Here is a 57,671-nt window from a genome sequence, read left to right as displayed (position 1 = left end):
TACGCGAGATCCAAAGGGTATGAATCTATTTGAACTCCTATTGAGTTCGTGCAAAGTTGGATATAGCGTATAAAGCACAACACGTAGTCAAGGTGCACTAATTGTCAAAAGACCCTAGAGAAATTTTCTTCAGTTCACTAAGGTGCAGCTGCATTTGAATTATACTCAGGCTTTCATATAAAAGAAAGTTATCCACAAAAAAAGTATGGACTTTTTAAAATTAAAAAAATTTATCCTATAAGATGGAACAAAACGGTAATCCATCAAAAGTTACTAACGCCTTATATGATATTGTCCGATTATTTTTCTATATATCATTAAATACACCTATTAAAGTCCCATCAGCTGTAGCATCTGAAACAATCCATAACAAGATTTTTTAAGAATTAAATGAATTCACTGTCATGAAAATAAGTGTGAACAGATCTATGAATAAATAAGATCATAAAGGGCGTATAAGATGATAATAACATTGTGTATAAATAATTTCTTAAAAATACATACAGAAAGATCACAACAATAAATAGAGGTTGTATACAGAGTTTAATTAAACATATCTAATTGATTTATATAACCTTTTTATAGTTATCAACAGAAGATCTTCTCACTAATAACAATAAAAAATTTAAAATAAAAAAATGATTATGTTATTAACGGACAAACAAAAATATTCGTACAACTAAATAAATATACAAAAAATAATCAATCTCTAAATTGACAGTAGAAAAAAAGTTCTCTATCATTGCGAGCCTTAGAATTTTATTAACAGGTTCATCATGAAACGCACCTTTCAACCCAGTAATTTAAAGCGCAAACGCGATCATGGTTTTCGTGAGCGTATGGCAACTCGTGCAGGTAGATTAGTAATCAAGCGTCGTCGAGCTAAAGGACGTAAACGTTTGACTGCTTAAGTGTTTGCATTTACAAAAACACAGCGATTACTAACAAAATTTGATTATAGTCATGTGTTTGAACAAGCGAGTAAAATTGTAACATCCGAATTTATTATTCTTTATAGAAAAAATAATTTAGGTTATGCAAGACTAGGGCTTGCGCTATCAAAAAAAATGATAGCAAAAGCCCATGATCGAAATCGCATCAAACGGCTGTTAAGAGAAAGTTTTCGATACGAAGAATTACCCTCAGTCGATATTGTTATTTTAGCAAGACAAGGCGTTGCAAAACAAACAAATGCAAATATAAACGCTAGATTGGGCAAAACATGGAAAAAAATAACCTCACTTTACGAAAAATAGTATGTTTTCCCGTTAAATTATATCAATATTTGATTAGTCCCTTGCTAAGACCAAGCTGCCGTTATTACCCGAGTTGTTCACAATATGCAGAAAGTGCTATCATGCAATGCGGCATAACCAAAGGTGTGTGGATGGCTCTTAAACGATTATTACGATGCCATCCATGGTCTAAGGGTGGTTATGATCCTGTACTTCCTAACAATGAGAATTTTTGATGGATATACGACGAGTTATTTTATACATGGCGCTCGCGCTAATCAGCTTATCACTTTGGAATGCTTGGCAAAATGACTATCCTGCTAAGCCTGCACCAACAGAAAGTGCCATCAATAACGAACAAAACAGCGGGCCATTATTGCCACAAATGGGTCCATCTAACGCAGTCACAACCCCCATAACAACAACTCCCGAAGTAAAAACAAATAACGCAGCGATAATTCATGCTAAAACTGACGTTTTAGATGTGGCTATCGACTTGCAGCAAGGTGATATTGTTTCAAGTCAATTGCTTGATTACCCACAAAGTATTGAAGAAAAAAATAAGCCTTTTCTTCTTTTACAAAATCAACCCAGTGAACGCTATATTGCAAGTAGTAATCTTTTTGTAGCTTCAGGACAAAATGTCCAAGCCCTGAATTTTAATTTCACATCATCACAACAACAATATGAATTAGCCCCTAATCAAAAACAACTTGTTGTAACCCTTAATGGAAAAAGTGAAGATGGACTTGATGTAAAAAAAGAGTTTATTTTTACCAAAGGCAGTTATCTTATTGATGTAGACTACAAAATTGCCAATCAAGGAAGTCACGATTGGACTGGGTATATGAATACTCAATTGGTACGCAGTTCTCCCAAAGAAGATAAATCAAGTGTATTTCATGTAGGCTCTTATACTGGCGCCTCTTATTCTGAGCCAGGCAAGCATCGTTATCAGAAAGTAAGCTTTAGCGATATGAATAAAACGAATCTAGATGTAGACAGTAAAGGTGGCTGGGTTGCCATGCAGCAACATTATTTTTTAAGCGCCTGGATTCCGGATGTCAATTCAACCAATAAATTTTACACTCGCTCTGTTAATAATGATTACACTATAGGCGCCGTAAGTCAGCCTATTACTCTTCAACCGAATCAAGAAAAGACTGTAGGCTCTAAACTTTATGTAGGTCCAGAGATTACAAGTACCCTAAAAAGCATTGCTCCTTCACTCGATCTCACAGTTGATTATGGAATTTTATGGTTCTTATCTTCACTGCTTTTCTCATTAATGAAAGTCATTAATAATGTTGTAGGTAACTGGGGTTGGTCTATTGTCTTAGTAACCGTTTTGATTAAGTTGGCGTTTTATCGTTTATCCGCAGCAAGTTATAAATCAATGGCAGGGATGCGTAAATTACAACCCAAATTGCAAGCGTTGCGGGAGCGCTATGGGGATGATAAAGCAAAAATTAGTCAAGCCACTATGGAGCTGTATAAGCAAGAAAAAGTTAATCCATTAGGTGGGTGTTTACCTATTGTAATCCAAATTCCTGTTTTTATTGCTCTTTACTGGGTTTTGTTAGAGAGTGTTGAGCTAAGACAGGCACCATTTATTCTTTGGATTAAAGATTTATCGGATGCTGATCCCTACCATGTGTTACCATTAATTATGGGAGCAACGATGTTGATTCAGCAAAAACTAAATCCTGCACCACCTGATCCAATGCAAGCTAAGGTAATGATGTTTTTACCTGTACTATTTACCGGTCTATTTTGGAGTTTCCCTGCCGGTCTGGTACTATACTGGATTGTGAATAACACGTTATCCATATTGCAACAATGGTACATTACACGTAAATTTTCTGACGAGAAACCGGCTAAAAAACTTGCTGTTGTTAAATAAATGTTCACAGAAACAATTGTAGCTCTAGCTACCCCACCAGGAAGAGGTGGGGTAGGCATCCTTAGATTATCAGGACCTCAAGCATATTCTATTGCAATTTCCTTAAATGGTAATAAGGCCTTGCAACCTCGATTAGCGACTTTTTGTTCTTTTTATGCTTGTTCTCAGGCGAAAGATGAAGATTTTTTGGTGATCGATCAAGGAATAATGATTTATTTTAAACAACCTCATTCATTTACTGGGGAAGATGTTGTCGAAATTCAAGCACATGGATCACCTATTGTTCTTGATATGTTAACTAAGGAATGCGTTCATTTAGGTGCTCGTTTAGCCCGTCCTGGTGAGTTTTCTGAACGCGCCTTTTTAAATGATAAAATTGATTTGACCCAAGCGGAAGCCATAGCTGATTTAATTCAAGCCAGCTCACAAACAGCCGCAAGAATGGCGTTCAAATCACTTCAGGGAGAGTTTTCTGCTAAAATTAATCAGTTAAATGAACAGATTATACATTTACGTTTGTATGTAGAGGCCTCAATTGATTTTCCAGAAGAAGAAATTGACTTCCTTAATGATGGCAAGGTTGCTCAATTGTTACAGCACATATTAGCTAAACTGGATGCCATACGTTCCCAAACGAATCAAGGCGTTATTTTACGCGAGGGACTGTCTGTGGTTATTGCCGGAAGACCTAATGCAGGTAAATCAACATTAATTAATTGTTTAGCAGGAAGAGATGTAGCGATTGTTACTGAAGTTGCAGGAACTACGCGCGATGTGATGCGAGAACATATTTTATTGGATGATATTCCTGTACATATTATTGATACAGCAGGATTAAGGGATTCTGATGATATCGTGGAAAAAGAAGGAATCAAACGTGCTTGGCAAGAATTAAAAAAGGCGGATTGTGTTTTATTGGTTGTTGACATTAATGATCTAGAGCATCATTACGATTTATCACAAGAAATTCGAGCGTCTTTACCAGAAGAAGTTCCTATTATTACGTTATTTAATAAAATTGATACATTAGGACAATCGGCACATGTGGAAAATCATTCGATATACCTCTGCGCTAAATCAGGTGAAGGAATCGAAGCTTTAAAACAACTAATAAAACAAGTTGTAGGTTATCAGCCTAATGAAGGACAATTTCTTGCTAGAAGACGCCATCTTCAGGCATTAGATGAGGCAAAAAATATACTGCTTATGGGACAACAACAATTAGCAGAACATCGAGCTGGAGAGTTACTAGCGGAAGATTTGCGTCTTGCTCATCAAACGTTATGCGAAATAACAGGGGAATTCAGTTCCGATGATTTATTAGGACGAATTTTTTCAAGCTTTTGTATTGGTAAATAAATTATTCTTTAAATACCATCACAAGCTACCCTAAATCATTCACTCAAATACCTCTAAAATCGAGATCACATCATCAGTCCATGAGGTATCTGTTTTTTGAAAACATTGTAATAAAAACACACATAAATATCTTGTCAAAAGCAAAATCAAATGATAACGTACAGTACTTACTGTATATTTTTTGAGAGGTTGGGGATGGTTTATTCAAAGCAAAATATGGCCTTTAAAAGCGACAAAAACCAGTTTTTTCTACAACTTCCTAAAAAAGATACGGTAACCAATAAAATTGAAAACATAGAAACCAGAGCGAGCCATATTGGTTATCCCTTTTTGTTACAAAATCAAAAGACGCTTGAAGATGAGTTTGTGCATACGTTTGCAATATTGCAAAAGCAAAAAGATAAAAATAATGAAGCATTTTGGTTGTATTGTTATTATTGCGCCACTTTATTGGAAAATTTTTATAAAGCCTATTCCCAACAAAGCAAAGAAGAAGAATATAAAAATGTAAAGAAAAAAATTAAAAATCATTTATTAAATAAAAATGATGATGTCGTTTCGGAAGAAGCATTTATTGAATCTTTAAAACAAAGTTATCTGAAAAGTTTCCGTAATTTGATGTCTTCCCCTTTTCATATCTCACAAATTCGTGATTACGTTGCTTACTCTAATTTGTGCCGCGTGTACTGGGTTTTTTGCCGACTCACTTTAACTACAGGTCTTGCGCTAGCCAAGGATCTGCAACTTATTGATAAATTGGATGCAATTTTAGGCACACATACGGATGTTGATAAAATAATCTCTGTCATTCAAGCGCCCAATGGCATACTTAATTATTTTAGTGTTGGCTTTTTTCTAATGCGCTTTATGATCGATGCAGGATTATTGATAAGGCATACGTTCTTCCCAACTGATGCAGAAAAAAAGGATAAAACAACCGCTTTAGAACGTTTTAAATACGAACTCTATAAGCGTCATTGCAATTTTGCCAATGACTTGGTGTGGGCTACTGTTAACTTCTTGACGAACTTTAACCATATTACCCATATTCCGGGTCCTGTTGCAGGAGCCATTACTGCTGTCTTTTTAGGATTTGACGTATGTATGACTTTATATAAATGTCAGCTGGCAAAACAAGATTACCTCATTAAAAAAGCGCAGTATGAGCAGGAAATCGAGGAGTACAATAAACGTTTAATGCAACTTAAGGATGCTACTGAAATTAAAGATGCGGCGACTCATATAGCTATGTTGCAGGCTCAATTAAAAGAATTGGAAATTGACTGGCGAACCAAACAAGGCACTTTTTATTTTGTTGCCTCAGCAGCGGCTTTGTTGATGCTTGGATTTACGGCTTCGTTGTTATTTACGCCTCCTGGTATCATTGTTGCTAGTTTTTTGTGTGTACCCTTGCTACAGCAATGTATCTTTCTGCTGGTGCTTATTCCACATTCCAAGAAAAAAGTTTGCGATTAGAGCAAGCACAACTTTTAGGAAAAGATCTTGAAGTGGCATTTAAAGAGTATCAAGCGGCACGTAATGATTTTATATTTACGATGGTGAAAAATACGGTAATGCCCGCACTTTTAATTACTACTTTTGCTATATGCTGGCCTGCAGCAATAGCATTAACAGCTATGTATGTAGGCTATGAAATTTATCATGCTTATGATCAACACAAGAGTAAAAAAGAAGCGGCTCATTTTGCTTTACCAGTCCCCTCTGAAGAGAAAGTAATTGAGGGTAGTTATTGCTATTCCTAGAATACCGAGGGATTTAAAATAAAACTCCGTCGCTAAGAATTGCATGAGACTTAGCGACAGCGCTTCGTGTTTCCCAAGCTCGAAGAATCCAAGAACAGAATCGCCCAAATCATCTTTTAAATTCAATTTTGTGACGCTCCCTTAAGGATGGCGCGCGATTCGTATAAAGTGGGAAACTGCTCTAATATTTTTTATTATTTATTGATGATAAAATACTCAATTGCATTTGTTTTGTACTATATGTTAATGAACTTATGTTGATTTTTAAAATTAAGTTATGGATTAACCACAAATAGAAAACCAGGAATGAGGTTAAATAATGAATAAAAAAAAACGCTCTTATAAATACAGCGTCATTGAATTATTTGAATCTCAAGTCAAAACAACTTCAGATTACATTGCTTTAAGTGATAAAAAATCACAATATACTTATTATGACTTAAATCAAAAAGTAAACCAGTTTTCTCATTGTTTAAGAAAAAATGGCATAATCAAAGGGGATTGTGTTGCAATTCTTCTGGATCCCAGCACCGATTTTATATTGTGTATTTTAGCGATCGCCAAACTTGGTGCTGTATATGTTCCTATGGATACATTAGCTCCAGTAACTCGATTAAATCATATGCTTAATGATACGAATCCCAGGCTTGTTATAACCAGTGATGAATTAAAGCAAAAGCTGCAAGAAATTAGTGTACCTCAATATCTTGTGAGGCAACTTCATCTCGAATCAATCAGTTACTCTAAAGAAAACATTAAGGAAATGATCCATCCTGAAGAGCCTCTCTATATGATTTATACGTCGGGATCAACAGGAAAACCTAAAGGAGTAATTATCCCTCACCAGTCAGTGGTCAATTTGGCAGTTGTTGAAAACTATGCCTCGGTGCAGTCCGGTCAGATTGTAGCTCAATGTAACAATTTGGCCTTTGATGCCAGCACGTTCGAAATATGGAGTTCGCTATTAAATGGAGGAAAACTTTGTGTTATTTCAAAAGAGGTTCGTACCAATCCTCTGGAGTTGAAAAAAACTCTTGAAGATAATGCAGTGGAGTATTTACTCTTACCTACCGCACTATTTCATCAATTAATCAAGTCGGCACCTAAAGCTCTGAACCAACCTAAAACCATCCTTTTTGGTGGAGAGCAAATAAACCCAGCTCTTTTAAGGCAGTTTATAGTGCATCGCAATAAAATAAACAAACCAGTGACTTTGATTAATGGGTATGGGCCATCAGAAGCCACTACATTTGCTTGTCGTCATGTTATTAATGAAAAATTACTTGCTAGCGATGAACATCTATCTGCGATTGGCGTTCCTTTTAAAAATACTCAAACTTATGTTCTTGATGAGCAGATGAATGAAGCAGATGAAGGTGAATTGTATCTAAGTGGTATTCATTTGGCCCTTGGTTATCATCGTAGTGAAGAGATAACTTTTGAAAAATTTATTAAAAATCCATTTTGCCAAACTGCACCTTTCGAAAGAATGTACAAAACTGGTGATTTGGTAAAGAAACTGCCTACGGGCGAACTTCTCTATACCGGAAGAGTAGATGATCAAGTAAAAGTTGGGGGGTATCGCATACATCTTAGCGAGGTAGAGCGGAAACTCATGAAACACAATGAGGTGAGTCTTGCTGCTGTGGTTGTAGAAATGGGTGGTGGTTTGCATAAAATGCTTACTGCTTATATTGTGTTTTCTTCTCCACATACGAAAATTCATGCAGACGAACTGCGAGAATTCTTAAGCCAAGAATTGCCAAGTTACATGTTACCTGCCAAATACGTCATGGTAGATGAGTTGCCTTTAACACCCATAGGTAAAATTGATAAGACTAAGTTAGATCAAATACCCCATACGGATTTATCTTTTTATATCGATAAATCATTAACCAACAAAACAGAAGAAACATTAAAAGAGATTTGGAATCATTTGTTAAATCGTTCTCATATTGAGGTTAATAAAAATTTATTCGATTTGGGGGCTACCTCACTGCTGATTACTGAAGCATGTACACTTATTAATCAGGCATTACATACAGAATTACAAGTCGTTGATCTTTTAGAGCACCCAACAATTCATAAATTAACGAAGTATATCGAAGGGGATATTGATGTTCCTATGGTGCGAGAAATACACTCCACTGCCTCTTGGGATATTGCCATTGTTGGCATGAGTTGTCGTTTTCCAGGGGCAAACAATATCGATCAGTTTTGGGATAACTTATGTCAGGGAAAGGATTGTTTAACTCGATTTAATTCGGAGGAGTTTAGTAGTTCATTGCAAAAAACTTCTAATTTTGTACCAGTGAAAGGTGTACTTACAGACATCGATCAATTTGATGCTTCATTTTTTAATTTTAGTCCCGTAGATGCAAACATTACTGATCCTCAACAACGGATTTTTCTAGAATGTGCATGGGAGGCATTAGAGCATGCTGCCGTAGCTCCTAAAAAACAAGAAGAAAGAACGATCAGTGTTTTTGCTGGGATGACGGACAGCACTTATTTACATGAAAACCTGTTAAAAAATAATCGATTTTGCCGTGAGTATGATCTGTTTCACCAACGCATAGCTACCAGTCTTAGCATGTTAAGTACTCAAACTTCATATCGTCTCAATTTAAAAGGAAGAAGCGTGAATGTGAACACGGCCTGCTCTACTGGATTAATTGCTGTCGATCATGCATGTCAGGATTTGATTTTAGGGCATAGTGATATTGCTTTAGCAGGGGCTAGTTGCATTACGATACCTCAGATCGATGGATACATCTATCAGCCAGGAAGTATTGTTTCGCCAGATGGCTATTGTCGACCTTTCTCTTCTAAAGCAAATGGTACTGTATTTTCAAATGGAGTAGGAGTCGTAGTCCTTAAACGTTTGGAGGATGCTATCAACGATCGCAATACTATTTATGCAGTAATTAAATCACGAGGAGTAAACAATGATGGTGTCGATAAATTAGGGTTTACCGCTCCGAGTATGAGTGGCCAGGTGTCTTGTATTAAAGATGCTTTATGTCAGGCAAAAATAACCCCAGAGCAAATCAGTTTTGTTGAGACTCATGGAACTGCCACCGCACTGGGAGATGTTATTGAGATTCATGCCTTATCTGCAGTATATCGGGAACAAACCGATCGTAGCCATTATTGCGCCTTAGGCTCAGTGAAAGCCAATATAGGCCATACCGATGTGGCGGCAGGAATTGCAGGATTAATCAAAACAGCCTTGTGTTTGTATTATAAAAAAATTACACCTCTGATTTATTTTGATAAACCTAATCCCCATTTGGGTCTTGAAGGAAGCCCTTTTTATGTCAATGACCAATTGATGGATTGGGAAAATGATCATGGAGTGCGTTATGCAGGAATAAGTTCTTTTGGTGTTGGGGGAACCAATGTTCATATGATTTTAAGTGATTATGATGTGCACCAACAATCTACACCGCGCTTGTTGCAAACCGAAGAATTGGTGATGATATCTGGAAAAACACAACGCGCTCTTGAAGAACAAATTCAAAAACTCGATCAGTATTTAAGTACGGATGAGTGTCATGATTACATGCTTAGAAACATAGCTTACACTTTGCACAAGGGGAGAGATGATTTCAATTGGCGTCATTTTAGTGTGGGTAAGAAGATTATCGAAATTCAAAAGGGTTTTCAGGAAAATTATTCTGTATATTGTGATGATGAACTGCAATACAGTGTAGTCCTGATGTTCAGTGGCCAAGGCACGCAGTATCCTCGAATGGCGATGGAGTTATTTGATCTTATTCCGCGTTTCAGGGAGTACGTATTACAGGGTATCAACGCAGCAAATCATTATTTAAATTGTGATTTGCTTTATCTCATAAAAAATTCAGCTACGGATTCCTTAGCGCCAACACAATTTACCCAACCGGCATTATTTATTATTGAATATGCATTGGCACGATTACTTATGGATTGCGGTGTGCAACCTGATGTACTGATAGGACATAGTATTGGGGAATATGTGGCAGCTTGTCTTGCGGGTGTTTTTTCCTTTGAAGATGGTATTGCACTGGTATGTGAACGAGGACTGTTGATGGCTAATGTACCTGCTGGACAGATGTTGTCAATAGAATGTTCGGATGAGGAATGTCAAGAATATCAATTAATTGCAGGTGTGAGCCTGGCACTGCATAATGCCACACACCAATACGTGCTTGCTGGAAGTCCTGAACGCATTGAAATCTTAGAAAGACACCTGATGAAACACAAAAAACAGTATCACAAATTAAAGGTAAGTCATGCTTTTCACAGTGATATGATGGAGTGTTTGGAAAAACCATTTAAAGAGCTTTTTTCTAATATTACACTTTCACCGCCAACGATACCTATTGTATCGAATGTCACAGGGGATTGGCTTTCTGCTGAAGACGCTATGAGTCCTGATTATTGGTACCGTCATTTACGTCATACAGTACAGTTTGCTCGAGGAGTTCATCTTTTGTTACAAGATGAGCATCCACTTTTTGTTGAGGTGGGTTTAGGCCAATCTTTATGTGGATTTGTCACTACGATGTCATCGCAACCTATTTTTGTAACGCCTACACTTCCAGGTCGTTATAAAGCTGTATCTGATATGACTCAATTTCTTACTACACTTGGGCGATTGTGGACTAAAGGGGTTTCCGTTCTTTTAGATCCTGTGTATGGATCTTCGATTCGAAAAAAAATTGCTTTGCCTACTTATGCATTTCAAAGGCAACGCTATTGGATACATCCCGATGAAGGCTCTTTAAAGCATAATAAAGGCACAACGCTATATAGCCCTGTTTGGACACGTGAGGCATTGAGTGAAGTGAGTCATGCTTGTAAGGTAAGCGATTATCAATGGGTAGTGTTTAAAGACACAATGGATATAGGCCAACAGATTATTAATGTGTTGAGTTTTTATAACGCACAACCTGTTATTATTGAAGCGGGTGATGAGTTTATCATTCATTCCCAAACTCACTTTACCATTAATCCTGCAGTTAAAGAGCATTATATTGACTGTTTTAATTGTTTAAAGAAAGCATTAAACCATCCAAAATTTATTCATTGTTGGTCACTTGATGCCATTGAAGAACCACAAAATGACACAACTATTGAGAGCGGTTTCGATAAGGGATTTTATAGTCTCTTGTATGTGATTCAATCCTATGTTGAGCTCATCGGAGCTCAACATGAATTGAGTTGTTGTATCATGACGCATGGTACGCAACCTGTTTTAGGAACGGAACGTTTGTCTCCCGCCAATGCAACTCTATCAAGTTTTTGTCGTGTAGTTCCCTTAGAACATCCTTTAATTCGTTGTCTCATGGTTGATATTGCGCGTGATGTCAAAGGTGTTGATTTAACATTGATATTTGCGGATATTCTCGCCACGCTCATTGATAAATCCGAGAATATTCTTATTGCATACCGTAATAATTATCGTTGGCTTCCTTCCCATGTAGCCATTGAAAATAATTTTTTAAAATCACGGCTTTCTGATAAGGGTATTTATCTTATCACCGGAGGGCTTGGAGGAATAGGGCTAGCATTAAGTGAGGCAATAGCAACTCAGGTATCTCAACCGATTCTCATTTTAAGTTCTAGGCGATCATATCCTCCACAAGACCAATGGACACAGATTTTAAAGGACAAAAACCATGAAGAACATGGCACAATAAGCCAATTAAAATACATCGAAAGTTTAGGTGCTTCAATCAATTTGTATCCATGTGATGTAACTAATGAACAAGAGGTATCGCAATTATTGCATTGGATTTTTCTAAATTTTGGAAAATTGAATGGACTTATTCATGCGGCAGGTAGGGCAGGAAAAGGAGTTATTCAATTAAAGACCCATGAAAAAGCACATCAAGTGCTCTCCACTAAAATTTATGGGGCTTATTATCTTGCAAAAGCAACACACAACTTACCGATACTTGATTTTGTCGTGTTGATATCCTCCATCGCAGCTGTGGTAGGAGCGAAAGGTCAGCTAGATTATAGTGCAGCAAATGCGGGTTTGGATGTTATGGCACAATCGAATTTATTCCATTCAAAATTTACCTTGAGCCTCAATTGGAATACTTGGCGTGATGTGGGTATGAGTGTCGATTCATCTACAACTAATGCTTTAAATTTATTTAATCTTGGCAATGACATTAGTTCACAGGAAGGTCAATCTTTATTTTTAAACGCATTATCCACTTCATACAGACAACTTATCATTTCCAATTATGAGCTTGCTCGGTATCAAGCGCTTTTGGCAAATCCTGTAAATCAGCAGGAGGAGACAAAAAACACCGTAGCAAGGGAATATTTGAACATTAAAACTATTTATTCAGAGCCTGAAGACGAACTCGAAAAACAGCTTGCTGAACTCTGGCAGGAATGTTTACACATAGACTTCATAGGTAGAGAAGATAATTTTTTTGCTTTAGGTGGCCATTCATTAAAGGCAATGTCTTTGGTCGAACAAATGAATGCGGTATTCAATTGTTCTTTATCGATACAACATATGTATAAAGCACCTACTATTGCTTTATTGCGCCAATTGATTAGCGAAAACCAAAAACAAACCATAGATATTATTGTGCCTTTAAATGAAGTTGATGAGCTAAAACCTAAGCTATTCTTTTGTCATCCCGTGAGCGGCTTGGTTTATTGTTTTAATGAAATAGCATCCTTATGGAAATCTGCATCGATTTACGGCATACAAGATCCAAGCATTTCAGTTGGGAAAATGTTATATGACAGTATTGATTCTATGGCAAAACAGTATGTAGATGCGATTTTACATATTCAACCTCAAGGGCCTTATAATCTAGTTGGATATTCTTTTGGTGGGACAATGGTTTATGAAATAGCTCATCGTTTACGGCAACAACACCATGAGATAGGCTTATTAGTTTTAATTGAAAGCTGGTCTGTATTTTCACCACGCCAGCGTGAGGACAGTTACTCTATAGAACATTTTTTCGCAATGGACGATAAAAAATCTAAAGAGCTTGCTTATTTGGCTGCAGAGCGGATGAGGTTGTTGTTAGAGCATGAACCAACACGGACAAATCAGGATATGATACTGTTTAAAGCTAAGAAATTGAATGACGGGTATCTAGAGATTGATGATCCTTATAATGGATGGGCTAAATTTAATAAAGGAAACATTATCTGTCGGATTATTGATGCGAATCATGACACGATTATGAATGAAGAAAACAGCAAAATGATTGCTGAATTTTTGCAAAAAAGTGATTTTTATCAATAAAAGGATGCAAATTTTAAATCATGAAAATAACTAATTTATGAAAATAACCCAAGAAGAACTGCCTGTGATGGCAAAAGCTTATGATATTGCCTCGTGTTCTTTAATCGTAATCGATCGGTTAATGAATGTAGTCTTGGTTAATCGTTGTGCTAAAAAAATATTAAATATTAAAGCATCTTCTTGGATAGGAAAACCTCTTCTATCCGTTTGGGGAGAAGCCGGTTTTCCACCTATTTTAGATAAAAATATGAACCTCATTTGCTCCAAGATTATGATTATTAATAAATATTATCGAGTATGGAGTAAAGTAAGGGTCATTATAGACAATAAAATACATTGGTTTTTACTCGATAAAGACATTTCAGAAGTCGATGATACCTACGTCACTTTAGAACAGGAAATAGAAAAAATTACCGGGCATGTTTTTGAAAAGCATCTTCCTGTGAATCAGTATGTGGATGAAATTCGTCATTTTCTATCGAGCATGATTAATCGCATTCCCTGTTATGTCTATTGGAAAAATAAAGATCTAGAATACGTTGGGTGTAATGAAATGGCAGCCGAGTTTTTTAGCCTAAAATCTTCCGATGACATTATTGGAAAGACCGACTACGATTTGTTTTCAGATAGGGAAATTGCTGAAAGTTATCGTGAAGTCGATAGGGAAATATTGCAACATGGGAAGCCTGTTTTAAAATTGCCGCAAATTTTGGTACGACATAATGGGGAAACGTTCCATACCCTGGTAAGTAAAGTACCTATTACTAGTGAAAGTGGTGTAATTGTTGGGGTATTGGGTATCACGATTGATGTGACCAAAGAAAAGCAGGCAGAAATCGCTAAAACCGAATTTATTGCCAATATGAGTCATGATATCCGCACGCCACTTACTGGGGTAATTGGTCTTTCCGAGATATTGGAGAAAAATTTAACCAATCCTTTGCATAAAGAAGAGGCACATTTATTGTATGAAAGTGGCAATCAACTCTTAACCATGCTTAATGAGATATTGGAGGATGTGCGCGCAGGCAGTGCCAATGAAATGGACATTCATGAGGAAGTATTTGAATTACGTCAATGTATTGATGATTTAATCAAACTGGAAGCACCAACAGTTGCAGCAAAAAATTTAACCCTTACATGCACTGTTGATTCCAATGTCCCTCAATTTATTATCAGTGATAGAAAAAAAATCCATCACATTTTATTAAATCTTTTGGGAAACGCCGTAAAATTTACTCAAGTTGGGGGTATTACTCTTACGGTCAAACCCTTATCTTTTACTGCTTTTCATACTCTGTTGCATTTTAGTGTTTCAGATACGGGTATTGGCATTCCTGAAATGCAAAAAGATAAAGTGTTTGAGCAGTTTTTCCGTGTTAATCCTTCTTACGAAGGAAATCAAATGGGATACGGTCTTGGTCTTCATATTGTTCAATCTTATGTGACTTTATTAGGTGGTCATCTTACTTTAGAAAGTAAGGAAGGAGAGGGGACTACTATTTCTTTTGATTTAAGTTGCCGTATTGGATGTAAAGAAAATTTAATTGCCAAAGACGAAAGCGATGAGTCGTTTGTGAATCAACATAATGAATCTCAACGCTCGGTATTAGTACCTCCATCCCAGCTTTACGAGAGTCCTCTTCATTTGTTATTAGTCGAAGACAACCCTGTTGCTTTAAAAGTTTTAGAATCATTTGTTGCTAATGAAGGACATCGATTCACATCAGCTATGGATGCTAACAAGGCTTTGGAATATGTCAAAGCAACGCGCTTCGATCTTATTATTACGGATATTGGTCTTGCGGAGATATCCGGAATTGAATTAGTAAAACACATTAGGCAGTGGGAAAAAATAAATAAATTTTTTGCGGTTCCTATCGTGGGCTTAACAGGTCATGCACTAGAAACCGCGCGAGTTGATTGTCTTCATGCGGGAATGAATGAGGTATTTAGAAAACCCATCAACATGCAGATGCTAAAAGATATTATGAAGAAGTGTCATTTGGATAAGCCTATATCAAGCGACGCGATTACTGGAAATCAAAGTTCACAACCATCTATTTCCAGTATTGATTTCGAACTTCCTGTAGCTAAAGAATTATTGTCTTTAGATTCAGTGTCACTTTTTGATACGCAAGAAGGAATGAGATACATCAATGACGTTTCTTTATTGTTTCAGTTATTAAAAGAATTTACTTCATCAACGATACAACAAGACATCCAAAATATGAAAAAGGCTTACATGGTGCAGGATTGGGGGCAAATTGATTACTTGACGCATAAAATAAAAGGAGGGGTTGCCTGTATAGGAACTAGACGTATGTTTTTAGCCTGCCAATATTTAGAACAATATTCTAAAGCAGGAAATCAAGTGATGCGGGATAAACTCTATCATCAGGTAATCGAAGTGAATCAGCAAACTCTTGAAGAGGTCTCGCGATGGTTACATAAGTACACCCATATAGTAGTTAAATAAATACTAAGAGTCATTTTTAAAACAGCAACAAATAAATGTTATTGTTTCTTTTGTGTAGCGAGTTTTATCTTAAAAACACTCCCGATAAAGTGAGTATGGGCGAATTCCCTGCTTGCTCATGCCAATCAATCCGTGACCACTGATAGTGATGATCTTACGCCTTAAGGTTTGATCAACGACGAGGATTTCAGTTTCGTCATGAAGAGATGAAATTGCACTCGATTCTTTTCATATTTGAAAATCCAAAATTGAAGATTGCTTTATCGTATTTTAGAAATCAATTAAATATTTGGTTCGTACGTTAGCAGAGTCATCGTATTAAATCAGCTCTAATTTATTGATAATAATGAAATATCAAAACAGTTGATATGACACATAAGATTAATCCATTGGTTATTTTATTTAATAAATGCTTTCATTTTATTCATTAAGTTAAAAAATAAAGTGAAATTCATAGGCATTAAAACCAACTAGCCTTCACTAATGGAAACTCTTGAAGGAAAAATAAAGGAGTCATGAGGTGTTATTTTTAAGAAGCGAAAGGGGGGGTAAAACATCAATACCAAGAAAGGACTAAGAAATGCGAACAAAAGCATTCATCTTTAGGCACAAATTATTAAATAATTTTTATAAGATTGGGAGAAAAATATGTCCATTGAAGACATAATACACCATACAAACCTACATAAACCAACAGAGCCGCCACCACTAGACTCTCCCATCATTCAGGATATAAATCCCCAAGAGCTTATATTGGAAGTACCGAAATCAAAAAAACTTTTTATCAATAAACATAAAAAAGCAATTATTGCAGTAAGTGCTATGGTATTAGCTGCTGCAGTTTTAGGCGTAGTTGCCTTCTTTGCTTGGCCTGCCGTTGCATCTGCTATTCTGGGATTTGGGGCCTATGGTCTTACTCTGGGGGCCATAGCTGGTGCCAACTTAATAGCTCAAGTGGGCTTAGTTGCTGCTGTATTTGCAGTTGGTGGTTTTATTGCAAGTGGTGGACTTCTTACTGCTGGATCTAAGGTAATAAATCGTATAAGTAAAGCATGGGATGCCTTGTATGAGTCACCCGTTAAGGCTCACGCGAATTTTGAACCTCAACCAGACCCAATAGCGAATAAAGTGAAAAAGTCGTATGATAATGCAGGTAGGATCGAAAAGCCTTCGCCATTAATTTTGCCCCCTTATCCACCGACTCCAGTTGCTCCTTCAGCAGGTTCGGTTGCTTTTTTAACACAAATGCAACAAAAGAAAGAGAACTTCAAGAGATTGGTTGAAATTAATAATCAGTTTATCAATGATGATTCATTGAGCGACGATGAATATACGGGACTCGAAAATGAAAGTGATAATCTTGGGACAGATATTCAGTTGGGCCTCAGTAATCAACAGAATGAAGAGCAACACTCTCCTGGCCTTTCTATTGAGATACAAGCTACATCACTACCTCAACAAGAATCTATAATGAATATCGCGGAACCGTTGCCTCAAAATACAGGCAGTATCAAAACGCCTTCACCATTAAGTTTGTTTGTGCCCCCAACGGCTTCGGTTGCCCCTTCAACTGGTTCGGTTACTTTTTTTACCCAAATGCAAGAAAAGAAAGATAAATGTATGCGGCTGGTTGAGATCAATAATCAGTTGTTAAATGGTACATTGAGTAAAATAGAAAAGAGGCAGCTGAAGACTGAAATTGCAAATCTTGAGGAAGATATCCTATCAAATCGGCAAAATAAGTTGGGTCAAAACAAACAGAAAGAAGAAAGAATCCCATCTGACTTATCTAATCAATTTAAAGATGAATATCTTAGGATGAGGTCGTGTAATGAGAGTCCAATTCAAACGCAAACTGAATCCAGCAATATAGTAAAGTGATTCCATGAGAATATTTATTGTGTCTAAGGTAGGAACAAATTGATTTATTGATTTAACGATCCGTATTAAAGAGTGCATTACATTAGGTTGAATACTTTGTTTTTGGCAAGGGGTGCTAATAAAGAGTTTTAACGAGGATTAATCGCTTAAATATTTCATTAACACCCAGTTTAGCTTATAAATTTAAAGCTATTTTCAAAAAATTTGAGCTCTCTGATAGGGGCTCTCTCTTATTAAGGTCTTGTGTTTCAGGGATTTTTTCCTGAGAAAAGAATTGAAAACCACTTCGTAAAAGGGCACCTTGTTCCTCTTTAGAGGAAATGGTTGATGTGGGAGCTAATGTTTTTTTAGGGGTAATTTTCACTAACCCCATTCCACCATTTCTCTGTAGAGGCGTTTCATAATGGAATGATAACTGCAAATCCTCTTCTCCAGTGAGTTCAATTTTATAGGTCGCCAAGATACGAAATAAAGAAAGTAATTCCGTCATCGCAATTCGCAGACCTGGACAGCGTCGTGCTCCTGTTTTGAATGTAAGAAACCTGCCTTCTTTTTGCAATACTCCAGGTTTATAAGAATCTGGGTCTTCCGAAAAGAAGTTGGCGTTATAAAGTTCTTTATTTTTTTGTTTCGGTCCCCATCGTTCTGGAAAGATGTCATTTGAAGTGATTAATTTTTTACCAATAATTTTTTGTCCCTCTTCAGAAAGAACGATGTCTGGGAAATGTTTCTCATGGGTGTGCAAATTTTGCATAGGTATAAACACTAAGGCACCCGCAGGTAAAGTAAAAGAAAAATCATCAATATTAAGAGTGATGGCCTCGTTAATTATCTCCGGCACAATAGGGGCTGGAGGGGATAATCGTAACGCCTCAAGTAAAACAGCTTCAGCATAAGATAAAGCATCTTCCTTTTTAACCACATCCCAAGGAGAGTGCAATTCAAAGGCTTCGCCTGCTAAAATTTTTTGCTTTACTTCTTGTTTGATTAGGGTATAGATTCTTTTATCTTGGAGCGCGATTTTTAGAGATGCAATCAATGCTGTAGCGGTCGCATCAAAGCCTAATAAGGGAATAAACAAACTTTCATTGATGACATCTCTTATCAAGGTAGATAGCAGTGTATTATCTAGGTGCAGTTGTGAATATTTGATCAATGACTCGCATTGTTCTGCAGTGAGTTTTGTAGTGGAGTTGATCCCCATTTTTTGCAATTCACTCGCTGCATCTGGATTGCTTAAAACGCGCACTTTTAACAAGTAATTAAGCCAACTTTGTTCTGCCATTAATTGCGTTGAAATTGCATCTAACGAAAAAATGAGATTGTAGCCCAGGTTCAATACTTTACCTCTTAGAGCGAGTAGCTCTTTTTTCTCTGAATTTTTAATGGGATCTAAGCTAAATAAGCAATCTATTAACTCTTTTGTTATGGTTGAACTATAAAGTTGCTCAAAAGGTTCAACAACTTCTTTTCCAAAGTAAGTTGCAATCAATACCCTGCGTGAGAGTCTATCCATTATTTCACTTAATGATTGTCTCCGAACTATTTGCTCCAATTCATATTCTTTAAAAAAATCAGCAACAATTTCAGCAACATTTCGTCGATTTGCTTCATTACGAGAAAGAATGGATGCGCGAATTTTTGAGTGAGCTTCTGATCCTAAAACAGAGGACATTAAATTGTCAGAGCCTAATATAAACGCTAAACGTTGGAAAAGGGGTTTTTGACCAAATTTTTTCTCATTAGCTTTTTCATAGAGTTGTTTAATTGCCTGCTGATTAGAAAGAACAAATACCTTTGTTAAATCAGGTAAACTGAAACACGCTATCCCGGAACCCTCGTCAAGAGAATGAGCGCCAAGTTCCGTAATAAAAGTCATAAAATAAGATTGCAGTTGTGCTTTTTTAGCAGGATTAGCTTTTAATAAAGTAATATCTTTTAAAAATGTTAAATAATGGCTTAGAGAAGGATAGGTTAATTTTCCAACGATATCTTTTTCTTTTTTTGCTTCTATACCTGGCGAGCTACCATTCCATATATTAGAAATATACGAAGAAATATTTTTAACCTTTTCAATAAGAGTATCCATCATGGAATCCCAAATAAAAAGGGGTAAAGGCTCTTCACTCATTATAATATAGTCTAATTGATCATCTTGCTCTTCCATAAAACTCCTCATAATTATAACGATGTGAAACCGGGTATTGTAACCAAAAATCCTGCATTTTGCAGTGTAACCTGCGATTGCTAGCGTGAATCAGAAAAAATAGGCAGCATATTTGCAAATGATTCTCATTTGTGTAATAAGGTAGGATTAGGATTTGATTACAGAAGGGATTATTAAAAAATGAAATTTATTTGCAAAATAGCGATTTTTATCAGTTTGACCCCATGCGCATTTGCTAATCATTTTTTTTCCTATTGCCCTGTTCATACTTGGCATAAAGTGAATAGTTTGCATGGGGAGTGGGAGGTCAATTTGCGGATGATTAACGAAGAGGGGCTCTTTGTGGATAAGGGTTGTCAGCCGATCAATCGAGTACAACTTTCAACCGCTAACCCCCTCATTTATGGATTTGGTTTTAAGGATGATGCTACTTTTGATATTGCCTATACGGTAACTGCTGTTCAATTGACAAAAGGTTCAGGCTTTGAATCCAAAGTTTGTGTCTTTGTAGTCACAGCCAATGGCCCGGCACAACCAGATATCCAGGCCCTAAGTTATCACGGCGCAACCTGTCAATGGAAAATTATACCTGGCGTTGGAGAGGATTTTAGTGTGAGTTAAAGTATGAAGATTACATGTCTGTGTACTCTTGATACGCGATTTATCTCAATCAGATATGCTTTATGCCTCTCTATTATTTATTTTTTAAACGTAACGCCTTGTCATATAATTCATTTTTACTGGCATTACTCAGCTTACAGGCAATAGCTACGGCTTGTTTTAAGGGAAGTTCTTCCAGTAAGACTTGGAGTAATTTTTCATGTGCATCACGTTCGATAGGGGTGGGGCGTGGAGGAATAATTAAAACAAATTCCCCTTTTATATGAGCAGGCTCTGCTAATAACCACTTTCTGATTTCACAAATAGTGCCAATAAGAAAGCGTTCAAACGTTTTGGTTAGCTCCTTAGCTAAAACAATATCACATTCTTCACCATAGATATCGCCAACGTCATTGAGACAATCAACAATGCGATGAGTTGATTCGTAAAAAATTAACGTATGAGGCTCTGCGCGCAAAGATTCAAGCTTTACTTTTCTCGCCTGTTGTTTTGCCGGTAGGAAGCCTAGAAAGAGAAATGAATCGCAAGGAACTCCAGCGGCGCAAAGTGCTGTAATGAGAGCACAAGGACCAGGAATAGGGATAACAGGGATAGCATTTTGGTGTGCCAGTTTCACCAATAAGAAACCAGGATCACTAATTAAAGGAGTTCCAGCATCACTGATTAATGCGGCAGATTTCCCTCCTAATATTTGCTCTATCAAATCGTTGCTTTTATTATTTTCGTTGTGTGCATGTAACGACTCGAGATGGTTTTTTATTCCTAAAGCGTTTAATAATTGTGCTGAATGACGTGTGTCTTCCGCTAAAATAAAATCAACGGACTTAAGTATTTCTAATGCTCTAAGCGTAATATCCTCACGGTTTCCTATAGGAGTCGCAACAATATAGAGAGTGCCTATGCCTGTTGCTAGTGAGTTATTCATAGTTTATCCTCTTGAGTTATTGCTTACTTAATGTCATGAAACATGTTAATAAATTCAATAAAAATTAGGGTGTTTTTTTTACTGATCTCTACTTCCTTTCTTTGCCAATGTACTACAGCAGTTACCTCTCCTGAAATGGTAACACCTGTATCGGTGTCAGAACCCAAAGCAGAAAAGAAAAAATTAGTAAGTCCATATTCTAAACCTACTTCAAGTTACCTTGCTCAGGCTAAAACCCAAGAGGGAATAGAAAAGCAACGCTCTTTACTGAACGTTGCAGGCCATTTGATTTCAGAAGGCAAGTGGCGACAAGGTTATGCTATTTTAACACAGACTTCGGGTTTAACGCCGATACTTGCAGATGAAAAAAATCTTTTATTGGCACAAATTGATCTGATTCGAGATCGTCCTCAAAAGGCGTTAGGTCAATTAGCCAAGATTACAGGACAAGATGAGTTATCTCTTTATCAACAGACTCAATATCACGAGCTTCTAGCAAAAGCTTACGGCACGGCAGGCATGCCTTTAGATTCAGTAAAGGAACGTATAAAACTCGAATCGTTAATCCCCGATAATGAAAATCAAACAAATAACCGCCGTGCGCTTTGGTTGACACTCATGCGTATTCCTCAGTCTGAATTAACTGCTTTAGCTGCTAAGCAGCCCGAACAATCGGTTTTACAAGGATGGATTCAATTAGCGTTGATTTCACATAAATATAGGGATCATTCAAAATCCTTGCTTGCCGCTTTAGATCAATGGCAATCTCATTTTAGCGATCATCCCGCAAACCAGATTCTGCCTGACCCATTGGATTCGATTGCAGACAAAATTCATGACCGACCAAAACAAGTCGCTCTTTTATTGCCTCTAACTGGTGCATTACAAGGACCAGGAACCGCGGTTCGTGATGGGTTTATGGCAGCGTCTCAAAGTAATCCGGGTGATGCGCTAATAAGTGTGAAAACTTACGATACTAACAGCAGTGATGTGACCGCATTGTATCAAAAAGCAATAAATGAAGGTGCAGATTATATTGTAGGTCCTTTAACAAAATCACAAGCAGCTGCAGTGGCAGCATTACCGCATCCTGTTCCTACCTTGCTATTAAATGACTCCGATACCCCTATCCAAGAAAATTCTTATTCATTTGGCCTTTCACCACTCAATGAGGCAACTCAAGTAGCAATAAGAGCAAAGAATAAAGGATATAGTCGCGCCCTCATTATTGCACCGGGAAATGCTTGGGGTAATGAGATCAGGAAATCATTTAGTCAACAATGGCAAAAAAGTGGGGGGCATATTGTTGATACGTTTTTATATGGTTCTAATGATGATTTAAATAAAAAAATGAAAGATTTTTTACAAATTAGCAACAGTCAAATGCGTGAAAGAAAAATAAAAGAGTTGCTAGGCCAAAAAATTCAAGCTGTAACCAGTCGTAGACAAGACTTTGATATGATCTTTTTATTGGCATATCCCTCTAAGGCACGACAGATTATGCCTTTGTTAAATTATTATTATGCTGGAGATGTCCCTGTTTATGCTACTGCAAGTGTTTATGGAGGTAGCGCAAATCCATTGAAAGATAAGGATCTTGATGGGGTTATTTTTTGTGATATCCCTTGGGTTTTTGCACATCAAGCAGGTTCACGAAATTGGCCAGAACAATTTAATAGTTATAATAGACTGTATGCTTTAGGAACAGACAGCTATACTTTGGCGACTCAATTGAATCAGTTGATGTTATTCCCCGCAGATGAGGCACGCAGGGGAGACGGTATTTTATACCTTAAACCATCACAACAAGTAGCACATGTATTAGAATGGGGACAGTTTAGAAATGGTCTGGTGCATTCTTTGGGTGAGACAGTTTAATTGAGGACTCAAGAAAAAGGACGTGTGGCTGAAGAAAAGGCTTTAGTCCACCTAACAAAACAACGCCTTAAATTGGTTATGAAAAATTATCGTTGTCGTTTTGGCGAAATTGATTTAATTATGCACGATAATAATTACCTTGTTTTTATAGAGGTTCGTTCACGAGTTTCTAATCAATTTGGTGGTGGTATTTCAAGTGTTACTTATACAAAAAGGCAAAAAATACTAAAAACAGCCTCATGTTTTATACTTGAACATCAAAAGTATAATCAATTTGTGCTTCGTTTTGATGTTGTAAGTATTGATGGAAATGCGGCATCAATTAGCTGGATAAAAGATGCTTTTGGAGCAGATTATTGATCTAACATTTAGGGTTTGTGCACAATTCATTCCTATTCCCTATGATGTCCTGCGCATATGCAATGTACAGACAGTTGGGGATTGGTTGCAACAGACCCTCGTTTTTACTGAGGTAGAGGTTTAATATTATGGTACAAATGGAAGAACGAGTGAGACATTTATTTGGTTTAACTATTGAAACCAAAATTGCTCTTGCTGATGCTTTATCCGATTCAATTGCTAGAGCCGGACAACGTTTAGTAAATTGTTTGCTTGCTGATGGAAAAATATTACTTTGCGGGAATGGTGGCTCGAGCGCTAATTGCATGCATTTTGCGAGTGCGATGCTCAATCAATTTGAAGTGGAAAGACCATCGCTTCCTGTAATTAATTTAAGTACGGACGCAACCAGTTTAAGTTCTTCAGCTAACGAGAATCATTACAATCAGGTTTTTGCCCGACAAATACAGGCTTTAGGCCAAGAAAATGATGTGTTGCTTTTGTTAACTACCTCAGGGAACTCGGATAGTATGTTACATGCACTTCATGCCGCAAATGAACGAGGCATGGATGCTATTGCTTTAAGTGGACGTGATGGAGGAGTTCTTGCCAATCATTTAGGACCCGAAGATATTGAGTTGCGTGTTATTTCTGATCATTCTGCTCGCATTAGAGAAATGCATTTGTTCATCTTACATTGCTTTTGTGATTTAATTGACCAGTCGTTATTTGGTCAACTTTTGGGGTAAAACATGCATTTAAAATTAAAATCAGTCTTTTTTCTTTTAATAGCGTCTTTATTAACAGGATGTGTTGCTGCTGTGGTTACAGGAGCGGTTGCAGGAATGGTGTATGATAAGCGCGGTGTTGTAACAATGGAGGCCGATGCTCGTTTATTTCATCTTATCCACAAAGCCATAGTGACAAACCATCAGTTTAGTGATTCGCGTGTTATTGTAACAAGCTTTAATCGCGTAGTATTACTGGTAGGACAAACACCAACGCCTTCTCTACGTAGTTTAGCGGAAAAAATTGCTCGGGGAACCCCAGGGGTTCATCGCGTTTATAACGAAATCACTGTAGGTTACCCAATTCCGCTCACAGAACGCTCTAAGGACAGTTTGATTACAAGTCAGGTGCGTAGCAGAATGCTAGCCAAAAAAGGTCTAGAGTCAGGATCAATACGTATTGTAACAGAAAATGGTGTTGTTTACCTGATGGGTATTGTTCATGATGAGCAAGCAGCTCTTGCAGTTGATGTCGCACGTCGAGTGAATGGGGTACGTAAAGTGGTCAAAACGTTTCAATACATACACTAGCTAAATATGTTAAAACAAGGACGTTTGATTTTATTCATCATGGGAATTTTCTTATTGCTTCCAGGCTGCATTAGCGGATTATGGACTGGCGCAACATTGGTTTATGACCGACACGATGTCTATAAAAAGCTCGATGATTACAGTTTATTTTTAAAGGTGAATAACGCAATAATGGTTGATAATTTATTTAAGAATAATCAATGCGTTATTGATATAGCTGTTTTCAAAGGAGATATTTTATTGGTTGGTCATGTACCAACTCCGGAGCTTAATAATGAATTACGTCGACGGTTAACAACAGTAAAAGGCTATAGACGAATGTTTAATCAAGTAGGGGTGAGTTCTACGCCATCTAACTCAATGGAAGACAGTTGGATAACTACTAAAATTAGAAGCCAAATTTTTGCTGATGGATCTATCGATCCAAATGCATTTAAAGTGATTACCTCTGATCGAATTGTTTATTTAATGGGGGATGCGCATGAAGATCAGGCTCTAAAAGTAATAAATATTTCGAGAAGAACAGCAGATGTTGTTCGTGTCGTAAAGTTGCTAAAATATTTTACTTATCAAAATCAGCTTGGTAAGCCCAACAATATTAGGGTCGGTTGATATTTGCTCTCCCAACGCCGACATGCCGCATTTTATCCCTGAGGGATTCCTCATACTCATCTACTTGAGTTTAAAATAAATTCCATAGAAGAGCTTGAAGGAACTTTTCAATTCATAACTACTTGTGAGCCTACGTCTTATTGGTTGTATTCGGATGAATACATCTTGTTAAGTAAACAAGACTCACAAAATGATGCTCGAGAGAGTGTGATCGTAGTGCAACAAGATGGTATGCTCAATATGACGCTTATGAGGATAAATATGTTGCTTATCTTGAATTATGTGCTAATTACAGCTCATCGTATTCGAGCTCTTTAGCTCATGCAAGGAACACTCTTGAACAAGGCGTTCTCCTTTTGCAGCCAAATCGGGGTCATACTTTAAATTATATTTTTTATAAATAGCATGAATAAACGCTTCATAATTATCGTGATCATTAACATCATCAAACATATAATTAGGATGACTAGAACGCTCTAGCTCTAAAAGATAAACATCATTTTTACCTTTATCTGCTAAAGTTTGGGCAATATTTTTTGTATTTTTGCAGGTAACCACGGTATCTTTTTTTGATGTTATAAACACAATTGGAATTTCTTCAGGAAATTCTTCAACACTTGTTAGTGGCGAGGTGCCTTGAGGATCGTACTGCATCAAGTTATATTTCTTAAAAAAAGAAAAACCCGAAGTGATCGCACTTGTAATTTTTTTTGAAACAAAATCTACTGGGATTGTATTTGTTACTCTGCCGGGTATAACATTTTGTACCGAATCAATAGCCCCCTCTAAAACCACTAATTTTACTTCCGGATATTTTTCTTTTGCAAAAGCGCAAAATGTGGCAGCGGTACCTCGAGAGACACCCCATAAAATAAGTCCCTGTGTTTTATCTTTACTAACTAGCCAGGAATCATATTTTCTTCGATGGGATTGCATATCGGTTTCTTGACCAATACTCACCTGCGAAAGAATCGGAGCATGAAATGCTACTGATTCTGTTTTTGGTATACTCGATGTAAAGTGAAATCCATAATACCAATTTGATCCCCAGGTTATAGCCGAGCCTAGTATTTTAATAGGATTAAAATAGGATAAGTAAGAATCAAAAGGCTTTAAATTTACATCGGCAATCTCCACACCTATATGTAATTTATAAATTACATTAAGAGGTGAAAGGTTATTACGTCCCGTACACCACATTGTCTCGCCAGTTGTTGCAGTAATTTTTGATTACCTACATACTTAAGTGCTTGAGTTTGAGAAGACCCATTACCTTGAAAAAATAGAGTATCGCATAACTCTCCTGACTCTATCCCACTTAATTCTTTTTTTTCTTCCATAGCCCTATAAGTCAATTGCTTATCTTAAAAGCATCATACCAAACTAATAAAGATAGAAAAATAAAAACTCTGTATTTATTTTAGATTGAGAAACCCCCTTAGGTTAATACTTTTTGAAGTAATCTAAAACTAATTTTAGGATGAATCAGACCTTATTAAGGGTGTCCTCGCCGCGTCAAAGAGCTCTCTGATAATCTTGGTTAACGGGGCATTTTTTTATGTATGAAAGGGAAAGCACCACCCTAAAGAAAAGGCAATCAAGTAATTAAAAATCATATGCTCCACAATAACCCTCTTAGTCAATAACGTGAGAAAATATCTTGAAAATTAAATGCACCGCATGATATTTTCGCAGTTTTAAACCTACCTTGTTGTTTGTTAGTGCAAAACAGAGGATTACCCATTATGAAAAAATTTTTATTGCTCTTTCTTGTGGCATCATATTCCTTCGCAAATACCGCGCAAACAAACAAATGTGAGACCAAACGAAACGTTTTTATAGATAACGATCAAACAAAAGTGTGGCAGACAACAATCTGCCCTAACCAACCTCTCGCATACCATACGCACCAAACGGCTAGAGTAGTTACCGCTGAAAGAAATGTGACGCTTTTAGTAAAATACAAGTCTGGTGAGCAAAAAACCATGGTGCTAAAAGCGAACACCCCCAGATTTTTAAGCAAACAGCAAGGTCTTGAACCCCACCAGGATGTTAATTTATCGGGAACACCCATTAAAGTCACTGTTGTGGAGCTGAAAAACTAACGAGTCTGGTTCTTAACGTTCATGGGATTTTGGAGCACGGTGCTCTATTGCACGTGCGTGTTGTCTTTACACGTACTGATTAAGGAACAAATCGCCTTAAAGTCCAGGTTTCATTAGTACGGATTGCTGCTATTGAGTCCGACAACCGGTGTTCATTTAATTGATAAAACTTTATCTCTTCCGGAACAATCGTATACCCAACATACTCTCGAGGCATTTCTGGAAGTGTTTTTTTATATTGATCCCTTAAAGCAGCTAACTCTTCATCTAACTCCCGTTGTTTTTTTATCAGCTGTCCGGACTTTGTGCCATAAACTAAAAAACGTAACCTTCGTTCTTGATCATAAGTCACCCAATTTTTTAAATTTTCGCTTTCGTCAACTGGCCTTACACTACCTGCGACAGTAACTTGTCTTTGTGTATTCGGTAACAGAAAAGTAAAAGAAGCATAAGGATTAACTGAAATATGTGCTACTTTCGCACTACCCAGTTGGGTAAAAAAAAGCAAACCCTGTTCGTTTATTTCACGAATGGCTACTGTTCGGCTTTTTGGAAGCCCATTTTCATCTACTGTCGCTAGAACACCCATCTTAAATGGCAGCGCTTCTGTCTCTAGCCAAAACTTCATTAATCTGGATAACCAACTGTAATCAACTTGCTCAGGTAACTCGTCTAAAAACCAGTTTCTGTCGGTAAATTGCATTTTTTATATCACTATTTTTCTATTCAGACGAGTTGGATTATATTACTAAACCTGTAATCATCATAACTGTAGCAGTCACTAGTTATCATTTTATGGGGGTTAGGACAAAGCCAATAAATCAAGAACCCCATTCTTAAGATGAGGTAGTAGGAGATTTCTCTTTCTTATATGAACTTAAATATGATCGCACTTGATAGAGTGAACAAAGACAATCAAAATATCATCAGCAACTTATTGCAGTTCTATATGTTTGAGCAGAATCAACGGTCTGCTTTTAAACATTTTGAACTTGGGCAAGATGGAAAGTATCTCCAATACCCCTATTTTGAAAACTACTGGTCTGAAGAACAAAGATTCCCATATGCCGTTCAGTATAAGGGCCAAGTTATTGGGTTTTCATTAGTACATGATATTACGCTCAATGAATCTCTAAGGTGGAAATTAGCCGAATTTTTTATAATGCCTGAATTTAGAAGGCAAAATATTGGAACCGAAGCAGCCCTCACTACCATCAAATCTCATCCTGGCAGTTGGGAAATTTCTGTCCTGGAAGACAATAATCCTGCAAAAATGTTTTGGTTACGGATTCTGAAGCGGTTATCGGCTAAGTATCAATCCTACAGATACCAGAATTATGAGGTTTTTGAGATCGCTCCTTAATTGATGTCTTTGGGGAAATTATAGCTTTGAGATTATTGACTCATTACTATCATATATCTCGATTCTGGGAGATTTCTGACGAATAAGTTTTGATTTCTACGGTAACTTTTGCATAAACGCTATTTTAGTCCAACAAATAAACTTTGTTATGTAATTCATTGGAGTTATTAGAGGTAGCGGGAAAATGTTTTGCTAGCAATGTTCCCATCTCTAAAATTGCATTTTTCAATCCAAACGCTAGTTGATTTTTCTTAATGTCATGAATCACCAAATCTTTGATATGTTGCCAATCTTCTTGTGATAATTTTTCACTGATGGCGGTATCACCTTGTACACAAACAATGTGTTCAAATAGAGAGATATAGATCACCACTCCGGTACTCGTAGGTGTTTTTGCGACGTGTAAATTAAAGAACGCTTGATGTGCCGCACGGGTTACTTCCTGCTGCATTTCTTTTTGCGAAATAAAAAATAATTTCAAATGGGGAATTAGTCCTGCCAAAAACAACCCTAAAATAAAAGCTGCAATTTCTGTAAATAAAAAAATGGGCAACCCAACTGAGAGAATATGCTCTTCACCCCACGTAGATCCGGGCTTCATTTCAGTCATGCACCATAATGCGGCAAAAGCAATCAAAGAAAAAACAAATCCTACCATCATATTTGCATGGTGATAATGAGCAGAACAAGTAGCAATCACAGGAACAATTTCACCACTGGTGTTGTGTTCAGCATTAGTAATTGCCGCTTCTAATTCCAGAATTTGCTCGGTAGTTAATGAATGACTGGCTTTTTTCATCCCTTATTCCTTAATTATTATGAACACACCATCACCAAGATCCTGTTGAACCACCACCGCCTGAAGATCCTCCACCAAACCCACCACCGCTCCCACCTGCTTTAGCAGCAGCCCACAACAGATAGCCTATGACCGTAGCCAATAATACAATTAGGGCCCATCCCCATCCCCTTCGACCACTTTTAAATAATGAAACAATTACAGCAGTAATTAAAATGACGCTACCAATAAGTAATGGCCACGCCCACCAAGGTTGTTTTGGAAGAGGAATGCTCTGTCCTCTCACGAGGGCAGCTAAGCCACGCACTCCTTCTGAAATACCTAAAGCATAATCATTATTTTTAAAATTAGGAATAATCAGATTTTGCATAATGTCTGTTGCTTCATTATCGTAGCGATGCTCATAGGCTTTCCCTAATTCAATACGCGCTTTTCGATCGCCTTTTGAAACCAACAATAAAACACCATAGTTACGATCTGGTGAGCCAATACCCCAATTATTAAATAATTCTGATGCATATTGTTCGATGCTTAGCCCTGAAGCATCATAGTGAGCAAGAGAAGGAATGGTCACTACATAAATTGGAATGCGTTGTTCATTCCATACCTGAAAAATCAGCTCATTAATTTGTTTTGTGGTAGTGGGCTCAAGAAGATTTGCCTCATCAACGATGAAGCTATCATTCGTTGGCTTATTAGGAAAATTTATCGCAAAACCAGATGTCGTGATAACTAAAGAAAGCATAATAAACAATAATTTTTGCCAAGCCTGATAATATTTTAATATCACAACTTTCTCCCTGTGAGCACCACCGATATTATTATAGCATGGGGTGTTTAATAATGATTAAAAATAGGGTGGTGGATTAAAAAAACACATCCGTTTTCTATAATAATGATTGAATTCCTATTACAAGTATGGCTGAATATTTTTCTTTAACTTTGCTAGATAACGTTTATGGATTCATCGGTTCCCTAAATTAATGAGGTGTCAACAGACCCTAATTATTTTGTAATTGTATGCTCAGTTCCTTAGGAAGGTATTTCAGATTGTTTTTAATGAAGTCATGATTTTTATTTTTGCCTACAAAAAACAGGGCTTGATTGCGCAATGAAGGTGCAGAGTCTCTAATGCCGCATAATTTAAGCCAGTTTGCTTCCTGCACTGGATTTTGGTTGGCGAATACATTTGCTCCTTTATCCATAAACGTCACTTTGTTTAGGTTGGGAAACACCATCGTGAGTAGTTTAAGTTGTGTTGTGTGATCTTTAGCAGAGCTGTAAGTGATGACACAATGGGTAATCGTCGCAAGCGCTATTTTTTGCTGGCTTAATTTCTCCAATACATCAAGCCAATCACTACCCAGATCAAGTGTTGTCACGGAGCTTGGTATACTGGTAAACGCTTGGGCTAACTCCTCGCCACTTTTTTGGCCAAGTTTATTAAGACTCAAGTCCAAAGTAGTTATAGACGTTGGGATACGGGCAAAGGCTATTGCGAGTTCCGCGCCACTTTTTTCGTTAAGGCTATTCGTACTTAAATCAAGGGCAGTAACTGATGTCGGAATACTAGCAAAGATTATTGCGAGTTCTTCACCGCTTTTCTTACTAAGATGATTAAAACTTAAACTAATGCGCGATATAAAGGGCGGAAATTTTTCAAAGGTTGCTGCCAATTCGTTGCTACTTTTAAAGTTAAGATTATTAAGACTTAAGTCAAGAGTAGTGACAGAGGATGGAATACTAGCAAAGATTTCAGCTAGTTCTCGTCCAGTTCTTCGGCCTAGACGATTAAAACCCAGATTAAGCGAAGTCACCGACTTGGGAATCTTCGCAAAGGCAATTTTTAATTCGTTAACACCTCTTTGCCCTAGGAAATTATGGTACAAATTAAGTGCGATCACTGAAATAGGAATGTTCGCAAAGATGAGCGCTAACTCCTCGCCATTTCTTTGGTGAAAATGATTGTACTCTAAATTTAGTGTGGTCACTGACGTTGGAATTTTTGCAAAAGCTAATCCTAATTCCTCGACACTTTTGCAACCTAGGTCATTGTTGGTTAAATCAAGGGTATCCGCTGTATTCGGTATGTTGGCAAAAGCAGTCTGAAATTCATTCGCAGTTACATTTTTAAGAGTCAGTTTATGGGTGTGCACGAGCGGTTCTCCATTAGTGAAGAAGTTCATTAGTGTGACTAATGATAAAATTCAAAAAAAGAGGTGAGTACACATCAACGGATCTTACTAAGATAAGCTAAATATGTTGTGACATACCTCATCTTAGCGAGAACCCGTTTAATCATTAAAACTAGGAAGCCAGTTCTCCTCTTATGCCTTTGGGAGAAGATTATCGCGTGGGAAATATTGTAACATATGGTTAAAATTTAATCCACGAAATGGCTTTGTAGCAGTATTTAAATCATCATTTAATTGGTTTTAATCGTGAAAAGTATTTAGGATGCCGTGGTAAAAGAAATTATTTTTTACCGAAATATCACCCGAAAAAGGGAAGTCTAAGCTAAACGCGATCCCTAAATTAAATCCCAGTACCACTGCCACAACGATGATTGGTATTAAATCGATAAATTTTGATTGGCCACGGATAAAACCTAAGGTCAATGTTAAAAAAATGGAGCCAATAATGAGAGCCCCACTTAATTGGCTAGGGATAACACTGTATAATTGATTAATCCTATCTCGCCGCAGTTTATGAACGTTATTAAGATTGTGTAGTGCTTGCGAATAGTACACTTTTTCTAATTGCGTGGTTGGTGTAAAGGACTGCATGTTTTTATATAGTTCTCTTAATGCTTGGGCAGCAGTTGGACTTTCTTTTCCTTTTTCCATGCTTTTCCACTCCTCTACTCTTACGGCAACCGTATAATTACGGATGGCCTCTGAAAGCTTTATTTTGCTTTCTTGTGGAAACACGGCAATATTGTGCGTCATTACCGCTAAGAAATTAGCTTCCTGGGCGGCATTATCCTGTGCTTTTAATAGATAATTCCAGGCAGTGATAAGAATAAACGCTAATAATACAGAAAATCCACCGCTTAGGATGGCAATGATGGAATTGGAGCGTTCAAAATGATCTTTATCATTAGCTACAGAAAAAAACGAGAAGAGATAAACGCCGCGCTTAGTGTAGTAAAAACAAGAAAACAGATAAAGATAACTACTACCCACCAAAATGGAACAAGATCAATTAATTGTCGCAACATCCCTCACCTAATCTGACGAATATAACTCGATGATTACCTTATCAGGAAGTTATTCCTGGAGCAATGCCACCGCTAAAAATAGATATCAATCGCTACCTATCTGGTTATTTAAATCACGCACTAACATGCATTTTTGTGTAGTTGGCGACGATGTAATAAGTAGCAGTTGTGGATAGGGCCCCAAAAAAACACCATACGGATCCGAAGGCTAAGGCATAAAAAACTGTGGCGACAATAAAACCTATAATCGTTATCATACCAATAATCCACATGCTTTTAATACTGGAGATAAAAAATGGAACAATGACGGCAATCAGGTAGGCTATCGTTAAAACTATATCAAGAGTATAGGAATAGAAAACATGTTTCATAGAAGAAACGCTATAGGTCAAAGCAAACATGGGGTAATCAATATGGTGGTCGCTAATAACGGCGGTATGCTGATGCGCAACTAAGCGAAATAAAATTTTACTCGCGGCAATAATACCAATGATAAAAACAATAAGGAGTACATTTTTACGCTTTTTATTCTCTTCTAAAAGATACAAACAACCCGATAGCCAAATTGGCCAAAAAGCACCGGCAAAAAATAGAAATCCATAAATACCTATTTTGTTTAAAAGGCTCATAGAATCACCCTACATTAAGGTAATCCAGACAATGCCTTCTAAAGCTTGTTGTACAGCAAAAAATAAAGGAGTAAGTGCAAAAAGAAATAACGGATAAGTGCGTGCTTTGAGCAAAGAGCAAATACCAACGGCAGCAATAACACCAGCAGCAGTAAAACTGGCAGAAGCTGAAAAGCACATAGTTTCATCCTGAAAATATAAAGTCTGTAACTAATCACTATACCTTAAAAAAGGCTATCGCAAAATGAGTTAAAGACAAGCGTGATTTATTCTTAATGCACGAGGTATGTTGTGCGTGTTACAAAAATGCAAACAATCGACTAATCTCACCATTTTAGCTACCATTGATTTTGGATGCGGTGGCTAATAATTGGTAAACATGTCCAGGTGCTGCAACGATTGTTGAGTCCAGATGTGCAGAGATTTTATGATAAGTTTAGAGTTAGTTTCTTTAAGAGAGGGTAGTTTCAGTTCTCCATTATCCTGGGAACTACGTATTCAAGAATATAAAGAACAAGTTCTGTGCAGACTATTGGTGTTGATCACATGGCCGCTGCACACCATGTGGTGTTAGTAAGCTTGAGTGAGTTAATTAAAAATGCACTGGATGCAGATGCGAAAACATTATTTATTGATGATCAGTCAACTGATAAAGCATCTATAAGTGTATTTGATGATGGGAGTGGATTTTCTTCTGAATTTTTAGGGCATGATACGACCATCTCGATTATGCTGTTAAGTTAGCAGGACAATCTGCCATTCTTTCTGATAAAGGGACAATCGAAATTAGGTGGTCATGGCAGAGGCTTGGCACAGGCTTATGAAGTGATTAAACATGATCTGCTCTAATCGTTGCGATGGAAATCACGGGGCAAATATTCGCTTTAATTCATCCATTACTCCGGTTTTAGCAACAGATATTAATCAATCTTTTAATACCTCAAGACAGGTATCCAGCAGTCGCTATTGTCAATTTGATTCAGCGGAAGAGGCGGAAAAAGTAGTGAGTTCCATACTGAATAATTTTAGATTTTTTTCAACCGCGCGCCGAAAAAATAAAAGTACAGCGCCGCTCATGTCGTCAGAACAAAATACGACGCTAAATTCTTCTTCATTGACATAGTCAAAGCGAATGGTGCTGCTATATCTTATCCGTCAGTGCCACGCACAAGGAGCACTGGCGTTGGGGCAATGCGAACAATATTCTCTGCCACGCTGCCCAGAAAGAAGCGGCTAAAGCCGCGCCGGCCATGTGTGCCTATAACTAATAAATCTGCAGGCCATTCTTTTGCTGCCTCAACAATGATCTCTGCCACTCGACCTTGTAATGGTTTTAATTCCAAAACCAATGTATCGACTTTAGTGGGTGATTGGCTAATTATTTTTTTTGACGCGCTATTTAATAACTTTTCACTATCTTCCCGCCAAGAAGCAATAATTGAAACATAGTCAAAAGGTGGCCCACCATAGTTGATAAAAGTCTCATCAATAACATGGATGATTCGCACATTAGAGTTTTGATCTTTAGTGAGTTTTATTACTTCTTCTACTAAAGAATCAGATATCTTGTTACTCCAATCAAGTGCTAGCATAATATTTTTATACATTATAATGGCTCCTTGCTCGTAAAGCGGTTATGGCCCATATGAACAAAGTATAGACCTGCCGATTGTAATAATGATTTTGTAATTTCTTTTTTTAAAAAAGGCTTGTTTTTAGTTAGTTTGTGTGATTGATTTTTATTTCCTATATTTTAAGCTTCTAAATAAATGACATTATTTCTTAGTTTAAAATGAGTATCAAAAGGGGTGGATTGTTTCTGTAATGCATTCAATAACCACTGACAATCCTCATCATTGGCATAGTTAAGTTTAAATTTTTTTCTCTCAAAAGGACTCAATTTAAGTTGTTTCAACTTTAATTCTGTAGTATCAAATTCCAAAAAATACATTAATGATAAATTACTGTTGAATTCCTTATAATTCGTGATTCCTTCATAGTCATTAATCAAATCCCCACAACCATATAAAATGGGGGTATTTTTATATAACTCGATACCAATCGGGTGGTGAGAGGAATGACCATGGATTAGGTTTATCCCTACTGTATCAATGAGTTCATGCGCAAAACGTTGATGTTGTAAAGGGATTTGTTCTACCCAGTTTCCTCCCCAATGAATACTGATAATGCAAAAATCGCTTGGTTGCTTGTAGAATTCAATCGTCATTTTTATTTGTTTGATTGTTTCAGTACTTAGATCGTTAAATAACCAAATGCCTGATTGATTTGCAGTCGCCCCCAATTTTTTGGAATACCACTTGAACATGTCCCCATAGAGAAAATCAAAATTCGTCCTGAGATCTTGGGAATGGAAAGAATCGCCGGTTCTTGTGCTTGACATATATTTTGTCCTGCTCCTGCATGAGCGATGCCTTCTTTATTTAAGGTTGCAAGTGTCTCACAAAAACCATTAATGCCCCAATCTAAAATATGGTTATTGGCTAGGGAACATGCATTAATTCGTGCTGCTGTGAGCGCAGCAATATTTTTGGGATGCATTCGGTATATTAATACAAGGATGCCCGTCACTCGTCACGCTCGTTTCCAAATTAATGAGGCTTACATCAGGTTGTCTGCGATTAAGCTCTTTTAAAGCATCGCTCCACAAGTAATCCCCATGGTTAAAGCGGGGAATTTTTCCATTAATACGTTCAGCAAGCAAAACATAATCTCTGGCATCTTGAATGTACGATTCGTAAATTTGGGGTTCAGCAGGATGTTTTAATATTTGATCAATACCTCTACCTGTCATTACATCGCCACTTAAAAAAATTTTTAACTGAGATCTTTCAGGCATTTTAATCATCCCCGTTTAAGGAGTCTTATAATAATTTTCCTTTAATTGCAGAATGTCATGAAAATATTTTTTATCAATGCGGAGCTTATATTTTTCCGCTAAATGAGCATGCGCAACCTCTTCATTTTCTTCTAACATATTATCTTTATAAAGAAAGGCAAGAACATCCTCGGTAACTGCCCATTGATAGATTAACCATTTCCATTCAGTTATTTTTTCAGCCACAAAATCAACTTGAAATAGGGTGTTTGGTTTTTCATGAATCACCGCTGTTTTAAGTAGGGTAGGATGCATGGTCTGGATATAATCATGTGCGGTGATGAGTGTCTTTCCGGTATCGTTGACATCATCAAGCAGCAATATTTTTTTGCCTTCGACTTGTGTATTCACCGGAGCGATGATGTGCATTTGTTCTAGCTCCGTAGCTCCTGCGGTGTAATGTCTGATTTGTACGGACCCCAAATGATGAATGTTTAAAAAGTCACAAATAAAGCGGGCAATGGGAAATCCACCTCGTGCGATAGCAATCACTGTATCAAAAATATAGGGAGATCTCATGATAAGTAAGGCAAGCTTATAACTTGCGACATAAACCTCCTCTAGAGAGACTATTCGTGCTGAAAAGTTTGGTTTCATCTTATTTCCAGAGAAGCCTTTCAGGAGTCTTATGAGCAGACGGCGGTGTCTTGTCAGCAAACCTGTACATAATTGGTAATCCATTACTTAAATATTATTAATTTATAATTGTAGTATATTTTGCTAACCACGCCGCCGGACAAGTCTTTTAGTTACGTTCTTACCCCTCTTCGTTTTTAATTCTAGTTCGTGAGGCCTATAGAATTTAGGGTTTCCAAATAAGTCTCTCTTTTATTCTGACAGTACATGTTGTTTTCAGATTTTGATAATGGGTTATTAAAAAAAGTGTGGGGAGAGGACAGCCGTGTATTTTGGATGATTTCATTATTTTTGAGAATGGCTTTATAGCGGCTCGTTTTATGATGATTTGATTTTTCTAAGCAAACTCCATTAAATAACAGTTCATTTCCAACAAAAGTAGTGATTTTTTTATAATGTAAAAGAGGATTGGTTTCATTAAAAGAGTATTTATATTCATTCGAGGTGCCAATAAATTGATTGTTTTTTGCGAGTATAAAAACAGGAGAAAAAGTCATCGCTAGAGGGCCTCTTTTCTGATCATTGATTTTGGGAGAAACGACTTGATGAATTTGAAAGGCAAGAGTCGCAGTTTCAAATGGGTTGCCCTCGGGTAAAGAGCTTTGCAGATAAACGGAAAGTGATCGAGATAAATCTTGTTTTCCTGTGCTTTTTTCATAGAGTAGGGTATTGTTTAACTTGGAACTATTTAATGAGCCACTATGGCAAGTAAACATATTGAAATGCCCAATACAAGGATACTCACTTAATAATTTGCCCAGCTCCATACCTGCTGTTTCGAGAGTCCAATCTAAGAATGCTCTACTTTTATCAACGTTATTATGGCCAAAAATAACTAGAGTCATAGTTTGATTTTCGTCTTTATGTTGATTTAAAACCTGTAATAAAGCGCTTTTTTTAGTGACAATGCAGCATTTGTTAGGATGTTTTTGAGTATATAAAGAGATGCTTTCAATACCTTCTTTTGAGTTCAAATCTCTATTTGTAATATATATCACATGGGATGCTTGTTGAGGAGCTACAGTATTAGAGTAAAGAATAGGGTGGTTTTGACAAACCAGATTAAAAAACTCCCGTGTATTATTACCACCAATGATATTTTCGTATACGGTTGATTTTTTACTGAGTAGAAATGGCTTTTTCTCATAAAGAGTTTTTATTATTTCTTTTTTATGTTTATCATTTAAACCATTCCATAATGTATTGATAAATACAGTATGTCTATGTTTTTTGATTGGAATCTCACTCAAGATTACTTGATTGACAATATTCATGATAATTTGGAGGCAGAACGCGGAGTTTTTCTTTTTAATTTCTTCGTGAATGTGAAATCCATCTATAGTTCTATTTGCTTTAAATCGTATTTCGGTTTGTAATTCTTTTTCATCACGATCTTTTTTATTTTCTTGATAAGGAACTGGAGTACAGAGGTATAAACGAAATCCATCCTTTTTGGCGCTATCAGGATTAATTAATCGGATTTCTCCACCTCGTGGTTTATCTACACCATCTAGATAGGGCATTTATTTCAACCTATATTAATTATGAATATTCACATGTCCACCTCTGGAGGAGGTTATTGACATGCTTAGAAGTAAGTCGAAGCTTGGCAAAAAACAAACTGTTTAAAACGGTTAAGCTTCTGAAAACTCCGACTTATTTTAATTTTTTCTAAAGGTGATGATTAATGCTGTGTTTGCTCATGGACTGTGGCACGGATTCTTTGATCGATGGTTTAAAAAAACTATAGGTTAAAAGTAGCCCATTTTCTTGAGGAACCACGTGTTCTTTTTTAGCTAATACTACTTTGTAGTAGCTATTTTTTTGCTCATTTGATTTAGATAAGCAGACACCTTGAAATAATAGAGGCTCTCCAATAAATGTGGTAATTCTTTTATAATGCAGAAAAGAACTTTCCTCAGCAAAAAAACGATGTGGATAATAGGGGGTTCCTTCGGAAGAACCAATAAATCGTGATTCATTACAATGGATGTAACGTGGGGACGCAGAAATGGCGACCGGCCCTCGCTTTTTTTCATGTATGGCAGGAAAAACTATCTGGCAAATTTGATGAGCAATAGTACCGATTTCAAAAGGGTTATGGTCAGGGTGTGTGCCGTTAGGATAGACCGACAACGATCGAGACAAATCCTGTAATCCTTCACTTCTTTCAAAACATGCCGCTTCGTGGAGCTTGGTTATATCTAATGAACCGCTATAACAAGTAAACAGGTTTAAATGACCAATACACGGATGTAATTTGACTATTTCTCCAAGCTTATCGCCAACAGTTTCAAGTGTCCAATCCAAACATGTTTTCTTTTTATTGATATTATTATCTGCAAAAATGACTAAAGAAATTGTTTGGTCGCTCCCTTTATGTAGTTTTAAAACATTTTCTAAAGCTGATTGATTATGGACAATGCAGCATTCATGTGGATGCTTTTGAGTGTATGCGGCCACGCTTTCTTTGCCCTGTCTTTGTGCATACACATTGGCATTAATAAAAATAATGCGTGATGCATGCTCAGGGGGGACAGTTGATGGTGTTGCAATGGGAAAATTATGGCAAACAATATTAAAAAACTCTTTTGCGTTATCACCTTCTATAATGGTGTTGGAGACACTTTCTTTACTTGATAGTAAAAAAGGTTTTTTCTCATAAATAGCCTGTATTACATTTATTTTGTGCTGATTAGTTAAGCCATTCCATAATTTATTAATGAATGTCTTATGTTTGTGTTGCGCCAATGGAATCTCATCAAGAATGGTTTTATTGATTATATTCATTATTATCTGGAAACAAACGGGAGAGTTTTTGTGTTTGATCGCCCACTCAATACTTTTTCCATTTATCATTTTATTGGGTTTAAATCTTATTTCGGGTTCTAAAATTCGCGTTACTTTTCCCTCCTTGTCATGTTGAGTTGGAGCGCAAGTATATAAACGAAACCCATCTATTTTGTGGGTAGCCAAATTAAGTACATTCAATGAACCCACATGTTTTTTAGAGGCCGTATCTTGAGTTTTAGCATACATTCTGAAGCTCCTTTTATTTATTGCGCATTAGGATCGAAAATATGGGCTTATTTTAATCAAATAAATTATAAATTTTCTATAGTGATTTAAAATTATTTTTTTTATGCAAAAAAATAGTAACTCCTCAAAACAGTGAGAAAAACGCTCAAAATGACAAGATGTGTCACATTGGCCCAGTCTTTTCGGCTTATTACAAATTCACATATTCCATTTAATTTATGAGTTTTGGAAATCAGATGAGTTTAATTTTCATTTTTTATACTCGAATTATTAAGAGATTTTTAGGAGCACCATATGCCAAAGTATCTATTCTCAGAAGACTCACCATTTATCACGAAATGGATTCATCTACCTCGACAAGAGCAACTAACCCAGGATCCACAATTGCACGTGATTCCCTGGGCGATCTGGGTTGAAGTGTTTAACTATCGAATGGTTTTTTCTTATTTAGAGTTATTTAGTAAAGAATATTCCGAGGCAATCCACACGCTTCCCAGCGTGCCTAGTTTAGAGGCGTTACTTTGCCTTTTTTTTGCTCACGCTGGCTGCAAAGCAAAAATTATTGATGATTTTGGTCGTCGAGCAGGTTATGGGCCTAAAATCGTCCAAGCGCTGACGCTCATGGGTGATATTGAATGCATTAAGTATTTTTTCACTAGATTGCCTGCGGCTCGAGCTCAAGAAATTCTTGCGATGATTAATGCAGATAACTATTTTGCTGTTCGCTGGGCTTCTGAATATGGCTATAAAGACATTCTTGAATACTTAATCGGTTTGATTCCAGCATCGGATCGTGTCCAGGAGAGACTCGCCATGATTCAGACCAAAAACTACCAGGCTTTTCGTCTTGCTGCCCGCAATGGTCACAAAGAAATTCTTAACTATCTGATAAATTTTATTCCTGAGGCAATAAGAGCTGATGAAACCCTCGCCCTAATTAGGACTAAAAACTATAGAGTGTTTAATTCAGCTGCTCGCTACGGTCACCAAGACATCCTTGAATATCTGGTAGGCTTGATTCCTCAGGAAATCAGGATTAAGGAAACATTGGCTATGCTTGATGCGAATAATTATGGAGTTTTTCGCTCAGCAGCACTATATGGCGGCAAAGACATCCTTGAATATCTGGTGGGCTTGATTCCTGAGGAAATACGGACTGTTCAAACAGATCTAATGGTTAAGGCGGATAGTTATGCGGCTTTTCGTTTGGCAGCTATGAATGCAAACAATATAGAGGCCGTAAACTACCTGCTCCATTATCCTGATTGCCTGGCTTACGCGGAGCTGCACAATATAGAATACAATTACTGGGTACGCCCATTCATCACCAATAAGCTTAAAGCGCTGAAGGCAGAAGAGGAGGCTTATTATCAAAAGCACCCTCATGGCGTTTTTAATCTAGAGCACCAAGACTGTCGGTTAGGTTTTTATATGTTGCGTCATTTAATTCGTAGTAATGACCTTTCCAAGCTGCGCGATATTTGTTTCTTATTATCTATTCCTGGCATCAAAATCTTGACGCATCAGGAAGTTACTAAAAAGCAGCCCAATGAGCTCTTTCATTTGGTGATGGGTAAAGACAACCTTCTGATGGCCGCATTATTGTTGACTGTTCCTGCAATCAGGGCGCATGCTGAACAAAATAATTTCTGTGCTGAAATGTACATTGAGCCGGATTTACCTGTTTGGGCTCGGGATGCGGAAGCCTTTATGATTGATCTTACTCCGGATAAGTCAAATCGTCCGCAACAGTATAGTGGTAATATTAGCATTCTAGAATTTTTCACTTCAATCTCCTGCACTGAGACGGAGCAGGAATTCCTGATGTCAACACCCAACCAAAGCATACATTAAAATTTAAGGCTGATTGTGGACCAATCAGCTTTAATTTTTTCAATTGATGCTGGGGATTTCAGCCTTTGATTATCGAACTGACCTCCCAGTTTAGTCCGCAAAACAAACAGATAAAATGATTCCTATTTCGTAGAGCAAACACAGAGGCAGCGCCAACATAATTTGAGAAAAAACATCCGGTGGTGTAAGCAACATACCTACTATAAAAGCACTTACAACAACATACGGTCTGATGTGTTTTAATGTCATTACGGCGATGATTTTTAAGCGTACGAGTACAAAACAAATTAAAGGTACCTGAAAACAAAAACCAAATGTCATCAGCATCCCAGTGATAAAATCCAATGCATGGCCCATATCGGGCATGTAGCGCACTCCTTTAGGTAAGGAATGAGCAAAAAAATGAAACATGAAGGGCAAAACCAAGTAAAAACAAAATAAAACGCCAACTAGAAAAAGGCTGAGACTCAATATGAGCGCAGTGCGTAAAATAGTTTGTTCCTTTTTATAAAGTCCTGGGCTAATAAAACGCCAGAATTGAAATAAGGCAAAAGGAGCGCTTAATAACATGGCGGCATCCGACGCGAGTTTCAATGGAGTAAACACAGGCGATGTCACTTGAGTGGCAATGATGCTTTCCTGGGTGGATAGTGTGTCAAGTAACGGGCTAATCACGGCTTGAAACAAATGATTGGCTAGGAAAAAGAAAATGAAAAATAAAGCGATAAACCAAATTAGGGTTTGTAGTCCTCGACGGCGCAATTCGAATAGGTGACTTAAGAGGGTATGATTCATCGCTAGTTAGGGATTTTTGGATCCCGCGACCACGTCGCGGGATCTAGGAATAAGAGCGATCCCTTCAATCAAGGACCGTAGTTTTAAACATGAGTAACTTCTTGATTTTTACGCCAATTTTCTCGGGTCTAATTTCTCTTAATCGATTGAACTGATCAACAAATACTACGGTTGGAACTAAGTTTGCACAATCCTCTTCTAACACCTGAGTAAAAGAGGCGATAATTATTAAATCTCCAGGGGTGACTAAATGTGCAGCCGCACCATTAACACAAATTTCAGTTGATCCGGGTTTGCCCGTGATTGCATAAGTTTCAAAACGAGTTCCTGCGGTAATGTTCCAGACATTTACTGCTTCATAAGGTAAAATATTTGCGGCTTTAAGAAGTTCCGGAGAAATTGTGATACTTCCCTCATAGTCCAAATCAGCTTCTGTCACGCAAGCACGATGGATTTTTGATTTTAACATTTTTCTATAAGACATAATAATTCCAGCCTTGTTCATAATGGACGAATTTTACACCATATAGGGAAGCTTACGCCATACAAATTTATCAACTCAATAAAGGTAAATATCTATTTTTGAAACTTATTAATGAGTGTTCCCATTTTATCGGACTACTTTTTAAGATAGAGGCGCGATATAATTCCTTTTTACTCTTTGGAGATGAATTAAAGTGAAGCATAGTCCGCGTAAGCGGTTTGGACAGAATTTTCTCCAGAACCAACATATTATTAACCGTATTTTGCATGCGATAAACCCCCAAGCACAGGATAATATGCTTGAGATCGGCCCTGGCTTGGGGGCGCTGACTCAGTCATTGTTGCGCTACCTAAATCACCTAACCGCTGTTGAAATTGATACTGATTTGCAAAAATATTTGACCGAATTATCAAGTGCTGCTGATAAATTGCATTTGATTTCTGCTGATGCATTAACACTTGATTACAATCAATTTGGCCCCAAATTACGAGTAGTGGGTAATTTGCCTTATAATATTTCCACTCCATTGCTCATCCATTTATTGCAGTTCACTTCCTCTATAGAAGACATGCATTTTATGTTACAAAAAGAGGTCGTCGAACGGATGGCAGCCCAACCCGGATGCAAAGCTTATGGACGCTTAACTGTGATGTTACAGTACCATTGTACGGTGGAACATTTATTTGATGTTCCTCCCGAAGCTTTTGAGCCTAAACCTAAGGTAGATTCTGCAGTGGTTCGTCTTGTTCCCCATCGTATTTCACCTTTTGAGACGATTCCTGTAGCGCGATTGGAGTATCTGGTGGCTCATGCGTTTGCGATGCGACGTAAGACACTGAATAATAACTTGAAAGGTTTAATAACCGCAGAGCAATTACATGCTTTGGGCATTGATGGAAGTAGAAGACCAGAACAAATTTCTATCTCGGAATATGTTCAACTAGCGAAATTTATTTCCAATTAGTGTAAAATTAACTATTGAGGACTCATTTTTTTAGGTCGGAGTTACTAAATTATTATGGAGATGGCTTTGTTTCAACGTCAACGTAAAGGTTCCTTGTCCTCGCAAGGCAAATCTTTGAAAGATTTAACACGCATGGTGAATGCCAACATTTTTTTATCGGAAGAGAGAAGGCAGACATTACTCAAAAAGATGAGAGTTTTGTCCGGCTTGGAAACGTCACGATATGATAGTTTATGCAGCACTCTTGTCGATAATCTTGTTCATTACTGCCAAAATCTGCCTGAGACGACACACAGCTATTATTCACAGCCTGGTGGCTTAGTCGATCATGCATTAAATCGTACTGAAGCAGCACTTAGCTTATTTCAAGAATTTATGTTACTCGATCAGCCTGGTGCGATGTCCGAAGAGCAAAAACTTTGGCAATATGCACTTTATTCCGCAGCTTTATTGCAAGGTATCGGTAAGTTATATGCCGATTATCGAATTGGGATTTATGATACAAACGGCCAATTTTTAAAAGAATGGAATCCATTGCTTGAGAATTTGACAAGTACTGGGGTTTATTATTTTTATGAATTTCAAAAAGAATCGGAAGTTGAGCTGCGTCGCCGACTTAATTTACTGATGGCTAGGACATTAATGCCAGTCAGTGGTTTTAACTGGATTGCTTCTAGCCCTGAAGTTTTAGCAGTGTGGTTGGCTTTATTAAATGAAGACGAGCGTTCAGCGGGTACTCTAGGTGCGATATTAATTCATGCCGAAGCAATTGCAATTCAACGTTATTTGCTTGAGTTTATGGGACGAACTGTTTCAGCTCAAGGTGGAGGGCGTTATCGTGCCGCTACCTTTTCTGGTGGTCAGCCAGAATCCATCCTGGAAAAAGAGCAGGCAATAGGAATGGAGTTCATCAAATGGATGATTAAATCTTTAGATGAAGGCCGCATTATGATTAATAAAGCACCTTTATTTATGGTGCCTGGTGGTATGTTGATGTGTCCTGAAATATATCAATTATTTGTGCGAGAACATCCTGAATATAAAAATTGGCAGGCTGCAAAAAATGGATTTTTATCTTTAGCACTCCACAGCCGTGCTGCTGATGGGGGTGTAATAAGCCGATATGAAGCCAAAGGAAAAATAGAGTCAGGTACCGTCTTTTCTAAATATGCGCTTGCGCTACCAGCCTCAGTTAAAGTACAAAATATGAATACTGGGAAAGTTGAGAGCATGTCGGCTACGGAATTGATTCATAAAGCTCAATTCAACAGTCAATTTACACTACAAAATAGTGGTCTGGTAACTTCATTGCAGAAATTAAATGCGACTGGAAAATGGCAAGTTGTGGAAAATGATAATAATGCGTTAAGGCCAGGAGCAAAAAACGGTGCCTGATTATGCAATCGGTGATGTACAAGGCTGTTACAAGCCTTTGCAAAAGTTGCTGGAATTAATCGAATTTGATGAAAAAACGGATCGCTTATGGTTTGTTGGTGATCTCGTAAATCGTGGTCCGGAATCGCTGGCGGTTCTACGCTTTGTTCGTTCCCTGCCTCTTACGCCAAGAATCACATTAGGAAATCACGATCTGCATTTATTAGCCTCATTATTCGGAGGAAGACCTTGGCGCGAGCATGATGATACCTTACAAGAGGTGATGCATGCTGCAGATAGCGAGGAGCTAGGGCATTGGTTAAGAAAGCAATCTATTTTACACTATTCACCAGAACTGAAAGTCGTAATGTGTCACGCAGGGATAGCTCCCTTATGGGATCTAACCCAAGCAATGCAATTGGCCAAAGAGCTTGAAGACGTTCTTGCTGGGGATCATTTTCGTGATTTTCTAGCACGTCTCTATGGTAGTAAACCGGATCTCTGGTCTGATGATTTAACTGGAATAGAGAGGCTACGAGCAATAACAAATTATTTTACGCGGATGCGTTTTTGCGATGCAAATGGTCGGTTAGAGTTAGGCTATAAGGGGACTCTTGCGCAAGCGCCAGCAAATCTTTATCCTTGGTATGACGTACCGAGTCGCAAAGAAATCGAGTGCGATATTGTTTTTGGGCATTGGGCGGCTTTAATGGGAAAATGCCCTAATCCTAAAATTCATGCCATAGATACTGGATGTCTCTGGGGAGGACAACTAACCGCATTACGTTTGCAGGATAGGCAGCGATTTGCAGTGTGGAACAAAAAATGATCTTAAAAAAAGGAGCACTGCTTTTTTTGTTTATTTCCATGTTTACGCGCCAGATTTGGTCCATCCCTGCTGTGGAAAATTCATCAATAAAAGAAGCGGAAGAGCGGTTGCAAAAAGCAATAGAAAATCCTGAGTTTATGTTAAAACACTGGATAGAGTTACCTACATCGCCTGCTTCGCGTAATAAGACCATTCATCAATTGAGTTTACGAGAGGCTATTTTATTGGCTTTACGCTATAACCCTAATATTCAAAATGTCGAGCTTGATCGTATTGTCCAGCGCTATCAATTGCGTTTAGCGTATAATGAGTTTGAGCTTCAATACGCTATAGGTGCTTCAGGTGCAGTTCAGAAGAGCACTTATTCTGGTGTTGGCTCCAGCACAAATCGTACACTTCTAGCCTCCCCAGAATTTAATTTGAATACGAAGTTGGGTACCTCAGCAAAGCTAGGAATTGATAATAATCTGAATGGAAACAACAGCTATAATCCGGTATTAAATTTTTCGTTAACACAACCTTTATTGCGGGGTTTTGGTAAAGCCGTAAATGAAGCGGCGCTTTTAAATGCTGAAGATACTGAATGGTTGAATAAATTAAATTTAAAGCAATCGGTAGCCGATCAAGTAACCCAGGTAATTATGGCTTATCGGATGCTGATTCTCAGTGGTAATAACTTACAAAATCAGCGTTTACAATTAAAAGAAGCCCAAAAATCTTATGAAATCAATGAAAAGAAAATAAAGGCAGGGCAATTAGAGCCTACAGGTAATATTCAACAATCGTATCAAATTGAATCGTTAAGTTTGATGGTTGAGCAAGCGGAAAATGATTTTCAGACCGCATCACAAGATTTGTTACAGACCATAGGGCTTGATCCAGAAATGCATATATCAGTACCTAGTGATGTGGTATTAGATAAACTTACCGTTCCTGATTTAAAACAATCGATTGAGTACGCATTAAATAATAATACTCAGTATTTAGCCTATAAAGTTGCCTTGCGTGCTGATGAGCGTGCTTATAAAGTTGCTAAAAATCAGCAGTTATGGCAATTAGATTTAGGGGGAAACATACAAAGTGGCGTTGTGAATGATGTCACCGGGAATGCCGGGGGCGTGCGCGGTATTTATGATGGTAATAATGTGACAGAAACAGCGCGTTTGACCTTAACCGTACCGTTACATGACCTCAAGCGACGCAGTCAATTAATTAGTGCAAAAGTTCGTTTGGAAAAAGATCGCCTAGCATTGCTTGCTGCTAAAAGAGCGTTAATAACTACTATTACCAACATCATCAATAATCTCAATAGCTTAGCCAAACGGTATCAGTTGGCACAAAAGCAAGTGAACTTGGCAGAACAGTCTTATGCTCTCGAAAAGAAAAAACAACAAGCGGGTATTTCCAGCGCGTTGGATGTAAACAACACGCAAAATCAATTAATTCAAGCACAAGCAGGATTAATCAATGCAAAAATTGCTTATTTGAATCAAATATCAAATCTGCAAAAAACTCTTGGAACAACACTGGAGCATTGGCAAATTAAATTAAGGTATGGTGGATGAATAGGTATCTCAATCAATTAAAAAGTATAGTCGTCTTAGGGATATGCTTATTTTTGGCTTCATGTGGACAACATCAGGAACAAAAAAAGACAACGGTTGTTTTACATGAATATAAAGTTGAGGAACGTCCTATTCATAAGGCATTACATTTTACTGGAACCGTTCAGCCCTTGCATGAAAGTACTCTAAGTAGTCCAATCGAGGCAGTGGTTGAAACCATGAACTTTCATTATGGGCAAATAGTTAAAAAAGGAGATGTAATTGTTACCTTAAATTCAACGGAATTACAAAGACAATTTAATGATACATTAACCGAGTACTTAAAGGCCAAAGACAGTTATACTATTGCTAAAGCAAAATTTGTGGGAACCCAGGATTTATGGGATTCAGGGCTACTATCCAAAAATAATTATTTGAGTGAAAAATCAAATGTGGATACGAGTCGGGTTACTCTGATGCAATCCACGCGTAAACTGACAGAAATGTTGGAAAAATTAGATGAAAATCGCTCACAAAATATATCTTCTTTAAGTTTAGCGGACTTCGATAGACTAAAAAATATTCTGGCTTCCAACCATAATTTGATTCATTTAAAAGCACCAAATGATGGTGTACTGCTCTATCCTCCTAAAGCAGGAGAAGATAAGAGTGTGCGGGTCTCGGTAGGTGCCTCAGTGAAATCAGGGCAGGTAATTGGATTAATTGGTGATTTGTCGGGAATCAGTATTGAAATTGATGTTCCTGAAATCGATATTACCCAGGTACAGGCAGGTATGAATGCAACAGTCAGAGGGGTTGCTTTTGGTAAATATCAATTACAAGGAAAGTTGGTTGCTGTGAATGCACAAGCGTCTAATAATAATGGGCTTCCATTTTTCACTGCCGTGGTTGAAGTACGAAAATTAAGCGCAGAGCAACAAAAATGGATTAAAGTAGGCATGAGTGCTTCCATAGAATTAAGTGTGGATAATGGGAAGCAGTTAGTGATACCTATTGCTGCGATCAAACGTGAAAAAGGACAAAATATAGTTCAAGTTAAAAATGAAACAGGTTCTATTGAAAAACGTATCATTACAACAGGTGCAGCCCAAGCAGATTCAGTACTTATTGAAACAGGTCTAAAGTCCGGAGATGTGGTGGTTTATGAGTAATGTCGCATCTGATCTATGTGAAAAAACTAGGGTACAGGGAGGAAGTAAAGATAGGAACAGAAAAAAACAGCCTTTAATGATACTCACTGATATTGTAAAAACCTATCATCTTGAGGGAATTAGTTCCACGATTTTAAAAGAAGTATCCCTTAATGTTTATGAAGGCGATCTTCTTGCCATTGTAGGTGCTTCTGGTTCAGGTAAATCCACGTTGATGAATATTATGGGCTTATTAGATAAAGCGGATAGCGGCACTTATTTATTAAACAACCACAATGTGGCCGCCTTAACTGATGATCAAACGGCGGAATTGCGGAATCAAAATATAGGATTTGTTTTTCAACAATTTAATTTGCTACCGCGATTTAGTGCCAAGCAAAATGTCGCTTTGCCTTTAATTTATCGTGGTGTTCATGCAGCTGAAATCGAAGAAAGGGTCCTTGCAGCTCTTGACTGTGTGGGTATGTACCAATATGCGAGGCACCGGCCTACACAATTATCAGGGGGACAGCAGCAACGTGTTGCTATAGCGCGTGCTTTAGTCACGGAGCCCCAAGTAATTTTAGCAGATGAACCCACAGGCGCACTTGATTCACGAACAGGCAATGATGTGATGAATTTGTTTTTATCCCTACATGAGCAAGGCCGGAGTATCATCATGATTACTCATGATGAGCAAATCGCTGCACTTTGCCAGCGAAGGATTACACTTGTGGATGGTGTGGTAGCAACGGAGACAGTGTGATGAAATTTTCTGGGCATTGTCAACAAGCATTAGTCAACTTGACTGCTGCTAAATTACGTTCTTTTTTGGCTGTTTTAGGTATTTTAGTCGGTACTGCTGCAGTGGTCGCTTTGATTAGTTGTGGTCAATTAGCTACAGAAAAAGCTTTAGCACAATTTAAAGCATTAGGGACGGATTTGCTCTCAGTTGCTGTTTATTCAAAGACTGTAGGTAAAGGCAATCAAGAATCAGTTTCTATAGCGCAATGGGAGCAACTCTCCGAGCGCATCCCTTATATAATGGATATGGCACCTTATAGTACTGCATACCAGTCCCTAAGTTATCAAGGGAAATCAATGCAAGGAGCAGTAATTGGGGCCAATGAGCATTTGGCTAAAATTGTTAACATCAAGCTGGCTGCAGGTCACTTTGTTTCTTTCGTTGATTCTTATGAACACTACTGCGTTATTGGGGGGAATTTAGCGCGACAAATAAGAGAAATTAGTTTTGATGAGCCCATAGGCAAGCAATTAAGAATAGGACAATCTTTATATACTATCATCGGAATAGCTGAGCCCTGGAAAGAAAATGGTTTTTTTAATGAAGACATCAATCAGGCGGTCATTGTGCCCTTGGTCGGTATTAATCTAATCAGCAAAGATGCCAAAGTGAATAATGTGATTTTGAAATTAAGGCCCGATAGTCCTATTGATGAGGTTATTGAAGAAATAAAACAAATTATTAGTTCTGCAGCACCTAAATTAAATGTGTTTACCCGTAGTCCCAAACAAATCATTGCCAGCATGGAAAGCCAAGGGCAGATTTTTACCTTATTGCTTGCTGTAATCGGCGGTATCTCGCTTTTAGTTGGCGGTATTGGCGTGATGAATGTAATGTTGGTTTCAGTCAGTGAACGTAAAAAAGAGATTGGTATCCGTAAAGCTGTTGGTGCTAAAAATAGCGAGATTCAAGCGCTATTCTTAGTTGAGTCTGTCATGCTTTCTCTAGTGGGAGGCGTACTGGGTGTTTTGTTAGGTTTAATTGTTACTCGTATTTTAGCCTATTTCAGTGGCTGGAATTTTTCGATCTATTTTCTTCCTCCTGTAGCAGGCTTTTTGGTATCTGCTGCAACAGGGATTTTCTTTGGTTTTTATCCGGCACGTCGCGCGGCAAAACTGGCTCCAGTAATTTCTTTGCGCAGTGATTGAGCATAAATACGCTATAGTGACGATTATGTGATTGCCTAAGGGAGCTCGTCACTTTACGTAAAATAAGAAGGTGTACCTGACTGCATTAACTGCCTCGCCAGGTAGAGCGGTTTAAGACAGAGAATGATGATAAGTTGCCGTTATATCCCGTCCATCATAGGGCTTTTGATACTCTGAGGTAAAAAGAAAAGATTCCTATTCACTTCTTTTCTGAGAGAAGAAGGTTTTGGTTGTTTGTGTAAGAGGTATTCTTTGGTTGCTTTATGAGACTGCTCCCAAACACAAGCCACATCTTCAAAACCACCAAGGGTGTAAGGACCGACATAAAGTGTTTGGGCATGCATTTGGTTTTTATCCAATTCCAGACGAAGCTCCCAAGGCAGAGTGGACATATAATCTTTCCAAACTTTAGTTTCCAAAATATCTACATCCGTAACCCCGGGTACTTTCATGAGTTCTGCCTTTAATTGCTTGATTTTTTCTGGGGTAAAAACAAAGTCTGTCCTAGTATTTTGTTGACTAAGTTTTAAATTAATATATGCAGTGCACAAGCGTCCATCTTGCGGATTGTCACGATTGTCTCTCGTAGTGATTAATGCCAAATGTTCTAATCCAGCTGCAGTAAGACCTTCGTATTCATAATAGTGATTCGCTGGATAGCCATGCAATTTCACCACGGCGACAGGATATTGATACCAACTAAGATTATCGACACATTTTTGCTCTGTTTCTGTCAGTTTCATTCCTAATGAGGGCCAATGCAAAGGTGAAATTGCAAGAACTAAGGAGTTTGCACTGATGCTTTGCAGTCCATCATCTGATTCAAAAATAACAGTAATGCCTTTATCATTTCTTATAATCGATTGGATGCTCGAGTTATAGCTAATATTAAAATCAGCAGCTGTGGCTTCCATTAACTCTTGGAAGCCATTTTTAACGCCGCGTAGGCCTTGCATCCCAAAGAGTTTGGGAATGATCAGATCAGGTAGTGTCATAGTGCCGTAGTATTCAAGAACTGCGTAGGCCGGGCATTCCTCCATAAGACCATAGCCAAAAGCAGGAACAAAGAGATAAGAAAATTCATTTATTTTTTCCAGATTAAATTTTTTGGCAAAGTCTCTGAAAGCAATTTTATAATCTTCAGGGAGGTCCAGATGTTTGTCTCTTAGTTGCTGGTATCTTTTCGCATGTTGGGCAAAAACCAAGATTTCATTAGCAAATTTTACCCCCCAAAATCCTTTCTCTAGAAGACTCATTTGGCTTAAATTTTTATCAAAAGGGACAGTACTTAGATCCGAGGGTAATACTTGCTCCCAAGCTAATCGTTTTTCTTGCATCTTATCAATGACCTTACCATAATTTGGTGCGATTAAAGCAGCGCCCCATTCGGTTTTATTGTTTTTATCTAAGGGATCGGTAAAAGTATGGCACTTACCTCCGGCTTGAGCTTCTTTTTCCAGAATAAATACTGATTTTTCATGCTTTTTTAAAACATTAGCAGCGGATAAACCGGAGGGACCTGCGCCTATGATAATTGTGTCTACCTTGTTTAATATTTTCATTTATTACTCCTTAAATAGTTGCTAAAAAAGTTTAAGGAGGAGCTATTGCCATGTAAAATATAGAATTTTTATAGGGGCTATAAATAAAATTTATACCTGAGGTCAACCTGAAGGCGCTTCTGGGACACGAAGCATGGCACTGAAACAAAAGGATTAATTAATGTTACCTTCTGCAAGTGATTTAATTTATTTCTACGAAGTTGCTAAAGAATCAAATTTTAGTAGGGCCGCTAAAAAATTACATATAAGCCAACCCTCATTGAGTTTTTCCATAAAAAGACTCGAACAATTACTGAATACGAATTTATTTATTCGTCATACACAAGGCGTTACTTTAACGCGAGCAGGGAATAAATTATTCGAGAATTTTGAGAATTTGTTAACGCAATGGAATTCACTAACTACAACGATTAAAGAAACGAATCAGCACATTAAGGGAAAGGTAACTATAGGTTGTTATTCTACACTTTGCTCTTACATGTCGAAAATGAGCTCTGACTTGTTGTTGCAATATCCAGAGCTTGAAATTCATTTCAAACATGGGCTATCGGCTGACATTATGCAACACCTAATCGAAGGCAATGTCGATCTAGGTATTATGACAGATCCTTATCCGCATGCTCAGGTCGTCATTCGTAAGATTGCCGAGACGGAATTTGCCTTTTGGTCGTCTTGTAAACAAAATAAAGAAGTTGATTTATATTCTGATGAGTTGTTAATTTTAGCAGACTTAAAAATTCCCATAGTGCATGATCTATTGAGCGAATTGCAGAAATTACGCCAACATAGACCAGCTCCGCGTATTTGTAATGTGGATCAAATTGAAGCATTGGCAGCGATGGCAATCAATAATTATGGAGCTGCTATTTTACCGAACTGCTATATTGAGCTTCATTTCAAGGATCAATTTAAAAAAATTGAAAACACACCAACTTATGTTAAGCCTTTATGTTTGGTGTACAGGCCTGATGTGAAGCAAATTGCTGCAGTGAAAGTTGTTTTAAAGGCAATAGACGATTTGCTCCAATCAAATAAGGTAAAATCAACTGCCGCAATGTCTTGAAGTGCTCCGGGTTTTGTTTTCTCTATTGCACCGAATGTATAAGTACCTTAAGATGAAAAAATTCTTTGATCATAAAATGGACTTGAACTATGTTAAAAAAATTTTTAGAAATAAGTGTGTTAACTGCTAGTCTTTGCTCCTTAGGTTATGCAGATACGCCACCTACTTCTTCAACTGATTCACTTCCTTCAAGTTATATGCCAGTGGATATTCATGAGAGCTTTCAAAGTATTTTGCAGCGCATGACTAGTGCGAAACAAGGAGTGGATGATCGTCAGCAAGAATTATTAAAACAGCGCTATGATTTGAGTAATACCCCCTCTCAAACGGTAAAAATGTCTAATGGAAAACCTGTGCAGGAAGGGGTGCGGGTCAAACTGCCTGAAAGTGTCACCTGGGAGCAGTTGGCAAAAATGAGTCCTGAAGAAATTAAAGCGAAAGGCCTTTTTCCTCAGGGATTCTTGCCTTTGCCTCATCCCAATCATCCAGAAGGTGGAATGTTATTTCCTAAATTTGTTATTGACGAAATTAAAAAACAGGAAGATCGAGATTTAACTCGGTTTGATCTGGATTTTGATATCCCAGATCATTTTTTACCTCCATACCCCGCCCCTATTTATTTAACTACCAGGCCTGATCTGGGTGATGTGTCCAAAGGCAAAGTGGTTACTATTGAAAATTATTACGAGTTATTCAACGGGTTATTAAATCCGAAGCAATTAGAGGGATTACGTTTATTAGTCACACCTTTTATGCAGCAGCAATTTAACCAAACAGAAGATCGACGTACAGTGAAGCCCAGTCGAGGAGTCGCCTGCTTTGATTGCCATGCTAATGGCCATACTAACAAAGCCACCCATTTAGTGGGTGATATTAGACCTCAGGAATTTCGTCATCGCATCAATACACCAACTTTACGTGGAGTCAATATCCAGCGATTATTTGGCTCGCAACGTGCCTTGAAGACAGTAGAAGATTTTACCGAATTTGAACAAAGAGCTGCTTATTTTGATGGTGATCCTGTTATTGCAACCAAAAAAGGAGTCAATATTCTTGAACGTGGCAGCCAGGTTCATTTCATGGCGGAATTCCAGGAAATCTTGGATTTTCCTCCCGCCCCTAAATTAAATTGGGAAGGGAAGCTGGATCCGGCTAAAGCGACACCAGCAGAATTACGCGGCCAGGAACTCTTTTTTGGTAAGGCAAAATGCTCCAGTTGCCATACACCGCCTTATTATACTGACAATACCATGCATAATTTACAAACAGAGAAATTTTATCAACCACAAACAATTAATGGTATGAGAGCCGTTGGTGATGGGCCTATAAAAACATTCCCTTTGAGAGGAATTAAAGATTCTCCTCCTTATTTACATGATGGACGTTTGCTCACTTTAGCGGATACCGTAGAGTTTTTTAATTTGGTTTTACAATTACAATTAACAAAAGATGAGAAAACTGATTTAGTTACTTTTATGGAAGCGCTTTAATAGTCACTGTATACTCTTATTAGAGTGCCGTAAATTTTAGAGGTTAATGGATTCCCGCTTGGTGTTGTCATGCTCACTTTGACTAATCCCCGGGGGATCCAATGTTTTAATTCAGTGCTCCTGAACGCCGAGGTTCAGCTAACGAACGTAAAAGAGTAAGGTTAAACCCGACTTTTAGGGATGTGTGAACCATTTGGTGCCTTGTGCGGAATACATAGAAAAATAAAGCCGTAGATTGAGTTGCGCTCCAACATGAAGCAATGCATTAATAAAAGCAAAATAAAACACAAAGGTAACAGAAAAAATTAGGGGGATGAAGTATGAAAAAATGGGGACTTGCTGCAATAGTATATGTTCTAGTACACCATGTTGCCTTTGCACAACAAAATTGGAATCAATGGGTTGCTGGAGTTAGAGCAGAAGCCTTACAACAAGGGATTTCACCAGAAACCTTTGATGAAGCATTTGCAAATATCCATGAACCAAGCCATCAAATTAAAGGGCTGTTGCACTCGCAACCGGAACATCGATTAACGTTTATTAAATACCGTAATACACGCGTAGACAGCTATAGAATTGCTATTGGTCGTAAAGAATACAAGCGTAATCAAGCAGTCTTGGATGCAGTAGCTAAGCAATATGGGGTTAACCCATGTTTTATTGTTTCTTTTTGGGGCATGGAAACAAGTTATGGCACTTATATGGGAAATTTCCCTGTAATTAAGGCATTAGCAACCCTGGCTTATGACTCGAATCGCAAAGAGTTTTTCCGTAAAGAGTTATTTATTGCCTTACGAATTCTTAATGAAGGTCATGTGGATTTGGCTGATTTCAAGGGTGAGTGGGCTGGTGCTTCAGGGCAGCCGCAATTCTTACCTTCAAGTTGGGTAAAATATGCTGTTGATTATGATGGTGATGGACGCAAAGATATATGGAGGAGCAAACCCGATGTTTTTGCTTCAATCGCGAATTACATGAAACAAAATGGTTGGCAAACTGGAGAGCCTTGGGCTATCCAAGTCAAGTTACCTCCCAAATTTAATATGGCGATGACCGGTAAAACAATTGTAAAACCTGTAAGTGAATGGAATGCCGCAGGGGTTCGAACAGAAGATGGTCAGCCCTTACCCTACCAAAATTTACAAGCAAGTATTGTTCAACCATTGGGCGGCCCAACATTTTTAGCTTTTCCCAATTACAAGATGATTTTGCACTATAATAATTCTATCTATTATGCTGGAGCTGTAGGATATCTAGCAGATAAAATTTGCCAGGGACAACAAAGAAGGTAATCCACTATGGACAGTTATCTTGATAAGACAGCCAGTTTAACTCCTTTAGCGAAAAGAGTCATTTGTGAAAAAGCTACTGAGTATCCTCATACCGGCGCCTATAATGCTCTAGTAACTCAGGGGACTTATTTATGCAGGCGCTGTGGTTTAGCTTTATTTCGCGGATCGAGTCAATTCAGTTCGGGATGTGGTTGGCCAAGTTTTGATGATAATGTTGTCCATGCAGTAAAACAGATCCCTGATCGTGATGGACAGCGTATGGAAATACTTTGCTCACGATGTGATGCTCATTTAGGTCATGTCTTTACCGGGGAATATTTCACTCAAAAAAATTTGCGCCATTGTGTTAATTCAGTTTCTATTGATTTTGTCGCTGATAGTCAGGTCCTAGACACAGAGGAGGCCATTTTAGCTGGTGGATGTTTCTGGGGGGTTGATCATTTTTTGAAAAAAATTTCTGGGGTACTTAGAGTCGAGGTAGGTTATATCGGAGGGGTTACTTTGGAGCCCAGTTATGAACAGGTGTGTCAAGGTAATACTGGGCATTATGAAGCGGTGCGTGTTATTTTTGATAGAGACAAAACAGATTATCATCATGTTTTAAAAAGATTTTTTGAAATTCATGATCCAACGCAAAAATCCGGTCAAGGCCCTGATATAGGGCAACAATATCAAAGTGCCGTTTTTTATTACACCCAAGAACAGTTAGACGAAGCAGAGCTATTAATCCAAATGCTGCAAAAAAATGGATATCAAGTTGCTACGCATCTTTTTCCAGTACAAACATTTTGGCCTGCAGAAGAGTATCATCAAGATTATTATGCGAAACATCATAAAGCACCTTATTGTCATCAGCCAGTAAATCGATTTGATTA

Annotated in this window: 47 protein-coding genes and 3 pseudogenes (1 of these 50 cut by a window edge); 31 read left to right on the top strand and 19 right to left on the bottom strand. The window is 37.6% G+C overall.

Translation table 11 applies throughout. The annotated features are described in order from the left end of the window. Positions 1-776: 776 nt before the first annotated feature. The 9 genes and pseudogenes from rpmH (at position 777) to EL220_RS18400 (ending at position 17,893) form a co-directional block, all read left to right on the top strand. The gene (gene rpmH / locus EL220_RS18070) at positions 777-911 is read left to right on the top strand and encodes a 50S ribosomal protein L34 (RefSeq protein ID WP_019232681.1); all 135 of its coding nucleotides are present in this window, start codon (positions 777-779) and stop codon (positions 909-911) included. Next, positions 912-1,256 carry a ribonuclease P protein component gene (gene rnpA / locus EL220_RS18065; protein WP_027270370.1) on the top strand — a complete coding sequence of 115 codons (345 nt, stop codon included), beginning with the start codon at positions 912-914 and terminating at the stop codon, positions 1,254-1,256. It abuts the gene before it with no gap. Continuing rightward, positions 1,223-1,471 carry a membrane protein insertion efficiency factor YidD gene (yidD, locus tag EL220_RS18060; RefSeq protein WP_027270371.1) on the top strand — a complete coding sequence of 83 codons (249 nt, stop codon included), beginning with the start codon at positions 1,223-1,225 and terminating at the stop codon, positions 1,469-1,471. The genes rnpA and yidD overlap by 34 nt, the downstream gene beginning before the upstream one ends. Further along, the gene (yidC, locus tag EL220_RS18055; RefSeq protein ID WP_027270372.1) at positions 1,471-3,138 is read left to right on the top strand and encodes a membrane protein insertase YidC; all 1,668 of its coding nucleotides are present in this window, start codon (positions 1,471-1,473) and stop codon (positions 3,136-3,138) included. The genes yidD and yidC overlap by 1 nt, the downstream gene beginning before the upstream one ends. Continuing rightward, a complete protein-coding gene (mnmE, locus tag EL220_RS18050; protein WP_027270373.1) occupies positions 3,139-4,497 on the top strand; it encodes a tRNA uridine-5-carboxymethylaminomethyl(34) synthesis GTPase MnmE in 1,359 nt (452 codons plus the stop codon). Between the two features lie 195 nt (positions 4,498-4,692). Then, positions 4,693-6,260, top strand: a pseudogene (locus EL220_RS18045) (hypothetical protein). Between the two features lie 319 nt (positions 6,261-6,579). Continuing rightward, complete coding sequence (locus EL220_RS18040; RefSeq protein WP_027270375.1) at positions 6,580-13,533, top strand: type I polyketide synthase; 6,954 nt, start codon at positions 6,580-6,582, stop codon at positions 13,531-13,533. 37 nt (positions 13,534-13,570) lie between these two features. Continuing rightward, on the top strand, positions 13,571-16,012 hold the full coding sequence (locus EL220_RS18035) for an ATP-binding protein (RefSeq protein WP_027270376.1): 2,442 nt from the start codon (positions 13,571-13,573) through the stop codon (positions 16,010-16,012). A gap of 648 nt (positions 16,013-16,660) precedes the next feature. Then, positions 16,661-17,893 carry a DUF5336 domain-containing protein gene (locus EL220_RS18400; RefSeq protein ID WP_027270377.1) on the top strand — a complete coding sequence of 411 codons (1,233 nt, stop codon included), beginning with the start codon at positions 16,661-16,663 and terminating at the stop codon, positions 17,891-17,893. 175 nt (positions 17,894-18,068) lie between these two features. Here EL220_RS18400 and EL220_RS18025 read toward each other — a convergent pair whose 3' ends face one another. Continuing rightward, complete coding sequence (locus tag EL220_RS18025) at positions 18,069-20,060, bottom strand: cytochrome P450 (protein WP_027270378.1); 1,992 nt, start codon at positions 20,058-20,060, stop codon at positions 18,069-18,071. A 180-nt stretch (positions 20,061-20,240) separates the two neighbouring features. On the opposite strand from EL220_RS18025, the gene EL220_RS18020 reads away from it, so the two are divergent. After that, positions 20,241-20,681 carry a hypothetical protein gene (locus EL220_RS18020; protein WP_027270379.1) on the top strand — a complete coding sequence of 147 codons (441 nt, stop codon included), beginning with the start codon at positions 20,241-20,243 and terminating at the stop codon, positions 20,679-20,681. A 73-nt stretch (positions 20,682-20,754) separates the two neighbouring features. Here EL220_RS18020 and rsmI read toward each other — a convergent pair whose 3' ends face one another. Beyond that, the gene (rsmI, locus tag EL220_RS18015) at positions 20,755-21,606 is read right to left on the bottom strand and encodes a 16S rRNA (cytidine(1402)-2'-O)-methyltransferase (RefSeq protein ID WP_027270380.1); all 852 of its coding nucleotides are present in this window, start codon (positions 21,604-21,606) and stop codon (positions 20,755-20,757) included. A gap of 42 nt (positions 21,607-21,648) precedes the next feature. Here rsmI and EL220_RS18010 point away from each other — a divergent pair, with 42 nt between their 5' ends. The 5 genes from EL220_RS18010 to EL220_RS17990 all read left to right on the top strand — a co-directional run bounded on the left by EL220_RS18010 (position 21,649) and on the right by EL220_RS17990 (position 25,754). Next, positions 21,649-23,484 carry a penicillin-binding protein activator gene (locus tag EL220_RS18010; RefSeq protein ID WP_027270381.1) on the top strand — a complete coding sequence of 612 codons (1,836 nt, stop codon included), beginning with the start codon at positions 21,649-21,651 and terminating at the stop codon, positions 23,482-23,484. After that, on the top strand, positions 23,485-23,844 hold the full coding sequence (locus EL220_RS18005; protein ID WP_027270382.1) for a YraN family protein: 360 nt from the start codon (positions 23,485-23,487) through the stop codon (positions 23,842-23,844). Between the two features lie 128 nt (positions 23,845-23,972). After that, complete coding sequence (locus EL220_RS18000; RefSeq protein ID WP_027270383.1) at positions 23,973-24,572, top strand: D-sedoheptulose-7-phosphate isomerase; 600 nt, start codon at positions 23,973-23,975, stop codon at positions 24,570-24,572. Between the two features lie 3 nt (positions 24,573-24,575). After that, complete coding sequence (locus tag EL220_RS17995) at positions 24,576-25,142, top strand: BON domain-containing protein (RefSeq protein ID WP_027270384.1); 567 nt, start codon at positions 24,576-24,578, stop codon at positions 25,140-25,142. A gap of 6 nt (positions 25,143-25,148) precedes the next feature. Further along, entirely contained in the window at positions 25,149-25,754 is a 606-nt protein-coding gene (locus tag EL220_RS17990; protein ID WP_027270385.1) for a BON domain-containing protein, read from the top strand. A 285-nt stretch (positions 25,755-26,039) separates the two neighbouring features. Here the strand turns inward: EL220_RS17990 and EL220_RS17985 are convergent, their stop codons facing one another. Then, positions 26,040-26,954, bottom strand: a complete 915-nt coding sequence (locus EL220_RS17985) for a hypothetical protein (protein WP_128130966.1) — start codon at positions 26,952-26,954, stop codon at positions 26,040-26,042. Next, positions 26,912-27,109, bottom strand: coding sequence for a hypothetical protein (locus EL220_RS17980; RefSeq protein ID WP_128130965.1), 198 nt, complete (start codon positions 27,107-27,109; stop codon positions 26,912-26,914). Before EL220_RS17980 ends, EL220_RS17985 begins: the two co-directional genes overlap by 43 nt. A 390-nt stretch (positions 27,110-27,499) precedes the next feature. Here EL220_RS17980 and EL220_RS17975 point away from each other — a divergent pair, with 390 nt between their 5' ends. After that, complete coding sequence (locus tag EL220_RS17975) at positions 27,500-27,859, top strand: cupin domain-containing protein (protein WP_027270387.1); 360 nt, start codon at positions 27,500-27,502, stop codon at positions 27,857-27,859. Between the two features lie 79 nt (positions 27,860-27,938). On the opposite strand, the gene EL220_RS17970 is transcribed toward EL220_RS17975, so the two are convergent. Then, positions 27,939-28,562, bottom strand: a complete 624-nt coding sequence (locus tag EL220_RS17970) for a pyridoxamine 5'-phosphate oxidase family protein (protein ID WP_027270388.1) — start codon at positions 28,560-28,562, stop codon at positions 27,939-27,941. Between the two features lie 180 nt (positions 28,563-28,742). On the opposite strand from EL220_RS17970, the gene EL220_RS17965 reads away from it, so the two are divergent. Next, positions 28,743-29,222 carry a GNAT family N-acetyltransferase gene (locus EL220_RS17965; protein WP_162162563.1) on the top strand — a complete coding sequence of 160 codons (480 nt, stop codon included), beginning with the start codon at positions 28,743-28,745 and terminating at the stop codon, positions 29,220-29,222. Between the two features lie 124 nt (positions 29,223-29,346). Here the strand turns inward: EL220_RS17965 and EL220_RS17960 are convergent, their stop codons facing one another. From EL220_RS17960 to EL220_RS17940, 5 genes and pseudogenes are all read right to left on the bottom strand, one after another. Continuing rightward, positions 29,347-30,021, bottom strand: a complete 675-nt coding sequence (locus tag EL220_RS17960; RefSeq protein ID WP_027270390.1) for a TPM domain-containing protein — start codon at positions 30,019-30,021, stop codon at positions 29,347-29,349. A gap of 31 nt (positions 30,022-30,052) precedes the next feature. Continuing rightward, positions 30,053-30,811: a TPM domain-containing protein gene (locus EL220_RS17955; protein ID WP_027270391.1), complete on the bottom strand. Its 759-nt coding sequence runs from the start codon at positions 30,809-30,811 to the stop codon at positions 30,053-30,055. 211 nt (positions 30,812-31,022) lie between these two features. Further along, complete coding sequence (locus EL220_RS17950; protein ID WP_051544715.1) at positions 31,023-32,177, bottom strand: leucine-rich repeat domain-containing protein; 1,155 nt, start codon at positions 32,175-32,177, stop codon at positions 31,023-31,025. A gap of 279 nt (positions 32,178-32,456) precedes the next feature. Then, complete coding sequence (locus tag EL220_RS17945; protein WP_232002765.1) at positions 32,457-33,206, bottom strand: bestrophin-like domain; 750 nt, start codon at positions 33,204-33,206, stop codon at positions 32,457-32,459. A 148-nt stretch (positions 33,207-33,354) separates the two neighbouring features. Then, positions 33,355-34,050 (bottom strand): annotated as a pseudogene (locus EL220_RS17940) (DUF6629 family protein). Positions 34,051-34,416: 366 nt separating this feature from the next. On the opposite strand from EL220_RS17940, the gene EL220_RS19425 reads away from it, so the two are divergent. Together EL220_RS19425 and EL220_RS19420 are read left to right on the top strand one after the other, a co-directional pair. Next, entirely contained in the window at positions 34,417-34,614 is a 198-nt protein-coding gene (locus EL220_RS19425; RefSeq protein ID WP_232002549.1) for an ATP-binding protein, read from the top strand. Between the two features lie 91 nt (positions 34,615-34,705). Further along, positions 34,706-34,993, top strand: coding sequence for a hypothetical protein (locus EL220_RS19420; protein ID WP_232002548.1), 288 nt, complete (start codon positions 34,706-34,708; stop codon positions 34,991-34,993). Positions 34,994-35,018: 25 nt separating this feature from the next. Here EL220_RS19420 and EL220_RS17930 read toward each other — a convergent pair whose 3' ends face one another. From EL220_RS17930 to EL220_RS17910, 6 genes and pseudogenes are all read right to left on the bottom strand, one after another. Next, entirely contained in the window at positions 35,019-35,477 is a 459-nt protein-coding gene (locus tag EL220_RS17930) for a universal stress protein (RefSeq protein WP_027270393.1), read from the bottom strand. A gap of 146 nt (positions 35,478-35,623) precedes the next feature. Continuing rightward, the gene (locus tag EL220_RS19625; RefSeq protein WP_261975398.1) at positions 35,624-36,196 is read right to left on the bottom strand and encodes a CapA family protein; all 573 of its coding nucleotides are present in this window, start codon (positions 36,194-36,196) and stop codon (positions 35,624-35,626) included. Continuing rightward, a pseudogene (locus EL220_RS19620) lies at positions 36,124-36,682 on the bottom strand (CapA family protein). Before EL220_RS19620 ends, EL220_RS19625 begins: the two are co-directional and overlap by 73 nt. Positions 36,683-36,742: 60 nt before the next feature. Beyond that, positions 36,743-37,363: a phosphoribosyltransferase gene (locus EL220_RS17920; RefSeq protein ID WP_027270394.1), complete on the bottom strand. Its 621-nt coding sequence runs from the start codon at positions 37,361-37,363 to the stop codon at positions 36,743-36,745. A 182-nt stretch (positions 37,364-37,545) separates the two neighbouring features. Continuing rightward, positions 37,546-38,925, bottom strand: coding sequence for a hypothetical protein (locus tag EL220_RS17915; RefSeq protein ID WP_027270395.1), 1,380 nt, complete (start codon positions 38,923-38,925; stop codon positions 37,546-37,548). A 148-nt stretch (positions 38,926-39,073) separates the two neighbouring features. Next, positions 39,074-40,441 (bottom strand): hypothetical protein, encoded by a 1,368-nt coding sequence (locus EL220_RS17910; RefSeq protein ID WP_027270396.1) that lies wholly within the window; start codon positions 40,439-40,441, stop codon positions 39,074-39,076. Positions 40,442-40,735: 294 nt separating this feature from the next. On the opposite strand from EL220_RS17910, the gene EL220_RS17905 reads away from it, so the two are divergent. Beyond that, positions 40,736-42,295, top strand: a complete 1,560-nt coding sequence (locus EL220_RS17905) for an ankyrin repeat domain-containing protein (RefSeq protein ID WP_027270397.1) — start codon at positions 40,736-40,738, stop codon at positions 42,293-42,295. Positions 42,296-42,385: 90 nt separating this feature from the next. Here the strand turns inward: EL220_RS17905 and tatC are convergent, their stop codons facing one another. Both tatC and panD read right to left on the bottom strand, forming a co-directional pair. After that, entirely contained in the window at positions 42,386-43,090 is a 705-nt protein-coding gene (tatC, locus tag EL220_RS17900) for a twin-arginine translocase subunit TatC (RefSeq protein WP_027270398.1), read from the bottom strand. Between the two features lie 64 nt (positions 43,091-43,154). Further along, the gene (gene panD / locus EL220_RS17895; protein WP_128130963.1) at positions 43,155-43,574 is read right to left on the bottom strand and encodes an aspartate 1-decarboxylase; all 420 of its coding nucleotides are present in this window, start codon (positions 43,572-43,574) and stop codon (positions 43,155-43,157) included. Between the two features lie 193 nt (positions 43,575-43,767). On the opposite strand from panD, the gene rsmA reads away from it, so the two are divergent. The 7 genes from rsmA (at position 43,768) to EL220_RS17860 (ending at position 51,389) form a co-directional block, all read left to right on the top strand. Then, positions 43,768-44,538 carry a 16S rRNA (adenine(1518)-N(6)/adenine(1519)-N(6))-dimethyltransferase RsmA gene (gene rsmA / locus EL220_RS17890; RefSeq protein WP_027270400.1) on the top strand — a complete coding sequence of 257 codons (771 nt, stop codon included), beginning with the start codon at positions 43,768-43,770 and terminating at the stop codon, positions 44,536-44,538. A gap of 54 nt (positions 44,539-44,592) precedes the next feature. Continuing rightward, positions 44,593-45,933: a conjugal transfer nickase/helicase domain-containing protein gene (locus tag EL220_RS17885; RefSeq protein ID WP_035905830.1), complete on the top strand. Its 1,341-nt coding sequence runs from the start codon at positions 44,593-44,595 to the stop codon at positions 45,931-45,933. Beyond that, the gene (locus EL220_RS17880; RefSeq protein WP_027270402.1) at positions 45,926-46,741 is read left to right on the top strand and encodes a symmetrical bis(5'-nucleosyl)-tetraphosphatase; all 816 of its coding nucleotides are present in this window, start codon (positions 45,926-45,928) and stop codon (positions 46,739-46,741) included. The genes EL220_RS17885 and EL220_RS17880 overlap by 8 nt, the downstream gene beginning before the upstream one ends. 38 nt (positions 46,742-46,779) lie before the next feature. Then, positions 46,780-48,306, top strand: a complete 1,527-nt coding sequence (locus EL220_RS17875) for a TolC family protein (protein WP_232002764.1) — start codon at positions 46,780-46,782, stop codon at positions 48,304-48,306. After that, positions 48,303-49,457, top strand: coding sequence for an efflux RND transporter periplasmic adaptor subunit (locus tag EL220_RS17870; protein WP_027270404.1), 1,155 nt, complete (start codon positions 48,303-48,305; stop codon positions 49,455-49,457). The genes EL220_RS17875 and EL220_RS17870 overlap by 4 nt, the downstream gene beginning before the upstream one ends. 76 nt (positions 49,458-49,533) lie before the next feature. Next, a complete protein-coding gene (locus tag EL220_RS17865; RefSeq protein ID WP_027270405.1) occupies positions 49,534-50,202 on the top strand; it encodes an ABC transporter ATP-binding protein in 669 nt (222 codons plus the stop codon). Next, positions 50,202-51,389, top strand: a complete 1,188-nt coding sequence (locus EL220_RS17860) for an ABC transporter permease (RefSeq protein WP_027270406.1) — start codon at positions 50,202-50,204, stop codon at positions 51,387-51,389. The genes EL220_RS17865 and EL220_RS17860 overlap by 1 nt, the downstream gene beginning before the upstream one ends. 140 nt (positions 51,390-51,529) lie before the next feature. On the opposite strand, the gene EL220_RS17855 is transcribed toward EL220_RS17860, so the two are convergent. Beyond that, positions 51,530-52,951 (bottom strand): NAD(P)-binding protein, encoded by a 1,422-nt coding sequence (locus tag EL220_RS17855; protein WP_232002547.1) that lies wholly within the window; start codon positions 52,949-52,951, stop codon positions 51,530-51,532. 160 nt (positions 52,952-53,111) lie between these two features. Here EL220_RS17855 and EL220_RS17850 point away from each other — a divergent pair, with 160 nt between their 5' ends. From EL220_RS17850 to EL220_RS17835, 4 genes are all read left to right on the top strand, one after another. Continuing rightward, positions 53,112-54,014 (top strand): LysR family transcriptional regulator, encoded by a 903-nt coding sequence (locus EL220_RS17850; RefSeq protein ID WP_027270408.1) that lies wholly within the window; start codon positions 53,112-53,114, stop codon positions 54,012-54,014. Positions 54,015-54,103: 89 nt separating this feature from the next. Next, positions 54,104-55,504, top strand: coding sequence for a cytochrome b6 (locus EL220_RS17845; protein WP_027270409.1), 1,401 nt, complete (start codon positions 54,104-54,106; stop codon positions 55,502-55,504). A 320-nt stretch (positions 55,505-55,824) separates the two neighbouring features. Next, positions 55,825-56,796, top strand: a complete 972-nt coding sequence (locus EL220_RS17840) for a lytic murein transglycosylase (protein ID WP_027270410.1) — start codon at positions 55,825-55,827, stop codon at positions 56,794-56,796. A 6-nt stretch (positions 56,797-56,802) separates the two neighbouring features. Then, positions 56,803-57,671 carry the 5' portion of a bifunctional methionine sulfoxide reductase B/A protein gene (locus EL220_RS17835; RefSeq protein ID WP_027270411.1) on the top strand. It continues 1 nt past the right edge of the window, so the window shows 869 of its 870 coding nt (coding positions 1-869); it begins with the start codon at positions 56,803-56,805; its stop codon straddles the right edge of the window (only 2 of its three bases are visible, at positions 57,670-57,671).

It is taken from the genome of Legionella sainthelensi, assembly GCF_900637685.1.
GTDB lineage: Bacteria > Pseudomonadota > Gammaproteobacteria > Legionellales > Legionellaceae > Legionella > Legionella sainthelensi.
The sequence above is the reverse complement of the archived record's forward strand: the minus strand, read 5'-3'. Positions and strand labels throughout refer to the sequence as shown.

Excerpts from the sequence above, each read along its gene's own strand:
- rpmH (WP_019232681.1), top strand. The coding sequence starts at position 777 with ATGAAACGCACCTTTCAACCCAGTAATTTAAAGCGCAAACGCGATCAT.
- yidD (WP_027270371.1), top strand. The coding sequence starts at position 1,223 with ATGGAAAAAAATAACCTCACTTTACGAAAAATAGTATGTTTTCCCGTT.
- yidC (WP_027270372.1), top strand. The coding sequence starts at position 1,471 with ATGGATATACGACGAGTTATTTTATACATGGCGCTCGCGCTAATCAGC.
- mnmE (WP_027270373.1), top strand. The coding sequence starts at position 3,139 with ATGTTCACAGAAACAATTGTAGCTCTAGCTACCCCACCAGGAAGAGGT.
- EL220_RS18040 (WP_027270375.1), top strand. The coding sequence starts at position 6,580 with ATGAATAAAAAAAAACGCTCTTATAAATACAGCGTCATTGAATTATTT.
- EL220_RS18035 (WP_027270376.1), top strand. The coding sequence starts at position 13,571 with ATGAAAATAACCCAAGAAGAACTGCCTGTGATGGCAAAAGCTTATGAT.
- EL220_RS18400 (WP_027270377.1), top strand. The coding sequence starts at position 16,661 with ATGTCCATTGAAGACATAATACACCATACAAACCTACATAAACCAACA.
- EL220_RS18025 (WP_027270378.1), bottom strand. The coding sequence starts at position 20,060 with ATGGAAGAGCAAGATGATCAATTAGACTATATTATAATGAGTGAAGAG.
- EL220_RS18020 (WP_027270379.1), top strand. The coding sequence starts at position 20,241 with ATGAAATTTATTTGCAAAATAGCGATTTTTATCAGTTTGACCCCATGC.
- rsmI (WP_027270380.1), bottom strand. The coding sequence starts at position 21,606 with ATGAATAACTCACTAGCAACAGGCATAGGCACTCTCTATATTGTTGCG.
- EL220_RS18010 (WP_027270381.1), top strand. The coding sequence starts at position 21,649 with ATGTTAATAAATTCAATAAAAATTAGGGTGTTTTTTTTACTGATCTCT.
- EL220_RS18000 (WP_027270383.1), top strand. The coding sequence starts at position 23,973 with ATGGTACAAATGGAAGAACGAGTGAGACATTTATTTGGTTTAACTATT.
- EL220_RS17995 (WP_027270384.1), top strand. The coding sequence starts at position 24,576 with ATGCATTTAAAATTAAAATCAGTCTTTTTTCTTTTAATAGCGTCTTTA.
- EL220_RS17990 (WP_027270385.1), top strand. The coding sequence starts at position 25,149 with ATGTTAAAACAAGGACGTTTGATTTTATTCATCATGGGAATTTTCTTA.
- EL220_RS17985 (WP_128130966.1), bottom strand. The coding sequence starts at position 26,954 with ATGTGGTGTACGGGACGTAATAACCTTTCACCTCTTAATGTAATTTAT.
- EL220_RS17975 (WP_027270387.1), top strand. The coding sequence starts at position 27,500 with ATGAAAAAATTTTTATTGCTCTTTCTTGTGGCATCATATTCCTTCGCA.
- EL220_RS17970 (WP_027270388.1), bottom strand. The coding sequence starts at position 28,562 with ATGCAATTTACCGACAGAAACTGGTTTTTAGACGAGTTACCTGAGCAA.
- EL220_RS17965 (WP_162162563.1), top strand. The coding sequence starts at position 28,743 with ATGATCGCACTTGATAGAGTGAACAAAGACAATCAAAATATCATCAGC.
- EL220_RS17960 (WP_027270390.1), bottom strand. The coding sequence starts at position 30,021 with ATGAAAAAAGCCAGTCATTCATTAACTACCGAGCAAATTCTGGAATTA.
- EL220_RS19425 (WP_232002549.1), top strand. The coding sequence starts at position 34,417 with ATGGCCGCTGCACACCATGTGGTGTTAGTAAGCTTGAGTGAGTTAATT.
- EL220_RS19420 (WP_232002548.1), top strand. The coding sequence starts at position 34,706 with ATGATCTGCTCTAATCGTTGCGATGGAAATCACGGGGCAAATATTCGC.
- EL220_RS17930 (WP_027270393.1), bottom strand. The coding sequence starts at position 35,477 with ATGTATAAAAATATTATGCTAGCACTTGATTGGAGTAACAAGATATCT.
- EL220_RS19625 (WP_261975398.1), bottom strand. The coding sequence starts at position 36,196 with ATGTTCAAGTGGTATTCCAAAAAATTGGGGGCGACTGCAAATCAATCA.
- EL220_RS17920 (WP_027270394.1), bottom strand. The coding sequence starts at position 37,363 with ATGAAACCAAACTTTTCAGCACGAATAGTCTCTCTAGAGGAGGTTTAT.
- EL220_RS17915 (WP_027270395.1), bottom strand. The coding sequence starts at position 38,925 with ATGCCCTATCTAGATGGTGTAGATAAACCACGAGGTGGAGAAATCCGA.
- EL220_RS17910 (WP_027270396.1), bottom strand. The coding sequence starts at position 40,441 with ATGTATGCTAAAACTCAAGATACGGCCTCTAAAAAACATGTGGGTTCA.
- EL220_RS17905 (WP_027270397.1), top strand. The coding sequence starts at position 40,736 with ATGCCAAAGTATCTATTCTCAGAAGACTCACCATTTATCACGAAATGG.
- tatC (WP_027270398.1), bottom strand. The coding sequence starts at position 43,090 with ATGAATCATACCCTCTTAAGTCACCTATTCGAATTGCGCCGTCGAGGA.
- panD (WP_128130963.1), bottom strand. The coding sequence starts at position 43,574 with ATGTCTTATAGAAAAATGTTAAAATCAAAAATCCATCGTGCTTGCGTG.
- EL220_RS17885 (WP_035905830.1), top strand. The coding sequence starts at position 44,593 with ATGGAGATGGCTTTGTTTCAACGTCAACGTAAAGGTTCCTTGTCCTCG.
- EL220_RS17875 (WP_232002764.1), top strand. The coding sequence starts at position 46,780 with ATGTTTACGCGCCAGATTTGGTCCATCCCTGCTGTGGAAAATTCATCA.
- EL220_RS17870 (WP_027270404.1), top strand. The coding sequence starts at position 48,303 with ATGAATAGGTATCTCAATCAATTAAAAAGTATAGTCGTCTTAGGGATA.
- EL220_RS17865 (WP_027270405.1), top strand. The coding sequence starts at position 49,534 with ATGATACTCACTGATATTGTAAAAACCTATCATCTTGAGGGAATTAGT.
- EL220_RS17860 (WP_027270406.1), top strand. The coding sequence starts at position 50,202 with ATGAAATTTTCTGGGCATTGTCAACAAGCATTAGTCAACTTGACTGCT.
- EL220_RS17855 (WP_232002547.1), bottom strand. The coding sequence starts at position 52,951 with ATGAAAATATTAAACAAGGTAGACACAATTATCATAGGCGCAGGTCCC.
- EL220_RS17850 (WP_027270408.1), top strand. The coding sequence starts at position 53,112 with ATGTTACCTTCTGCAAGTGATTTAATTTATTTCTACGAAGTTGCTAAA.
- EL220_RS17845 (WP_027270409.1), top strand. The coding sequence starts at position 54,104 with ATGTTAAAAAAATTTTTAGAAATAAGTGTGTTAACTGCTAGTCTTTGC.
- EL220_RS17840 (WP_027270410.1), top strand. The coding sequence starts at position 55,825 with ATGAAAAAATGGGGACTTGCTGCAATAGTATATGTTCTAGTACACCAT.